36 protein-coding genes and 6 pseudogenes are annotated in these 40856 nt (G+C 61.8%); 19 read left to right on the top strand and 23 right to left on the bottom strand.

Annotation, left to right across the window (positions count from 1 at the left end; genetic code table 11):
- Positions 1–111: 111 nt before the first annotated feature.
- The 4 genes and pseudogenes from ACTJLC_RS30080 to ACTJLC_RS30065 form a co-directional block, all read right to left on the bottom strand.
- A pseudogene (locus ACTJLC_RS30080) lies at positions 112–433 on the bottom strand (GMC family oxidoreductase); the annotation flags it as partial.
- 206 nt (positions 434–639) lie between these two features.
- Positions 640–1488, bottom strand: a pseudogene (locus ACTJLC_RS30075) (SDR family oxidoreductase).
- A 43-nt stretch (positions 1489–1531) separates the two neighbouring features.
- On the bottom strand, positions 1532–2293 hold the full coding sequence (locus tag ACTJLC_RS30070; protein ID WP_310136049.1) for an SDR family NAD(P)-dependent oxidoreductase: 762 nt from the start codon (positions 2291–2293) through the stop codon (positions 1532–1534).
- Between the two features lie 43 nt (positions 2294–2336).
- Positions 2337–3077: an SDR family oxidoreductase gene (locus tag ACTJLC_RS30065; protein ID WP_310136058.1), complete on the bottom strand. Its 741-nt coding sequence runs from the start codon at positions 3075–3077 to the stop codon at positions 2337–2339.
- Between the two features lie 282 nt (positions 3078–3359).
- Here ACTJLC_RS30065 and ACTJLC_RS30060 point away from each other — a divergent pair, with 282 nt between their 5' ends.
- A complete protein-coding gene (locus tag ACTJLC_RS30060) occupies positions 3360–4253 on the top strand; it encodes an AraC family transcriptional regulator (RefSeq protein WP_310136056.1) in 894 nt (297 codons plus the stop codon).
- Between the two features lie 6 nt (positions 4254–4259).
- Here ACTJLC_RS30060 and ACTJLC_RS30055 read toward each other — a convergent pair whose 3' ends face one another.
- The 4 genes and pseudogenes from ACTJLC_RS30055 to ACTJLC_RS30040 all read right to left on the bottom strand — a co-directional run bounded on the left by ACTJLC_RS30055 (position 4260) and on the right by ACTJLC_RS30040 (position 5497).
- A complete protein-coding gene (locus ACTJLC_RS30055) occupies positions 4260–4526 on the bottom strand; it encodes a zinc-binding dehydrogenase (protein WP_310136054.1) in 267 nt (88 codons plus the stop codon).
- 2 nt (positions 4527–4528) lie between these two features.
- Positions 4529–4678 (bottom strand): annotated as a pseudogene (locus tag ACTJLC_RS30050) (zinc-binding dehydrogenase); the annotation flags it as partial.
- A 94-nt stretch (positions 4679–4772) separates the two neighbouring features.
- A complete protein-coding gene (locus tag ACTJLC_RS30045; RefSeq protein WP_310136046.1) occupies positions 4773–5183 on the bottom strand; it encodes an alcohol dehydrogenase catalytic domain-containing protein in 411 nt (136 codons plus the stop codon).
- Entirely contained in the window at positions 5183–5497 is a 315-nt protein-coding gene (locus ACTJLC_RS30040; protein WP_310136044.1) for a nuclear transport factor 2 family protein, read from the bottom strand. The genes ACTJLC_RS30045 and ACTJLC_RS30040 overlap by 1 nt, the downstream gene beginning before the upstream one ends.
- Before the next feature lie 45 nt (positions 5498–5542).
- Between ACTJLC_RS30040 and ACTJLC_RS30035 the strand changes: the two genes are divergently transcribed.
- Both ACTJLC_RS30035 and ACTJLC_RS30030 read left to right on the top strand, forming a co-directional pair.
- On the top strand, positions 5543–6235 hold the full coding sequence (locus ACTJLC_RS30035; RefSeq protein ID WP_310136042.1) for a GNAT family N-acetyltransferase: 693 nt from the start codon (positions 5543–5545) through the stop codon (positions 6233–6235).
- 256 nt (positions 6236–6491) lie between these two features.
- Positions 6492–6767 (top strand): hypothetical protein, encoded by a 276-nt coding sequence (locus ACTJLC_RS30030; protein WP_310136041.1) that lies wholly within the window; start codon positions 6492–6494, stop codon positions 6765–6767.
- A 521-nt stretch (positions 6768–7288) separates the two neighbouring features.
- On the opposite strand, the gene ACTJLC_RS30025 is transcribed toward ACTJLC_RS30030, so the two are convergent.
- Complete coding sequence (locus ACTJLC_RS30025) at positions 7289–7852, bottom strand: TetR/AcrR family transcriptional regulator (RefSeq protein WP_310136039.1); 564 nt, start codon at positions 7850–7852, stop codon at positions 7289–7291.
- A gap of 114 nt (positions 7853–7966) precedes the next feature.
- Between ACTJLC_RS30025 and ACTJLC_RS30020 the strand changes: the two genes are divergently transcribed.
- Positions 7967–8611, top strand: a complete 645-nt coding sequence (locus ACTJLC_RS30020) for a glutathione S-transferase (RefSeq protein ID WP_310136037.1) — start codon at positions 7967–7969, stop codon at positions 8609–8611.
- Positions 8612–8692: 81 nt separating this feature from the next.
- Entirely contained in the window at positions 8693–9658 is a 966-nt protein-coding gene (locus ACTJLC_RS30015) for an alpha/beta fold hydrolase (protein WP_310136036.1), read from the top strand.
- Between the two features lie 360 nt (positions 9659–10018).
- On the opposite strand, the gene ACTJLC_RS30010 is transcribed toward ACTJLC_RS30015, so the two are convergent.
- Positions 10019–10663 carry a hydrolase gene (locus ACTJLC_RS30010; protein ID WP_310136035.1) on the bottom strand — a complete coding sequence of 215 codons (645 nt, stop codon included), beginning with the start codon at positions 10661–10663 and terminating at the stop codon, positions 10019–10021.
- A 143-nt stretch (positions 10664–10806) separates the two neighbouring features.
- Between ACTJLC_RS30010 and ACTJLC_RS30005 the strand changes: the two genes are divergently transcribed.
- Positions 10807–11688 carry a LysR family transcriptional regulator gene (locus ACTJLC_RS30005; protein WP_310136034.1) on the top strand — a complete coding sequence of 294 codons (882 nt, stop codon included), beginning with the start codon at positions 10807–10809 and terminating at the stop codon, positions 11686–11688.
- 221 nt (positions 11689–11909) lie between these two features.
- On the opposite strand, the gene ACTJLC_RS30000 is transcribed toward ACTJLC_RS30005, so the two are convergent.
- Positions 11910–12479 carry a hypothetical protein gene (locus tag ACTJLC_RS30000; protein WP_374710340.1) on the bottom strand — a complete coding sequence of 190 codons (570 nt, stop codon included), beginning with the start codon at positions 12477–12479 and terminating at the stop codon, positions 11910–11912.
- Between the two features lie 484 nt (positions 12480–12963).
- Here ACTJLC_RS30000 and ACTJLC_RS29995 point away from each other — a divergent pair, with 484 nt between their 5' ends.
- Together ACTJLC_RS29995 and ACTJLC_RS29990 are read left to right on the top strand one after the other, a co-directional pair.
- On the top strand, positions 12964–14337 hold the full coding sequence (locus ACTJLC_RS29995) for an MmgE/PrpD family protein (protein WP_310136032.1): 1374 nt from the start codon (positions 12964–12966) through the stop codon (positions 14335–14337).
- Complete coding sequence (locus tag ACTJLC_RS29990; RefSeq protein ID WP_310136029.1) at positions 14334–15662, top strand: LLM class flavin-dependent oxidoreductase; 1329 nt, start codon at positions 14334–14336, stop codon at positions 15660–15662. The genes ACTJLC_RS29995 and ACTJLC_RS29990 overlap by 4 nt, the downstream gene beginning before the upstream one ends.
- A 137-nt stretch (positions 15663–15799) precedes the next feature.
- On the opposite strand, the gene ACTJLC_RS29985 is transcribed toward ACTJLC_RS29990, so the two are convergent.
- From ACTJLC_RS29985 to ACTJLC_RS29945, 9 genes are all read right to left on the bottom strand, one after another.
- Entirely contained in the window at positions 15800–16660 is an 861-nt protein-coding gene (locus ACTJLC_RS29985; protein WP_310136027.1) for an amino acid ABC transporter ATP-binding protein, read from the bottom strand.
- On the bottom strand, positions 16647–17453 hold the full coding sequence (locus ACTJLC_RS29980; RefSeq protein WP_310136024.1) for an amino acid ABC transporter permease: 807 nt from the start codon (positions 17451–17453) through the stop codon (positions 16647–16649). Before ACTJLC_RS29980 ends, ACTJLC_RS29985 begins: the two co-directional genes overlap by 14 nt.
- Positions 17443–18204, bottom strand: coding sequence for an amino acid ABC transporter permease (locus ACTJLC_RS29975; protein WP_310136021.1), 762 nt, complete (start codon positions 18202–18204; stop codon positions 17443–17445). The genes ACTJLC_RS29980 and ACTJLC_RS29975 overlap by 11 nt, the downstream gene beginning before the upstream one ends.
- A complete protein-coding gene (locus ACTJLC_RS29970) occupies positions 18201–19046 on the bottom strand; it encodes a transporter substrate-binding domain-containing protein (protein WP_374710339.1) in 846 nt (281 codons plus the stop codon). Before ACTJLC_RS29970 ends, ACTJLC_RS29975 begins: the two co-directional genes overlap by 4 nt.
- A gap of 428 nt (positions 19047–19474) precedes the next feature.
- Positions 19475–20650, bottom strand: coding sequence for an ABC transporter substrate-binding protein (locus ACTJLC_RS29965; RefSeq protein ID WP_310136051.1), 1176 nt, complete (start codon positions 20648–20650; stop codon positions 19475–19477).
- A 158-nt stretch (positions 20651–20808) separates the two neighbouring features.
- Positions 20809–21384, bottom strand: a complete 576-nt coding sequence (locus ACTJLC_RS29960) for a peroxidase-related enzyme (RefSeq protein WP_310136018.1) — start codon at positions 21382–21384, stop codon at positions 20809–20811.
- Positions 21381–21974 (bottom strand): CMD domain protein, encoded by a 594-nt coding sequence (locus ACTJLC_RS29955; protein WP_440846106.1) that lies wholly within the window; start codon positions 21972–21974, stop codon positions 21381–21383. Before ACTJLC_RS29955 ends, ACTJLC_RS29960 begins: the two co-directional genes overlap by 4 nt.
- Before the next feature lie 7 nt (positions 21975–21981).
- Positions 21982–23472: an NAD(P)/FAD-dependent oxidoreductase gene (locus ACTJLC_RS29950; protein WP_310136016.1), complete on the bottom strand. Its 1491-nt coding sequence runs from the start codon at positions 23470–23472 to the stop codon at positions 21982–21984.
- Positions 23469–24488, bottom strand: coding sequence for a LysR family transcriptional regulator (locus ACTJLC_RS29945; protein WP_310136014.1), 1020 nt, complete (start codon positions 24486–24488; stop codon positions 23469–23471). Before ACTJLC_RS29945 ends, ACTJLC_RS29950 begins: the two co-directional genes overlap by 4 nt.
- Positions 24489–24825: 337 nt before the next feature.
- Here ACTJLC_RS29945 and ACTJLC_RS29940 point away from each other — a divergent pair, with 337 nt between their 5' ends.
- From ACTJLC_RS29940 to ACTJLC_RS29925, 4 genes are read left to right on the top strand one after another with little or no spacing between them, the layout of a single operon-like run.
- Positions 24826–26004 (top strand): ABC transporter substrate-binding protein, encoded by a 1179-nt coding sequence (locus ACTJLC_RS29940; protein WP_310136013.1) that lies wholly within the window; start codon positions 24826–24828, stop codon positions 26002–26004.
- 40 nt (positions 26005–26044) lie between these two features.
- On the top strand, positions 26045–27868 hold the full coding sequence (locus ACTJLC_RS29935; protein ID WP_310136012.1) for an ABC transporter permease: 1824 nt from the start codon (positions 26045–26047) through the stop codon (positions 27866–27868).
- Positions 27869–27879: 11 nt separating this feature from the next.
- On the top strand, positions 27880–28749 hold the full coding sequence (locus tag ACTJLC_RS29930) for an ABC transporter ATP-binding protein (protein WP_310136010.1): 870 nt from the start codon (positions 27880–27882) through the stop codon (positions 28747–28749).
- Between the two features lie 56 nt (positions 28750–28805).
- Positions 28806–29546: an ABC transporter ATP-binding protein gene (locus ACTJLC_RS29925; protein WP_440846103.1), complete on the top strand. Its 741-nt coding sequence runs from the start codon at positions 28806–28808 to the stop codon at positions 29544–29546.
- Between the two features lie 160 nt (positions 29547–29706).
- On the opposite strand, the gene ACTJLC_RS29920 is transcribed toward ACTJLC_RS29925, so the two are convergent.
- Positions 29707–30537, bottom strand: coding sequence for a VOC family protein (locus tag ACTJLC_RS29920; protein WP_310136005.1), 831 nt, complete (start codon positions 30535–30537; stop codon positions 29707–29709).
- Positions 30538–30850: 313 nt separating this feature from the next.
- Between ACTJLC_RS29920 and ACTJLC_RS29915 the strand changes: the two genes are divergently transcribed.
- The 6 genes from ACTJLC_RS29915 to ACTJLC_RS29890 all read left to right on the top strand — a co-directional run bounded on the left by ACTJLC_RS29915 (position 30851) and on the right by ACTJLC_RS29890 (position 37561).
- A complete protein-coding gene (locus ACTJLC_RS29915) occupies positions 30851–31669 on the top strand; it encodes an ABC transporter substrate-binding protein (protein WP_310136003.1) in 819 nt (272 codons plus the stop codon).
- 98 nt (positions 31670–31767) lie between these two features.
- On the top strand, positions 31768–32499 hold the full coding sequence (locus ACTJLC_RS29910) for an amino acid ABC transporter permease (protein ID WP_440846100.1): 732 nt from the start codon (positions 31768–31770) through the stop codon (positions 32497–32499).
- Positions 32496–33251, top strand: a complete 756-nt coding sequence (locus ACTJLC_RS29905; RefSeq protein WP_310136000.1) for an amino acid ABC transporter permease — start codon at positions 32496–32498, stop codon at positions 33249–33251. Before ACTJLC_RS29910 ends, ACTJLC_RS29905 begins: the two co-directional genes overlap by 4 nt.
- 870 nt (positions 33252–34121) lie before the next feature.
- A complete protein-coding gene (locus tag ACTJLC_RS29900) occupies positions 34122–34304 on the top strand; it encodes a hypothetical protein (RefSeq protein WP_310135997.1) in 183 nt (60 codons plus the stop codon).
- 458 nt (positions 34305–34762) lie between these two features.
- Complete coding sequence (locus tag ACTJLC_RS29895) at positions 34763–36127, top strand: amidohydrolase family protein (protein WP_310135995.1); 1365 nt, start codon at positions 34763–34765, stop codon at positions 36125–36127.
- Positions 36128–36202: 75 nt separating this feature from the next.
- Positions 36203–37561 (top strand): 8-oxoguanine deaminase, encoded by a 1359-nt coding sequence (locus ACTJLC_RS29890; RefSeq protein WP_440846097.1) that lies wholly within the window; start codon positions 36203–36205, stop codon positions 37559–37561.
- Positions 37562–37638: 77 nt separating this feature from the next.
- On the opposite strand, the pseudogene ACTJLC_RS29885 reads toward ACTJLC_RS29890, so the two are convergent.
- Positions 37639–37884 (bottom strand): annotated as a pseudogene (locus tag ACTJLC_RS29885) (DDE-type integrase/transposase/recombinase); the annotation flags it as partial.
- A gap of 574 nt (positions 37885–38458) precedes the next feature.
- On the opposite strand from ACTJLC_RS29885, the pseudogene ACTJLC_RS29880 reads away from it, so the two are divergent.
- A pseudogene (locus ACTJLC_RS29880) lies at positions 38459–38602 on the top strand (short-chain dehydrogenase/reductase); the annotation flags it as partial.
- A gap of 1304 nt (positions 38603–39906) precedes the next feature.
- On the opposite strand, the pseudogene ACTJLC_RS29875 reads toward ACTJLC_RS29880, so the two are convergent.
- Positions 39907–40296, bottom strand: a pseudogene (locus ACTJLC_RS29875) (IS91 family transposase); the annotation flags it as partial.
- Positions 40297–40856 lie beyond the last annotated feature (560 nt).

The raw sequence follows: 40856 nt of genomic DNA, 5'->3' as shown, positions 1-40856 counted from the left end.
CGTGGTGGAAGTTGCCGGGTGTGGCCTGCCCACACCGTGCGGCTCTGGCAGCGATGCTAACCCGCGTTTATTCCCCACACGAGGCCAGCCCGTACGTCACGGAAGTCATACTGACTTACCCTGCGGCAGCGTTTCGGCCACGATCTTCAGTCCTGCCTGATGGTTGTAAAGCTGCATCTCATCGACGAGCGCCGTGCCCCCAGAGTCCACGGCCGTTCTGCGCCGCCGCCCCACTCATTGGGCAAGGGACCCTGGCTCATGTAGCAATAAGCGTCGAAGAAGTCCTTGCCTTTGTCGGTGTAATTCCAGTGTTCGGTGATGGCGAGTGAGGTGGGCTCTTATACCAGCGAATTTCTTCGTCGAAGGTGCCGTACACCGCCTGGTTCGACTGCACCATCAGATTCCGGCCCAGCAGGCCCGAACTGTTGGCCATGCGGAAACCGTCCCAGTTTGAGACATAGCTGTGCACCCGATTGAATGCCGCTTCCTGGTGATAGTTGTCAGAGCGAAGCCGCCGTTAATGGGTGCCCCAGAGACGGTATTGCGAATCGGCCTGCACCCGTCTTGTCTTGTGCGTTGCATTGCCGCGTCGTCGCAAAAATGTCCCGGCAAGGCCGGGACATTCGCACAACCTCTCGATCAAACCGCGAAATCGGTGGCTTCGGAAGAGCCCCTCCATGCGGCGATATCCTTTGCGACAGCGTTCGCCTAGGCTGCTGCAAGTTCGTTGGCGATCTTGCCGGCAAACAGATGCAGTGGCGGCGCTTCGATACTGGCGGCCTGGATGATCAGCAGCGCCAGCTTGTCAGGGTCTCCGGCCTGATGGCCGTGCAGCGTGCCCAGATGCAAGTCGAGCGAAGCCTTGGCCTCCGAGTAGTCGTCGATCTGCCGCTTGGCCACTGCCAGTGCGCCGCTCGACAGGAAATCGGTGCGCACTGGACCGGGATAGACCACCGTGGCGCGAATACCAAGTTCGGCAACTTCCGCCGCCAGCGACTCGGTTAGACCTGCCAGCGCGAACTTGCTCGCGACATAGCTGCTCCAGCCGGCATATCCGCCCTGGTAGCCAACGATCGACGCGATATTGATGATGTGCCCGTCGCGCTGGCTGCGAAGATGCGGCAGCGCATGGCGCAGTACGACCATCGGCGCAAAGAAGTTGACTTCGAAATTCTGGCGAAGCTCGTCGTCGGACAATGCCTCGACGGTTCCTTGCTGCGCGTATCCGGCGTTGTTCACGACCACGTCGATGGCGCCGAACGTCTGCACGGCCTTCTCGATTGCCAGCTGGACGCTTTGGTCATTGGTCAGGTCCACTTCGAGCGGAAGGAAGTTGTCGGATGCCTGGCCGAACGTCCTGGTCAGCGATTCTGCGGTGCGCGACGTTGCGACTACGCGGTGGCCTTGCTCAAGCAGATGCTTGACGAGTCTCTGGCCGACGCCTTTCGATGCGCCGGTGACGAACCAGGTACGGGATGCTGTCTTCATGATGAAAATCCTTGTGTGGCTGTAGGGTGGATGTGCAACGTCTTCACGGCAGCGCGACGCTCATGCCGCCGTCGGCCATCACCACGGCGCCGACGATGAAACTGGCCTTTTCCGATGCCAGGAAGGCAATCACTTCTGCAATTTCTTTCGGCTGGGCCGCGCGGCGGATCGGCGCCTTCTTGCCATGTTCGGCCAGGAACGCCTGACCGTCGGCGTGCATGTGGTTGGTGATGTTGGTGATGACGTCACCGGAGCCCACCGCATTGACGCGGATGCCATGCTCGATGGCTTCTAGCGACAACGCGCGTGTCAACTGCGCGAGCGCACCCTTCGAGGCCGCGTAGGCCGCGATCGTCGGGAATGCCTGATAGCACGCGTACGAACCCACATTGACGATGGCGCCAGACTTTGCCGGCACCATCGCGCGCATGGCTTCTCGCGAGAACAGGAACGCGCCCGTGGCGTTGACGGCCTGGATGCTGTTCCAGTCTTCGAGCGACATGTCCACGACGGGCTTGTTGATGATGATCGCGGCGTTGTTGACGAGGATGTCGAGCTTGCCAAACCGGTCGATCGCAGTTGCTACCGCCTGCATGGCGCTTTCTTCGTGCGCCACGTCGGCGACGACGGGAACGACGCCGGGGCGGGCCAGCGCTTCGACGTTGGCGCTGCGTCCAACGGCGATCACGTTTGCTCCCTCGGCATGCAGTAGTTCCGTAGTGGCCAGGCCAATGCCGCTGGCCGCGCCGGTAACGATGGCAACCTCGCCTGCGAAGGCGCCGGTTTCTCGATTGCGTGATGTCATGATGGAGTTTCGTTGATCGGGTTGCGTGATAAGTGCCGTGCGCTCAGAACGGGCTCGCGGTGGGCCGTACGACGATTTCGCTGACGTCGACATCGGCCGGCTGCTCCACGGCGTAGGCGATGGCGCGGGCGATGGCGTCGGGCGTGATGGCGATGCGGCGGAACTGCTGCATGGCCGAGCGCGCGGTGTCGTCGGAAATCGAGTCGGCCAGTTCGGACTCCACGACGCCCGGGCAGACAACCGTCACGCGGATCTTGTCCGTCTCCTGGCGCAGTCCGTCGGAAATGGCGCGCACGGCAAACTTGGTGGCGCAGTAGACGGCCGCAGTCGGCGACACGGACAGGCCACCGATCGAGGAGATATTGATGATCTGGCCCTGACCTTGCTGTTCCATGGTCGGCAGGACGGCGGCGATGCCGTGCAGCACGCCACGGATGTTCACGTCGATCATGCGGTTCCACTCGGTGACCTTCAGCGCGTTCAGCGGCGAAAGCGGCATCACGCCCGCATTGTTGACGAGTACGTCGATGCGACCGAAGGCATCGAGCGCGAAGCGAGCAAACGCCGCGGCGTCATCGGCCGAAGTGACGTCGAGTTCGCGATAGCGGACGATGCCGCCGCCTGCCTGCAACGATTCCGTCAGTTCGACGAGCCTTTCGGTGCGGCGCGCGCCAATTACAAGCCGATGGCCTTGCGCGGCCAGCAAACGGGCGGCGCCCTCGCCAATGCCGCTGCTGGCGCCGGTAATCAGGATGACCTTCGATTCGGTGGATGGGATTGCCATCTTGCATACTCCTATTGTCGGTTCGGATTTGGGCGCGCCTGTCCGCTGATTGCCCACAGAACATGCGGTGCCGGTTACGGCCTGGAATGAAGCGGTACGTGTTCGTCGGCCGGTGAATGAATGGTAGGGAAGACGGGCCCGGAGGCGAATACACGGACCGATGCCGTTATTGCCTATTCCTATTGATTCGGGTGGCGCGTGCGGTGGGTGATGACTACAATGCCTCTATCGCAACAACAGGAGAGAGCGGTGTCGAACATCCGCAATCGCGCTTCCATCCGGATGGTCCGCCTGCTGGAAAGACTGGCGCCCAACGAGGGTTACACGCAGTCGGCGCTCGACAGCGTGCGGCTGATGCGTTCGGATCGCCCGTTGGGGCGCACGCCCGTGCTGTACGAGCCGAGCATCGTGATTGTTTGCCAGGGGCGCAAGATCGGATTCCTGGGCAACGAGGTGTATGTGTACGACGCGCAGCACTATCTGGTGCTGTCCGTCCCGCTACCGTTCTCGACGGAAACGCAGGCCTCGCCAAAGGAGCCCATGCTTGCGGTATCGATCCGCCTGGACCTGATCGAACTGAGTGACCTGATCACGCAGATCGGTGCCGCCGGGCAGCATGCCGAAGCGCCGCCAGCCGGCATCGTATCCACACCGTTGGACGGCGATCTTGCGGGCGCGACGATACGGTTGCTGGAAGCATTGACGGTGCCGCTCGATGCGCAGGTACTGGGGCCAGGTATCGTGCGCGAGATCTGCTATCGCGTGCTCACAGGCGAGCAGGGCGCGGCGATGCGAGCCGCGCTGGCGCATCATGGCCGGTTCGGACGCGTGGCGCGGGCGCTCAAGCGGATTCACACCGAATATGCGACGGCGCTCAACGTCGCGCGTCTTGCCGAGGAAGCGGGCATGAGCGTGCCGGCGTTTCACGCCAACTTTCGCACCGTGACGCAGACATCGCCGATCCAGTACATCAAGTCCACCCGCCTTCATCAGGCACGCCTCATGATGATCCGCGACGGCGTGACCGCGGCGGCAGCAGCGGGACGCGTCGGCTACGAAAGCGCTTCCCAGTTCAGCCGGGAGTTCAAGCGCCTGTTTGGCCGGACGCCGGTCGAGGAAGTGCGCGACATGCGCGAATCATTCACGCTCTCGCCAGCGGTGCGCTTCGGGACGTAGGCTTCGCTAAGCGGCTACATCGACTGCCACCTTCCCGCGCACGTGGCCGCTCATGCTCCGTGCAACGGCATGGCTCGCCTCCGGAAGGGAAAAGACCGAATCAATGTGGATGCGCAGTTCGCCCGAGGCATACAGTGCGGCCAACGTTGCAAGCAGCGATCCATCTGCACCGTGGCGAAGTTTTTGCCGGTGGCACCCACATCGTGGCCGTGCGCCGGATCGGGCTTGCTGACGGTGGACACCAGTATTCCGCCCGGCTTCAGCACGGACCATGATCGCGCCTGCGTATCGCCGCCCACAAGGTCCAGCACCACATCAAATTTCGACGCGCGCGCCGCAAAATTTTCCGCGGCGTAGTCGATCACCTCCGTGGCACCGAGGCTTTGCACGTAGTCCCGATTGCCGGCCGACGCGGTGCCAGTCACGCGGGCGCCGGCCAGTTTGGCGAGCTGCACGGCTACGCTGCCCACACCGCCTGCCGCAGCGTGAATCAGGACTGATTGACCGGCCTGCAACGTGTCATGTTCGTGCAGCGCCTGCCAAGCCGTAAGCGACGCAGCGGGAATCGCAGCCGCGTCCACGAAACCAAGGGAGGCTGGCTTGCGCGCAAGACGAGCGGCGTCGACCACAGCGCGCGTGGCGAAGGCGCCGACGATGCCGATAACCCATCACCTCGTCGCCCGGCGCCAGCGTGGTGACGTTGCGTCCCACCGCAATGACGGTGCCCGCGGCATCCACGCCAGGCGTGAACGGCAACGGCAGCGGTATGAACGCCTTCATCGCGCCGCTGATGATCTTCCAGTCGATCGGATTCACCGACGCAGCGACGACATCGATCAGTACTTCGTTATCGCCGGGCACGGGATCCTCCAGCTCGGCCAGCGTCATGATGTCCGGGCTGCCATAGGCAGCAACACGTATGGCTTTCATTAGATGCTCCCGGAAGAGACACCCACAATGGGGGCGTCGAGTGCGAGTGCGGCCTGCACCGGATCGTCACGGGCGGTAAGGAAGACGACGTACTCTTGCCGGTAGGTCCGACCGGTGGCGGAAATCAGCCCTTCGGCATGCACTCGCGCGACGGCACGCTGGGGGTCGTCGGTGGCGATAACCACCGCGTCGAAGAAGCGGAAATCCTTGACCGCGCCCACGAACCAGTTCAAATGCCGCAGCACGGCGTCGCGTCCGTCGAGCTGCAACGGATGGCCCAGGCTGGCGGCGTAGGGGAGATCCCATACCTGCATGAGTCGACGGACCTTCACCGCGTCGCCGGGCAGGACCGGTCGCTCGTGATCCGCCAGCGCAATGTTTCATATGTCGCAAAGCTCAGCATGGAATGCAGACGGCACGACTGGACATCGTTCTGCGATTCGCTGACCGCGCTCCAGCAAAGCAAAAAGCCTGGTTCCATCGCGCGCCGTCTGGCGAAGAAAGGGCAGCTGGATGCATGGCTGGTAGACCCGTCAGACAAGGGCGGCGTTGCGTCTGCCATAGACCTGATGCTCGAATGGAAGCGTGACTGGAGCGATCGTGTCGGCAAGCATGGGCAGTGGATAACGTCCGTTCATTACCGGAACTTCCTCGTCGAGTGGTTAACGTCGCCATTCACAACTGAAGCCCATCTGCTCGTTGTCGCGCTTGACGGCGCGCCGCTCGCGGCGCTGGTGTTCAGCATCGACAACCGCTGCGCGAGCACGATCATTTCGGGCTTCGACCAGGCGCAACGCAAACTCTCGCCTGGTTTTCTTGTGTACGAACATGTTGTGCAATGGGCGTTCGACCGACGGCTGGATCTCGACTTCGGCGCAGGCGGTGAACAATACAAAGAATTTTGGGCTCGTGGCAACATGGCGGGCGTCTGGACGTTGCGGACCGTGAGTTCGCCGTGGGGGCGCCTGGGAATGCGTGCCCTACACCTGCAGCATGAGGTCATGTCCCATGCGAAGGGAACGCTGCGGGCCTCGCGTAAATCAACTTATTGAGCGCGTCACGGATCCCGGCGCGACGGCGGACATCCTTCATCGATCACACGACCTGTCGATTTTCCGGTCGCGACGCCTCGCTTATTGTGTGCTCCTGCACAACGAGATCAATTCACTCTTCCTGCTTCGCCAATCGCTTAAGTTTCCACTCAGGTGTGCGTGCGAGATTGGCTAAGGTGGCAGGTTCCGTTCGCCAACGACAGGAGCCGCGGCCGCCAGGACGGGGCAAGGCAGCTACAAAAGAGAGGTGAACCTCATGCCCAAAGAAAAAAAATCTCGCGGCGGCGCCATGATCTCTCCTACCGCTGCTCGAGCAATCTACTTCCTCGAACTGGCCCGGGGCTGTTCACACGTCAGCAGTATGCTTACACCCGATACCCGTACCCGGGCGATCACCGAGGTCATCGGTGAGTTTCGCAACCTGTATGGAGATGAGGAAGTAGCACTGTTTAAAGAGTCGCTTGCCGAGGACCTGGAACGACGAGGTAAAGGCGACGCTGCATTAGAAGTACGTGGCTTCATTTGTGCCTAGGAGACACACTTTGCCGATACAGCAGTACCTCCGCCTTTTCTGGCCGTCTTTTTAAGGCGGACCTACATCAGAAACCGCGCTACCTAGTGATGGTTCACCCCGTAGGTCAGGGGGTGGAATGACAGGCGCAAGGTCTGTCAGATATATGGATTTCTACGACGCTGTAGCAAATCTGTAGCAGCACTCCTTTTAGTTAAACCGGCCTGATTTCTCTGGTCTATCGGAAGGTTGTGCTGAAGGGATGGAACGTCAAAAGTTGCGGTGGCATTCGAGTGTGATGATAAACGGGTAGGACATGGGACTCACCAAGCTTGAAAATTTGTCTGAGCCTGACAAGCTCGCGAAGTGAATGAGGCGTGAGTCAGCGGATTTCGTAGGGCCCGCAGCGAATCAGGCGGAAACAAGGCCGGATGTAGAGCTGCAGCCCATCCTGTTTTTCGAAGACTCGAAAGTCTGGCGCAAGGGGAGGCGTTCATGTAGACAAATTTAATGTGGTCTACGGCTGAGTCCGCCTGGAGTGTTCATGCAAAAAGGCCGGCACTTCGATATGCCTGGACCGTATCGTCGAAGACCGACACGTCGCCGCGTCCACGAGCGACCAGTTGAGCGCCTTCAATAGCCGCGAAAATTGCAAGTGCCTGGCGCTTGATAGACTCGGCATCCCTTCCGTCTTCTCTGAAAGACAGAACCTTACAAAGCCAGTCAACGTTCACCTCTGTGAAGCGATCGACTTCTACCCGAACTTCGCCGGGAAGGTCATGGTGCTCTGCCGCCATGATGCCGCAAAGACACATCCGATTGTCTTGCACGAGTGCTGAGCGGAAGACACTCGCATAGCGCTCCAGCGTCAGCTGCTCATTATCAAACCTTTCGAGTAGGTCATGCAGCGATGCGACCGCTGCCTCCGTGTACTGGCGTGCTAAAGCCGCGCCTAGATCCCCCTTGGTAGGAAAGTGGTGATGCACGCCTGCGCTCTTGATGCCGACCTCTTTGGCGATATCCCGGAAACTCAGTGCGTTGTATCCACGCGCTTGAACCATAGGTCGAGCGGCGGCAAGGATGCGTTGTTTGGTGTCCGTTGTCATTGGGAGACTATAACACGCTACCTATCGATAAGTAAGTGTTGACACAGGTAGCCGCCGTGGATACAGTGCATTCACTTACCTATCGATAGGTAATGACCCCTTTTGAGGCTAACCATGAAAATTTTCGACATTCCCGGCTTTCCTAACCCGCTTCGCATTCGGATCGTGCTGGCGGAGAAAAGTCTCGCGTCTCAGGTTGAGTTCATCAAAGTTGATCTGCCCGCCGCGGAACACAAACAAGTCGCCTTCCTCGGCATCAACCCCACCGGGACTGTGCCTGTTTTGCAGTTGGATGACGGAACGTACATTTCGGAGTGCACCGCCATCACTGAATATCTTGACAATCTCGACGGCAACCCGGTGCTGACGGGCAAGTCGCCCAAAGAAAAGGCGTTGGTTCATATGATGCAGAAACGGGCTGAGTCAGAACTGGTCGATGCGGTAGGGATCTACTTTCACCATGCGACACCCGGTCTTGGACCGGCGCTTCAAGCGTACAAGAGCCCTGAGTGGGAGGGCCGCCGAGAATGGGGTGAACGCTCACGCGACAAGGCTGTTGCCGGGATGCGCTACTTTGACAAGGTACTCGCTGCGCAACCGTACGTTGCAGGCGAATCGTTCTCAATGGCGGATATCACAGTTTGGGCGGGACTTCTCTTCGCTGGTTTTGCAGACATTCCGGTCCCCGAGGATTGCACCACGCTACGCAATTGGCGGCAAAAGGTTGACGAGCGGTCTTCCGTCAAAAATCCGGCGTAAGGAGCGTTCCACCCAAAACCATGCCCGTTTTGCGAGCGCAGTACGGAACATCTTTAATCCGCTGAATTCAGGAGTACTGAAGTGCAAAAAACGATGCAAATCTCGACGGTCAAAGCGGGGATGCTAGCACTTGTTATAGCCGCGGCTATAGCAACTACGCCATCTCATGCCGCAGGGGACGGAGAAAACCTGCGTCCCGTCTACACACATCAGACAGCGCCGACGAGATTTACTGATGCAAACGGTACGAAGATCGCCTATCGCCGTTTCGGAAAATCCGGCGGTGTACCGCTGGTCTTTTTCCAGCATTTTATTGGCAACATGGACAATTGGGACCCGGCGGTCATTGACGGTTTTGCTAAAAACCGGGAGGTGATCCTGTTCGACAACGCTGGCGTCGCCAGTTCAGAGGGGGAAGTTCCGAAGACCGTCGAGGAGATGGCGGGGCATGCCATCGACTTGCTCAATGCACTCAACATCAAAAAGGCTGACCTTTTCGGCTTCTCTCTGGGAAGTCTTGTTGCACAGGAAGTTGCCGTTGAGCGCCCTGAGGTTGTTCGACATCTGGTATTGGTTGGAAGTGGACCTCGCGGCGGGGCTGGGATGGCCTCGTTGACTCCCGAGTTCCAGGAAATGATCGAGAAGGACAGTGGAAACAACGATCAACTCCTGCTCGACGTTTTCTTTACGCAATCAGACGCGAGTCGCGCTGCTGGACGTGAGTTCCTCGATCGCCTTCATGCTCGCTCGAGAGAGCGTGACCCGGACGTGAATGATAAGGTCGCACCGGCCCAGGTAGCGGCGTTCGCGGCATGGGGCGCGCCTCACGCTGATGCGGATGCATACCTGAAAAACATCAAGCAGCCTGTGCTCATCGTTGGCGGCAATCACGACATCGTTCACTATCCGGTGAATTCGTTTACTTTGGCGGAGAAGCTGCCGAACGCTCAGTTGATTCTGTACCCTGACTCGAGCCATGGGGCGCAATATCAGTATCCCAAGCGCTTTGTGACCGACGTGATGGCCTTTCTCAATCGCGAAGACTAAAACCTTCGTTGGACAGCTCGATGCGAGCCTCTGTTCATCGTCTCATAGCTGCTAGCAAGGGACAGGTCTAGCTGCGACGAGAGACGCGAGTTTGTCATCCGCAGCTTCCCCTGCGCAACGCATCCTCATACGAAGGAGGACAACGACCCGGAAACCCATACACTTATCCACAACCGGTTCTGCTTCAGGCCGGTCTCCAGCCCGGCTGAGAATTCAATCGGCGCGATTCAGTCAGCCAGAGATGGCTGCTATCGCGGCGTGTTGGCTGGGCCGCGAACGTGATGCGAAGAGAATGACCCGCCGCTGACCGACTGCATAGGTAGTCGAGCGCGCGCTGTGTCATTCCCTCGGAGATTGGATTCAGGCGGAAACTGGCGTGTTGAGAAGCTGCTGCTCCCAGAAATAGGCAATGCCGCTACCGGCAGCGTGCTGGCCCAATACTTCAGTCATCGCGCCCGCAGTTTCGGTACGAGCCCAATCGCGTTGCCACTCGGCTGCCAGCGCCAGCCAGGTCATCATGTTCGCGCCAGCCGCGATCATGCGCTGGATAGCGACCTGGTGCGCCTCCACAGATGTACCGCCCGATGCGTCTGTGATGACCGTAGTATCCCAGCCTTCGCCGAGCGCCTGGATCACAGGCATTGCCACACAAATTTCGGTCCACAGACCCGCGATGATCAGCTGCTTGCGGCCCGTCGCTTTAACGGCGTCCACGACTTTCTTGTCTTCCCAAGTGTTGATGAAGGTGCGGTCGATCACTTCCTGGCCCGGGAAAACGTCGGTGATCTGCGGAAAGAGCAGACCGCCGCGCGCGGCGACCACACTCGTGAGGATGGTCGGGACGCTGAAAAGCCTGGCCGTCTTCGCCAGAGCAGTCGAGGCGTTGACAACGGCCTGAGGATCGTGGCTGTTCAGGTTGGCGAGTTGGTAAGGCTGGTGGTCGATCAAGACGAGGATCGAGTCTTCCGGGCGCAGGAGTGAATCGAGGCCGTTGCGAAATGTCATAAAAATCCTCTGCGTTTATGGGAAATAGTGAAGGTTCCTGCAGACGCGCCGACAAGCGGCGGCAAACGGATGTTGGCATTCCCTGTTTCGCGACGGTAGACTAGATTTCTGCCACGCTGTGTCGCGTAAAGAGGAACGCCGAATTGGACATCGAAGAACTTCAGACGTTTGTTGAGGTCGCGGACTCTGGCGGCGTTTCGCCCGCTGCTCGCCGTCTGGGGGTCTCAAAATCCATCGTTAGCCGGAGACTTCTGCGGCTTGAATCAGAGCTTGGTGTCCAGCTCCTGGCCAGGACAACCCGTGGTGCTGCTCTGACTGACGCGGGCACCGCTTTTCGCGACTACGCCGCCCGCGTCGTTGCCGAGATCGACGCGGCCAAGGAGACGATTTCACCAGCCGGCGACCTGCGCGGCCGCTTGCGAATCGCAGCGCCGCTCACGTTCGGCCCGACTCATTTATCGCCTGTTCTGGCAGAAATGGCGCGGCGTCACCCGCTGCTGCACATCCACACCTGCTACAGTGACCGCGTAGTCGACCTGGTTGGCGAAGGATATGACTGCGCTATTCGGATCGGCTACCTTCAGGATTCAAATCTCATCGCGAAGTGCGTTGGACCGATCTACGGAAAGCTCGTCGCAAGCCCTGACTATGTCAAAGCGCACGGCGCGCCTGAAACACCGGACGAACTTCTCGGTCACCAGGCTCTAATGCAGGCGACGGAAATCTGGCGATTTATGGATGGCGACAAGGCCATAACCGTTCACCCGCGGGGGCGTTTCAAGGCTGACAATGCCATCGCTATCGCTGCCGCCGCAGTAGCGGGGCTCGGCCTCGCATGGCTCCCTGACGGCGTGACAGACCAATATATTGCGTCTGGAGCGCTTGTGCCGGTCATGTGTCGTTTTCCACCACCTACGGCGGGCATCTACGTTGTGCGACCGCCCGGGCAAAATCCCACGGCGAAAATCCGGGTCCTGACGGAAATGCTGATCGAATGTTTCGATCGGCACGCGTATGTGGCGTGACCCGATGCGAAACGTCGTTAAAACTCGGTGTTGCGGCTGAACCAGCTTAGGGGAACCGCTCCGCATGTGGGGCGTCGCTTTCCCACTGGCGTCATCAAAGGTTTTTGGTCCGGAGCCAGGTGCGGATGGCCTGGATGTGTTCCGCCTTGCGTTCCAGCGGCAGCCAATGTCCGGCGGGCATGCTCGTCACAGCAAGGTCTTCGCATGCCGGGCGCATCGGGTCACCGCCTTGAACTTGCTGCCGTCAATCGCAACGATCGCTTCGGCGAAAGGGGCCAGACGCTGGCACACCGCTGCGGGCAAAGCGAAGCTGTCGGAAGCTGAGCCGTGCTGGCGAGCAGCGCAGGCGGAGTTCGAAGCCGGCGTCGGTCGCAAAGAAGCGACTGCACTGCGAGCGGGTCTGCTTGGGCGGAGCGTCCCGTAGAACGGACGCCAGCGCGGGTCCTGGCGCGGGGGTATTTGCGGCCGTCGTCGGCGACCCAGCGGGTGCGCGGCTGTGGATCCTTGATGAATTGCCGGAACATCAGCGGGTCTTCGTGCGTGAGTGATGACAGCGGCTTGCCCAGTTGCACGATCGCGCATAGCAGTGGCCGTTCGGCTTCCTTGCGGTAATTCTCGAAGGTCGTCTTCTTGTCGGCGACGCGCGCAAGCCAGGCGCGAACCGCATTCAAGTCGTCGCGGGCGGCAATCTGCGAGGGTCCGTGTGCGCGGTTTGTACCGTCGCGGCCGTCGAGATCGGCGGGCAGCTCGAGCACGTCGAGGGGGCGTGGCGCAATCAGGGCGGTTTTCATGGGCGTGGGGACCGGTGCGGACGGGGTCGTAGATCGAAATACGTCTGTCAATCCAGAATCCTGCCGAAGCCAGGCTGTGTGGGGAGCGTTAAAAACCTTGGGTTTCAGCGCAGGGCGCCTGGATACTATGGAAGGGCCGTGCGAGGCGCATTCATTTGCGTACTCCTCTCGGAAAACGGGTGTTGGATCCTCGTTTTACTCCAGGAGGCTTACTTCCGCGGCCCTTCCATAGTATCTAGCAGGCTGTTGAGAAGGCAAGACTGCGGCCGCTCGGCACCCGACAGCAGGACGCGTCTGCTGCAGCATCGCAGAATCTGCGATATCGAAAGCGTGAATTCTTGTTTGGTCGGGACGCAGCGTTTGGTTAGCATGCGGCGTTTGGGTCGTTGCCTTGCTTCTTTGATCGACGCAGCTTTTGTGTTTCGTCGAACGATGTGAGCGTAACGCTTGACCGGTGCGTTTTCAAAGCTCTCACGCCTTCGACATGTCAAGCCTTCATGCATCCAACGCCGGCCAGCAGGCCGCCGGCGTGACGCGACGGCTGGCCGCCGCGATCGCTCGGGCGTCGCCGTCCCGCGACGCCGACGCCATTGCTGCCGCACGACGCGGCATTCTCGACTTTCTCGCCGCCGCCTTTGCCGGCGCGAGCGACAGCGGCTATCAAAAACTTCTGTCGGTCAGCGCCAACGACTCGCGCGGCGAAGCGTCAGTGATCGGCAGCAGTGCCCGTGCATCGGCGCAGCAGGCCGCGTTGGTCAACGGTTACGCGGGGCACGCACTCGATTACGACGACGTGCATAGCAGCGTCAGGGGCCATCCTACGACGGTATTGCTGCCTGCGCTATTCGCGCTAGCGCAAACACGCGGCAGCAGCGCGCTCGATTTGCTCGACGCATACGTTGTGGGCGTCGAAACGATGGCGCGCCTCGGCCTTGCGCTCGGCAGCCGGCACTACGAGCAGGGCTTTCATAACACGGCGACGTTGGGCCCGCTTGGCGCGGCAGCCGCTGCGTCTCATCTGCTGAAGCTCGATGCCGACGCCGTTGAGAACGCACTGGGTCTGGCCGCCACGCAGTCAGCCGGCTTGCGCCTGCAGTTCGGCAGCGAAGCGAAACCCTTGCACGCCGGGCTCGCCGCGCGCGCTGGTTTATTCGCCGCTGAACTCGCAACGGCGGGGCTGCAGGGCTCGCCGGAAGCACTGGACGGACCGGTGGGCTTTTTCGCCGTGTTCAGTGTCGGCGCCGCGCAACCCGAGCGCGTGCTCGACGGCTGGGGCGCGCCCTGGCAGATCGCAGTCCCGGGTCTGTACTTCAAGCCGTGGGCGTGCTGCACGGCGACGCACTATGCCGTGCATGCTGCGTTGACGTTGCACGACACGTACCGTCTCACGCCGGACGACATGGCCGAGGTGACGGTGACATTTCCGCCGGGTGGGGACACGCCGCTTTCCAGACATTTGCCTTCGACCGGTCTCGAAGCGCGTTTCAGCGTTGCCTATGCAGTGGCGGCCGCGCTGACGGATGGTTCGCCCAGCGTAGCTACATTCGCTGACGTGCCTGTGCGCGAGGACCTGATCGCGCTCGCGCGGCGCGTGGCGACCCGTCACGACGAAACCGCCGCGCGCGCGTCGACCGATCCGAACACGCGTTTCTCGACCGTCGAGATCGTGTTGCGCAACGGGACGGTACTGAGCCATAAGACCGATCGCCTCCACGGCGCGACGGATCTGGCCGCGAAGTTCGCGGACGCCACCGGTCATGACCAACGTCTCGCGTTCATTCCCACGCATGTCGAAACCATGCAGAGCGCCGCCGATCTCGCTTCCCTTTTTAACGTCTTTGCACAGATCCACGTATGAGCACGAAAAGCACCAGTACCCGCAGGCAAATGCGTCTCGGGCTCTTCATTCAGGGCGCGGGACACCACGTCGCCGGCTGGCGGCATCCTGATGCGCAGGCGGGCAGCGAGAATCTCGCGTTGATGCAGCGGATCGCGCAAACCGCCGAGCGTGCGAAGTTCGATATGGTTTTTCTCGCCGACGGCCTCACCAGCGGCCCCGATGCGCATCCGTCGATGGCGATGCGGCTCGAGCCGCTATGCCTGCTGTCGGCGCTCGCCATGGGTACGCGCCACATCGGTCTCGCCGCTACCGCGTCGACCACGTACAGCGAGCCGTATCACGTCGCGCGCGCGTTCGCGTCGCTGGATCACTTGAGCAATGGGCGGGCAGGCTGGAACGTCGTGACGACTTCGTACGACCGCACGGCCGCGAACTTCGCACGTGGCAATCATCCGGATCATGCGCTGCGCTATGAAATGGCGGGTGAATTCGTCGATGTCGTCAAGGGACTGTGGGACAGCTGGGATGACGATGCGCTGCTGATGGACAAAGCGCGCGGCGTCTACTTCGATCCCGCCAGGGTCCATACGCTGGATCACAAGGGGCAGTTCTTCGCCGTCAAAGGTCCATTGAATGCGTCGCGTCCGCCACAGGGGCATCCCGTAGTGATTCAGGCCGGCTCGTCCGGGCCGGGGCAGGACCTGGCCGCGCGCGCGGCGGAAGTGGTGTTCACCGCGCAGCAGACCATTGAAGAAGCGCAGGTCTTCTATCGCGACCTGAAAGGCCGCTTGCCGAAGTTCGGCCGTGAGGGCCAGCAGTTGCACGTGATGCCGGGCGTGTTTCCTGTCATCGGCAGGACGGAGCAGGAAGCGAAAGACAAATATGCGCAGTTGCAGGAATGGACCGATACGTCGGGTGCGCTGTCACTGTTGTCCGACCGGTTGGGGCACGACGTGTCGAAATATCCGCTCGATGGTCCGCTTCCGGAGTTGCCGGAATCCGACCAACTGAAGAGTCGCGCCAGACTGCTGACCGATCTCGCACGCCGCGAGAATCTGACTTTGCGCGAGCTGTATTACCTGGTGGCCGGCGCGCGTGGGCACCGCATCGTTTGGGGCACACCTGTGCAGGTGGCGGATGCGCTCGAAGAGTGGTTCACGGGTGAAGCGGCCGACGGCTTCAATATCATGCCCCCGTATTTCCCGGGCGGTCTCGATGATTTTGTCGAACTCGTCGTGCCGGAGTTGCAGCGGCGTGGATTATTCCGCACTGAATATAGCGGCACTACCTTGCGCGATCACCTCGCTTTGCCGCGGCCCGTGAGCCGCTATGCGAGGCAGTGAGGGACAGCAAGTAAAACGCGGAAAACAAAACGCGGAAAACAAAACGCGGCGTCTGCTGGGCAGACACCTCGTTTCTTTCAAGCGCGTATCCGGACTCGCGGCTCGCGCCTCGCGACGTACTCGCCGGTCCGGATTGTCTAGATCGCGAAGTGACGCAGATCCAATGCCAGCGGCGCGCGGGGCGGCGCCGCATGGGCAGTGTCCGGCGCGGACGGCGTATGCGCCAGAAACTCACGCGTACGCGGACTGACCGGCGCGCGGAACAGCGCGTTAGCCGGACCGTGTTCGACAATCACACCAGCCTCGGTGAAGTACACCGCATCGCTCACTTCCTCGGCAAAGCGCATCTCGTGCGTGACGAGCACGCAGGTCATGCCGTCCCTCACCAGATCGCGGATCACCGTCAGCACTTCGCCCACGGTCTCCGGGTCCAGCGCCGAGGTCACCTCGTCGAAGAGAATCAGATCCGGCTGCATTGCGAGCGCGCGTGCAATCGCCACACGCTGTTGCTGACCGCCCGATAGTTCGCCCGGATACGCATGGGCCTTGTTCTCGAGGCGCACCTTCTTCAGCAGATCGTAAGCGGTGCGGGTGGCGTCGGCTTTGTCGCGCCCCAGGATGCGCACGGGCGCGACAATCAGATTGTCCAAAACGCTCAGATGCGGAAACAGGTTGTATTGCTGGAACACGAAGCCGACTCGCTTGCGCAGTTCGATCTCGTCGCGTTCAGAGGCGAGCTGGTCGACACGGGTGCCGTCGACTTCGATCTCGCCGTGCTGGGGACGCAATAGCCCGGTAATGCAGCGCAAAATCGTCGACTTGCCCGACCCGGATGGTCCGATGATCGACACGGCCTGCCCGCGGAACACGTCGAGGTTGATGCCCTTGAGCACCGGCGTCGAGCCGAATGACAGATGCACGTCGCGCAACCGGACCAATGGGTGCACGCTCGCAGCGGCTGCGGATGCGGGAGCGAGCAGGACATCAGCTGAAGGCATAGCGTTTCTCGAGAAGGCGGGTGAAGCGCGCGATCGGGTAACAGTAAGCGAAGAACAAGCCGAGCACGGTGAAATAGACGAGGACCGTGAAATCCGCGCGCGCCACGGTATTGCTCGCCACCTGCGCGGCGTCCAGCAGATCGTGCACGCCCACCAGCGACGCGAGCGCGGTCGCCATCGTGATACTGGCGTACAGGTTCATCCACGGCGGCAGCATCCGCTTCACGCATTGCGGCAGGATGATCCAACGGAACACCTGGGTTCGGCTGAACGCGAGCGAACGTGCCGCATCCCACTGTGCATGAGGGATCGACTGTATCGCGCCGCGGAAGATTTCGGCGAAGTTGGCGCTGGCAGGCAGTGCGAGACCGAGCGTGACCTTGAACCAGTCGGGGAACGGCACAATGTGTCGACCGAGCGAGATTTCGAATGGGAATACGTAGGTCGAGAAATAGATCAGCACGAGGAGTGGGGCATTTCGAAACACCTGCACATAGCAGCGGACAATCAGGCGGACGCCCCGGATCGGCGACAGCAGCAAGGGGCCGAGCGCGAGACCGGCGAGTGTGCCGAGTGCGATGGCAAGCAGGCTGATTTGGATGTTGACCCATAGAGATTTGCCGAGCGCCGGCGCCCACGTAATGAGTGCGGCGAGTGCGGGAAGGCTTGGGCGATGCGCGATCTCCCTCTCGGCGAGCGCCAGCAGCGCGGCGACGCCGACCACGCCGGCAAACGCGAAGAAGGAACGGTACCGTCCGTCCCGCGCGGACACGGCGATCGATTCAGTGGACATAGCCGGGCATCCTCAGACGGACTTCGAGCCAGCGTCCGGCATGATTGATCGCAAAGGTCAGTGCCCCGAAGAACAGCAGGATCAGGATCATCAGCTCGAGCACATTGTCGCGCTGCGTCCAGATCATAATCGATGCATACGTGATGTCGCCGACGGCGATTGCAGATGCAACGGTGGTCATCTTCACCAGGTCGACCATGTTGTTGACGAGCGCGGGGAGTGCGTAGCGCAGCGCGAGCGGCAACTGCACGCTCCAAAGGCGCTGGCGGTGGCTGAAACCGAGAGACTTGGCCGCTTCGAGCGTGGTGCGCGGCACCGCTTCGATACCGGCGCGCAGGGCTTCGGCATGAAACGCGCCCTTGTGCAGCGAGATGACGGTCGCGCTCCAGACGAACGGCGTCAGCGGATTGCCGCCCAGATTGCGCAGTGCCTCGCTGAGCAACATATTGATCACCAGAAACGCGCAGAAGAGCTGCACGAGCGTCGGCGTATTGCGCGTGATCTCGACGAACACGCGAGCGGGGCGCGCAAGCACCCGGCGCTGTGAAGTGAGTAGCGCCGCCAATGCCACACCAGCGCCCAGGCTGCCGAGCGCCGTAACAAGCGAGAGTTCCAGCGTGACCAGCATGCCGTGCAGAAACGACTCGAGTTCATCGGGCGCGAGCACGAAACTGTAGTTCAGCCCGATTCTGCTGACGGCATCGACGACGCTAGTGGCGGCGTGCGAGAGCACTTGCGTCGACTCGCTCATGCACCTTGCGCCTTGTACTTCGCATGCAGATCGAGCACGGCTTGCGAGGGCTGCATGCCGTTCTTGTGCTCGACGTCGATCAGCCAGCCGGTGCGATGCCAGTCCTGCACGATTTTTTCGAGTGCGCTTTGCGTATCTGTTTCACCTTTGCGAACCCAGATCACGGACGGCGACGGAATCAGCTCGTTCGATACGGGGATCGTGTAGTCCTTCCAGTCCGGATTGCGCGCGACGAGAAGGCGCAGGGTCGGCGCGACGTGGACCGCGGCGACGCAGTTATTGCCGCGCAGCGCGAGCAGCGACTCCGGCTGGCCGCGAAATGCCTTCACTTGTGCACCATATTCTTCGGCGAGCGGCTTCGTATAGTTGCTGCCCTGCGAGACGCAGACGGGCTTGCCGCGGACGTCCTTCCAGGTCTTGATGCCGCTGTCCTTGCGGGTAATCAGCGCACCGCCGATTTCCTCGAACGGGGTGGGCGGATAGGAGAAAAGCTCCGCGCGCTCCTTGGTGACTTCCATGTTGGCGATCAGGGCATCGACCTTGCCTTGCTGCAGGAACTGCACACGGTTCGACGGCTGTACCGGCGTCAATTCGACGTCGACGCCGAGGCGTTTCGCGACGTCGTTGGCGAGATCGATATTGAAGCCGAGCGGTTTCTGTGTGGCCGGGTCCAGCGAGCCAAACGGCGGCCCGGACAGAATCACGCCGATGACGATCTTGTGCCGCTGATGAATCCGATCGAGTGTCGTGTCGGCGTGGGCGGCACTGGCGCCCATGGCTGCGAGAAGCGTCACGGCGCGCAATCCGCGCTGGAGAGTGGGGCGGGTCGGTCGGCTGAACATGAAAGATTAGGTGGAAGTCAGGTTGGATCCTGATATCGTTCCAGCCGATCGGCGTGACTTCGTTGCTATGAGGCCACCAGGATTAGCCAGAGGGGAATACAGGATGCGATTCGGGACTGGCTATTCTCGGCATGTGTGACGCCGGAAAGAACCAAGGATTTTTCATACCGTTATCTGATTCGCGCATTTGTGCAGACGCGAGCGTCGTTGAAGCGGAGAAGTGGGGGCTGCGACAGATTTTATGAAGCCCAATATCCGGCGCTTATCTTTCCATGATTCGTTATTTCGCTCGGTAGCGGCGCGCGCCTACGCTGATCAGGTGCCATGGAGAAAGCCATGACCGAAGCCGTCGGTCAGCCTTAGCAGGCTTGGGGGTGAGGCCAGCCCGGTTCCACGTTTCGTGATCGCCGGGCGCGGTATTCGAATCCTTACTTCGCCGCAACCGCAGCCTCACTACCGAGAAGCGCCCACTCCCCATTCTCGACAACGAGATTAACGCTTTTCACGCCGATGATGCGACGCGTCACAGGATCAAACGTCGCCTTCCCGAACACGACGCTCGGCACGTCATGCAACCTGGGCAGCGCGTCACGCACGCCTCGTCGATCGAGGCCACCCGTACGCAGCGCATAAGCCGCGATGATCGTAGCGTCATACGCAAACGCGTTGAAGGCGTCAGGTTGGTGGCGATACTTCGCCTGGAAGCTGCGAACGAAATGCTGAACCTCGGGGTTCGGGTCGCCCGGGAAGAAACTGGTATTGGTGGTCACGCCGTTGACGGCATGCCCGCCCAGTTCCATGAACTTCGGCGAGTACACGGAACTGGCGGCCACGATCGGCAGGGTGATGCCGCTCGTCCGCGCCTGACGCACGATCTGCGCGCCGTCCGAATAGTAGGAGATCAGCACCAGGGCATCGGGCTTCGCATCGCGCACGCGCAACAGCGTCGCGCGAAAATCCTTGTCGGTGGGCTGATAACCTTCAGCGGCCACGACCTGGGCCCCACGCGCGGCCGCCGACTTTACGAACACGTCCTTGCTCGCGCGACCCCAATCAGTATTCTGGAACAGTACGGCGATGTGCTTGAAACCCTGCTTGACCGCGAGGTCCGCGAGCAGCGGCTGGGCATCCGCCTGGCTGACCGAAGGGCTCCAGATGAAGTCGCCGCCCTTGGTGAAGTCAGGATGCGAGTTGGTGAAGCCCAACTGCACGAGACCTGCGCGCTGGTAGATCGGCGAGGCCGCCATCGAAGCCGGACTGGAGAAGTCGCCGAGTTCGATCAGAATGCGCTTGTCATCGACGAATTTTTGCGCGATGCCCACCGCCTGGCGAGGATCGCTCTGACTGTCTTCGAACACGTACTGCAACGGTCGGCCGTTGATGCCGCCCTGGCTGTTGATCTCGTCCAGCGCGAGGTCGAAGCCGGCTTTCCATTGGGCGCCATATTGCGCATTTGGGCCGGTCAACGGTCCGCTCACGCCGAAGAAAACCGGCTCGCCGCTCGCGGGCGCCGCGAACGAAACACCGTTAAAGGAGAGGGCGAGCACGGCGCCGGCGAGCGTGAAGAGGCGCCGGGACAACGAGAAAGGACGCGAGGCAGACATGGTAGTTCCCCGGAAATGAGTTGGATGGCGAGTCTCCACCGCATCACATCGCGCGACAACGAAGCGATTGGCATATCCATATTCGCTGGCGGCCGCAGTGCGGCGGCAAGCGGCCCGCTGCGATCCGCTGCGGGCGTCGATGCAATGCGAAGCGCGCTCTAGGCAGGAAACACCGGCTCGCCCAAGGTCAGCATTAGCCGGTTTGCCCACGCGAAGATCGCAATCGCGTGGCTCAAATCGAAAATCCGCGTGTCGTCGAGCCCGGCATGGCGAAGCGCGTCGAGCGAAGCCGCGCTGATCGCCTCGGGATCCAGTGTGAGATCGATCGCGTAACGGACGATGGCGCGCTCACGTTCCGTCGTGCCCGCGGTTTCCGGGTCCGAGAAGATCTGCTGGATCACGTCGTCGCGTTTGGCGAGTTGCTGGAAACGCTGCGCATGCACCGAGGCGCAGTACACGCAGCCATTGACGCGCGACACGACGGTGCTCGCCAGCTCGCGCTCGGCCCGCGACAGGCCGCCGGTTGCATACATGATGCTGTTGAACGCGCCGGAACGCTGCCGGAGAATTTCTGCTTCGTGCACGAGCAGCAGGTAATAGTCGGACGTCTTCGCTTGCGGGTGACTCGTTTCGAGCACCGCGGTCTGCGCGGGCGATGCCTGCGCGAGCGGGACCGTGTCGAGCCGGGCACGCCAGCCGAGGGTCTGCGAGGTGAAACCGTGATCCGTGCTCATGCCTGCGCCTCCAGTGCGCGCAGTGCGACAACGACCCGCACCTGATAGGTGACGAATGCGACCAGCTGCGCGAGCGCGACGATCGCACCCGTCGTCAGGCCGGCCGCCTGTAACGGCGCAAGGGCGGACCTGCCCGTATCGGCAGGGCGAAGCACCAGGGCCTCGGTATGAACGAGAATTGCCGCAAGCCGCGGGTAGGTATTTGCAAGCGTCCCCACGGTGCCGGCTGGCTCAGTGCGATGTTGCGCGATCGCATCGAGCAATAAGCTCGTTGCGTCCGCACCGTTTCCCGCCTCCGTGTCGAGTGCCAGCAAACGCTCGCGATACGCTTGCGCGGTCCGCTCGGAGCGCGAGAGTAGCGCGGCATACCACGCCGCATAGAGGCGCTCGCGCAGCGTCAGATCGGCGACCTCGTTCGAAAACAACGCGTCGTGGCTACCTTGCGTGTAACGGGTCGTGTCAGCGCGGAAGGCGCGCAGCGCGGCGACGGGCCCATCGGGCGCGAGTCCGGCCAACGCGGCAACGAAGTCATCGGTTGCGGCGGCCGATGTGGGTTCGGTCAATGCAGACATGAGATAGAGGTCGGTCAAAAAAGAGTCAGGCAGGGGTGTCGATGGTGCGAACGTCGGCGTCGGCCCATTCGTCTCCGGCGAGCTCGGCGGTGTCGAACGCTTGCAGCGCGGCGTAGTGCGCGTCCCGATCGGCGTCGAACAGCATCGCGGTGATCGCGCGTGCCAGGCGTTGCGCGCCGTCACTGATCGCGGGAATGTCGCCGGCGACCTTGCCGTGCGTCAGACTTGCGCCGTGATTGAAGCTGTGAATGCGCGAAAGCGCGGGACAGGTACCCGCGATCCGTTCCTGCAAGGCAAAGTTGCGGTCGAGGTCCGGCGAACTGCCGAGGTCGTCGTTCGGCAGTTCGGGCGCGGGTTCGAAGCGGTCTCGCCAGCGGCGCACATGCGGTGCGATCAGCGCAAACTCGTCGCGCGTGTCGATCTCCGAATGAAAACCGGTCGCGAAGATCAGGTAGTCGAGCGCGTAGCGGCCCCTGCGCGTATCGACGACCACCGTATCGCCCTCGTGGCCCACGCGCGTGAGCGGACTGGACAGATGCAGTTTCGCGTGAGGAAATCGCGCGACGCGCAGCACGCTATCGCGCGGTGGCGGCGCTTGCGTCAAAGCGGAGTAGTGCAGGAAGCGCCATTTCCATTCCTCAGGCAGGTTGGCGAAACCGTGCACGAGGCCGGGACTGCCAATACCCGTCAGCTTGTTGATGCGAGGCAAAGCATCGCGGCGCACGAACAGATCGACTTGCGCCGCGCCGGCTTCGAGCGCGGTCGCGGCATTGTCGAACGCCGATGCGCTTGCGCCCACCACGCCGACTCGCTTGCCGCGCAGCGCGTCGAAGTCGATCGCATCCGACGAGTGCGCGCGCAGGTGCAGCGGAAGATCGCGCGCCACCGCCGGAATGAATGCGCCGCCAAGTCCTTCGCGTCCGGTTGCCAGCACGACATGTCGGGCCAGCACGGTTTCGCGCTGCGCGTGGCGGCTATCGTTCGCCGGCTCGTGCACGAGATCGAGTTCGATCAGGCCGTCGCTCCGCGGACGCAGCAAGTCGACGCGCGTATCGTTGCGCACCGGCAAATCGAGCGCCCGGCGATACCAGCGCAAATACTCCATCCATTGCGTACGCGGAATCTTGTAGAGCGCGTCCCATTTCTCGCGACCGAATTGCGCTTCGTACCAGGCGCGGAACGTCAGCGCCGGCAGGCGGAGCGCGGGGCCGCTCAGTTGCTTCGGCGAACGCAGGGTCTGCATACGCGCGTAGGTGACCCACGGGCCTTCCTGGCCTTCGGGCGCCTGGTCGAAGAGCCGCTGGTTGTCGATGCCCAGCAGGCGCAACTCCGCGCTCGCCGCGAGTCCGGCCATGCCGGCGCCGATAACGGCGACGTCGAGCACGCGTCGCGCGTCGACGTTGCGCGCGGGCACCCAGGACGGCGCGGGAAGTTCGAGCCAGTCGAGGTCTTCGCGAAGCCGGGCTTCAAGCGCGGCCAATGGGGCGGACGCGGGCGGAGGATTCAATGCGGTCATGCCGGGACTCCGGTGTCGCGGTGAGAGGAGGGCGAATCGCCGGCGCTGTTTGCGCTATCCGCGCGATCGTGGGCGACCAGCGCGCCATGCTGCGACGCCGCGTGACGTACCGCGCCTGGCAGCAGAGCGTGCGACACGTCCGCGAGCGTCTCGATCATCGGGTCCACTGCGCCGGTGCGCGGCCGGCCCGACAGCGTGACGACGCCATACAGAAACGGGATCGACACGTCGAGCGGACGCACTTCGACATCGGCAAGGCGCAGGCCGAACGCGGTCACCGGATCGACAATGGCGACGCCGAGTCTTTGCTGCGCCGCCATCATCGCGTTGAGCGACGCGTTGGTTTCAAGTGCCACGTGAAGCGCAAGGCCGGCCTGACCGAATGCGCGATCGATCCGGTTACGCAGCCGATAGCGGTTGGCGAGCGTCGCGACCGGCTGTCCGGCCAGACGCGCAAGCGGCAACACAGCGTCTTGCGTCAGCGGGTCGTCCCGATGCAGTACGGCTACGCACGGCGCTTCGATGATGTAGTGCACGTCGAGGGCCGCATGATCGAGCGGAAGCGTGGCGATGCCGACATCGGCGGCACGCGAGAGCAGCGCCTGCACGACTTGCTCGGTCGAGGCGCTGCGCAGTTGAGTGTCGCCGTGAATCTGTTCCTGCCCGGGCGTTTGCGCGAGCTTCGCGATAGCCCGCGGCGCCAGCGCTGCTGCAAGCGCGGGCGTCGCCACGATGCGCAATGGCATGGGCTCATCGCGGCCGATGGCGCGCGCACTCGCACGGATCGCATCGAGGCCGATCAGCGAACGTTCCACTTCGTCATAGAGCAGAAACGCGCGACTCGTCGGCGAGACGCGCGGCCCGTTCCGGTCGAATAGCGGGTAGCCGATCTCCTGTTCGAGATCCTGGATCGTTCTCGTCACGCCGGGCTGCGAGCGACGCAGCAGGCGAGCCGCACCGGTCATGCTGCCCGTCGACATGACGGCTGAGAACGCTTCGAGTTGATGCAACTCCATGCGATGCCTCATCCATGTGATGGGTGCATTCTAGAGGCCGTTGCATGCTCGATTCTTATAATAAATTCGACTATGTATCTGACGGAACTTGTGATCCGCGGGCTCGTGCACGAGTGCATGACGACAACCCGCCGCGCACGGCACGCGCAAAAAAACCCGTAAAAGAAGGGTTTTTTAAAAGAACCGCGACATCGCTCGAGCACGGCGCAAGGCGTAATCATCCGCGCTCGTAAGCTTTGCGAATCAGCGGGAATAAGCTTTGACACTTATCTTCGTTGGCCGGCTTCCAGGCGACATGGTTACATCGTCTCACTCTATTTCATGGCGTGAGAAAAGCATGTCGATTCTGTGGAACAACAAGCGCGGTGCGGCCCGCACGCTGCTTCAACTGGCTGGCGCACTAACGATTGCCTTCGGCGCCGCAATGCCCGCCGCGAACGCGGCGGATCCGTACTGGATCGGCGTGACCGGACCGCTGAGCGGGCAGGACGCGCAATACGGCGAGCAGTGGAAGCGCGGCTTCGATCTCGCGCTCGAACAGATCAACGGCAATGGCGGCATCAACGGCCATCCGCTTAGCTACGACTTCGAAGACAGCCGCAGCGATCCGCGCCAGACCGTCGCCATCGCGCAGAAATTCGTCGACGACAAACGCATTCTTCTCGAGCTGGGCGATCTGTCGAGCGGCGCGTCGATGGCCGCGTCGCCGGTTTACCAGCGCGCCGGCCTCGTACAGTTCGGTTTCACCAACTCGCATCCTGACTTCACGAAGGGCGGCGATTACATGTGGAGCACCGCGATCAGCCAGGCGGAAGAACAGCCGATGCTCGCGCATTACGTCACCAAAGGACTCGGCTTCAAAAAGATCGCCGTGCTGTACCTGAATACCGACTGGGGCCGCACGAGTAAAGACATCTTCGCGAAGGCCGCCGCCTCGAACGGCGCACAGGTCGTCGCGGCCGAGGCCTATCAGCCGAACGAGAAGGACTTTCGCGCGACGCTCACGCGCGTGCGCAGCGCGGAGCCGGACTCGATCGTACTGATTTCATACTATTCGGACGGTGCGCAGATCGTTCGCCAGGCGCGGGCGGCCGGCGTGCACACGCCAATCGCGGCGGTCGGCTCGGTGTATTCGCCCAAGTTCCTCGATCTGGGCGGGCCCGCGGTGAATGGCGTCTATACCGAATCGAACTTCTTCCCCGGCGACCCGCGCCCGGAGGTGCAGAGTTTCGTGCAGCGCTACCGCGCCAAATACGGCGCCGAGCCGGACACGTTTGCGGCGCGTGCCTACGACGCGATGATTCTCGCGAGCGAAGTGATCCGCCGCTACGGCGCGGACCGCACGGCCTTGCATGACGGATTCGCGAAAATCAACGACGTGCCGAGCGTGATCTTCGGCAAGTTCAAGTTCGATCCGCAGACGCGCCGCGTGGCCGGTGCGAAGAACCTGGATCTGGTGATCAAGGATGGCAAATTCGCGTTGTGGGACGGCGTGAGCGCCGTGCGCCCGCAATGATCGAAGGCACTATAAACGCGGGTTACAGGACTCACACGCCATGACGGCCTGGTTCGACTACACGATCAACGGACTGATCGTCGGCAACATCTATGCGCTGCTGGCGGTCGGCCTCGCGCTGATCTTCGGCGTCTCGCATCTGATCAATTTCGCGCACGGCTCCGTGTATATGGTCGGCGGCTTCATCGGCTGGCTATGCCTGACGCGGCTCGGCTTGCCGCTGCCGGTCGCGCTCGTCGCGACCCTCGCGGGTTGCGCGCTGCTCGGCATCATCATCGAACGGATCGGTTTGAGGCCGCTGCAGGGCGCGGCGCGTATCGCGCCGCTGCTCGCCACGATCGGCATCAGCTTCGTGCTCGACCAACTCGCGCAAATCGTCTTTGGACCCGATCCACGTCCGGTGCCAAGTTCGTTGCCGGACTGGACGCTCTCGCTCGGCGGGGCGACCCTCGGCTCCCTCGATCTGCTGATCGCGGCAATCGGCATCAGCGCCGCGGCCGCGCTTTACGTGTTCCTGCGCTTCACGCGGCTCGGCTGGGCCGTGCGCGCCACCGCGCAGCATCGCGACGCCGCGCAGCAGATGGGCGTCAACGTGAATGCCGTGAATCAGGCCGTGTTCGCGATCGCCTGCGGGCTCGGCGGCCTGAGCGGCTTGCTGGTGGGCATGTACTACAACAGCATCGATCCGGCGATGGGTTTCCAGGCCACGCTGAAGGGCGTCGTCGCGCTGCTGATCGGCGGGCTGGGCAACGTGCCGGGCGCGATCGCGGGAAGCCTGCTGCTGGGGCTGGTCGAGAGTTATGGCGTGGCGCTGTTCGGCACGAGCTATCGCGACCTGTTCGCGTTCGTGCTGCTGCTGGCGTTTCTCGTCTGGCGGCCGAACGGGTTGTTCAGTTCGAATCGCCGGCTGCCGCCCGAGCCGCTTACCGGCACCTTCCTGTCCAACCGAAAGGCGGTCGGAATTCCGCGTCGCGTGATCGTCGCGGTGGTGGCGCTCGCCTTCGTCGTGCCGTTCGCAACGCCGTCGGCGTACGTGCTGCAGACGCTGACCAACGGGTGGATCTATGGGCTGCTGGCGCTCAGCCTGACACTCGTCGCGGGCACCGTCGGGCAAATTTCGCTCGGCCACGCGGCACTGCTGCTGATCGGCGCTTATGCGTCGGCGCTGCTGTCGGTGAATCTGGGCTGGTCGCCCGCGGTGACGATTCCGCTCGCCGGGCTCATCACCGCGGCCATCGGCACGCTGCTGGTGTATCCGTCGTTCCGGCTGCGCGGCCATTACGTGTCGATTGCGACGCTGGGTATCGGCGAGATCATCGGCCTCGTGGTGTTGAACTGGGACAGCCTGACGCGCGGGCCGGTCGGTGTCACCGGTATTCCGCCGTTGTCGCTGTTCGGCTGGCAATTGACCGGCGTGCGCGCGGTGTACTGGTTCACGCTCGCGGTACTCGTGCTGCTCGCGCTGCTGCAAGTGCGGCTGTTGCGCTCGCACCTTGGCCGCACATGGCGAGCGATCCGCGAGGACGACGTCGCGGCGCGCGCGTACGGCGTGCGGCCCAACCGCTATAAGGCCATCGCATTCGCCTGCGGCGGACTGGCGGCCGGCATCGGCGGCGGCATCGCGGCGCATCTGTACAGCTACATCAACTATCAGACCTTCGACTCGCAAGTGTCGATCCTTGCGCTGACGATGGTGATTCTCGGCGGTCTGGGCAGTGTGGTCGGCGCGGTGGCGGGCGCGCTCGCCCTCATCAGCCTGCCCGAACTGTTCCGCTTCGCCGCCGATTACCGCATGCTGATCTACGGCGTGATTCTGCTTCTGCTGGTGCGCTTCCGGCCGCAGGGCCTGTTCGGCGCGATATGACGGAGACGACCATGACTTCTTCTTCCAGCGGTGACGCGGACATTCTGTTCGACGTGCGGCGCGTCACGCGCCGCTTCGGCGGGCTTGTCGCCGTCGACGAGGTGAACCTCTCGGTGGCGCGCGGCGAATGCGTGAGCGTGATCGGACCAAACGGCGCGGGGAAATCCACGCTGTTCAATCTGCTGACCGGAATCGATACGCCCGACTCGGGCTCGGTGCGCTTCGGCGGCGAAGACGTGACCGGCATGGCGCCGGAACGGCTCGCCGCGCGCGGCGTCGCCCGTACGTTCCAGCATGGGCGCGTGTTCGGCAACCTGAGCGTGCTGGATAACGTGCTGGTCGGCGCGCACGCGCGCCTTGCGATGACCCGGCGCGGCTGGCCCGTGGTCGGCGCGTTCGCCGAAGTGCTGCGCGCGCTGATTGGCCCCGCGGCGGTGCGCCGCGAGGAAGCCGAGCTGCGCGACGAAGTGAAGGCGCTGCTCGCGCGTTTCGGCACACGCCTCGCGCCTCGCATCGACGAGCCGGCGCACAGCCTTTCGTATGCGAACCGCCGGCGTGTCGAAATCGCACGCGCGCTCGCGCTGCGTCCGCGCATTCTGCTGCTCGACGAGCCGACTGCCGGCATGAACGAGTCCGAGACCGCTGAAATGCTCGAGCTGATTCTCGAACTGAAACGCGACGGACTCACCATCCTGCTGATCGAGCACAAGCTCGACCTCGTGATGCGTCTGTCCGACCGCGTGCTGGTACTCGACAACGGCCGCAAGATCGCGTCGGGTCTGCCGGACGAGGTGCGCAACGATCACGCCGTGATCGAAGCCTACCTTGGACATCGACACGTCGGCGCACACGCCGGACGCAACGAAACAGCCGCCGCATGAGTACTTCGAGCCTGCACATCGTGTCGTCGAACGATTTACCCCCTACACAATTTGCCATGACTGAGCCGTTGCTGAAACTCGAGCGAATCGACACGTTCTATGGGCAGATCCAGGTCCACTTCGGCCTGAGCCTCAGCATCGGACGCGGGGAGATCGTGAGCCTGCTGGGCGGCAACGCAAGCGGCAAGTCGACGGCGATGAAAGTGATTCTCGGCCTGCACAAACCGCGAACCGGAACGATCAGCTTCGAAGGCAAACCGCTGAACGGACTGCCGACCTCGCGGATCGTGCGGCGTGGTATCGCTTCCGTGCCGGAAGCACGGCGGCTGTTCGGCGAGATGACGGTGCGCGAGAACCTGTTGATGGGCGCGTATACGCGCAACGACCGCGCCGGCATCGCAGAGGATTACGAGCGCATGCTCGAACTTTTCCCTCGCGTGAAAGAGCGGCTGACGCAACGGGCCGGCACGCTCTCGGGCGGTGAGCAACAGATGCTCGCGATGGCGCGCGCGCTGATGAGCCGTCCGGCGCTGGTCTGCATGGACGAACCGACGATGGGCCTGTCGCCGCTTTATGTCGACAAGGTGCTCGAACTGATCCAGACCATCAACCGGCAGGGCATCACATTCTTCATGGTCGAGCAGAACGCGAGCCTTGCGTTGCAGATCGCGCATCGCGGCTATGTGCTGCAGACCGGCCGTGTGGTGTTGTCGGGCACCGCAAGCGAACTGCTCGGCGATCAACGGATTCGCGATGCTTATCTCGGCGGATCGCTTGCGGCGGAAACGGCGTCGTGAGCGCGCTGGTATAACGTGCGCGATCTGCCCGGGCCGATCGCCTGGCGTCCGCGACCCTGTGCGTCGGGACGGGAGGCGTTCGGCGCGATGACCATTGAGAGAGGCCGGTGCAGCATGCCGTCGGCGGTCGGTTGACGGCCCACTCGCCGACAGTCGGGGCTCAGAACCCTGCCACGAGTTCGAGGATCGCGCCGTGGGTGAGTTCGCGTGCGAATTCGTGCGGCGAGCCGCCCGCCTGCGTTTCCAATGCGACGGCGAAGATGCCTTCACCTCGTGTGGCGAGGTGTCGACGGATGTCGGATGCCAGGCCTTTAGCGGGTTCGTCAGCCGCGCCTGTCGGACTTGGTGGACTTGACGGACTGACGAGCGTCAATGTCGTCGTGCCGAGCGGCAGGATGGCGAACCGGATGCCGTAGCCGGGCAGCGGAGCGCGATGCGCACTGAACTCGTCGAGCAACGCGCGATACCGCGCGAGGCTGGCATCCAGATCGTGCACGGCGAGCGTGATATTCGCCACGCCTTGCGCGCCATTGGCGTGATGACGCACGTCACCTTCGGCGACGCGTAAGTGACGCGGCGTCAGATCTCCGCACAAAAAAGGCACGTCCGCGCTGCGCGGCTTGCCGATCTGCCATTCGAGCCGCTCGCCGTCAGGGCGCACGCGTCCGCCGGCGATGGGGCCGTCGTAGAGCAAACCGCGCCCGTGCGCGGCATCGATCGTTGCCGCGACCGATGGCGGCAGGAGCGCGAAATCGACAAAGCCGTCGCCGATACGATTGCCGGCGTGCCACCAGCGATGTTCCGGTGCGTCGCGCAAAAAGGCGATCAGCTCGACATAGCTGCCGTCCGCGAAACCGATCAACGCGTTGTGCGTGGCGCCGTCGGCATGCGTGCCGCCGCGCCGCACCGTAAAGCCCAGCGAGCTGAAATGGACGATGGTCGCTTCGAGATCCTGCACGCGGATCACGATGTGGTCGAGTGAAAGGGACATGCCGGCTTGACTCTTCAGAAGGGTGGCCGACGAGTATGCGAAGCCGTCGGCAAAAACACTAGCGACGGATTGTCGATTGCATAGTGCGTTGCGTGGGATAGGCGACGGGTTCTGCGCGGACAGCCGGACTGAAAACGTGGGCGCGAACACGGGACCCGGCCGCGCGCGCCATGCATTATCAGCAAGGCTGCTTAGCACCTGAAAATTGCTTGGTTTGTGCCGTCCGCGAGCGTTGTTAGAGTCCACGTCTCACGCTAAGGGCACGCGCCGTTCGACCTCGCGCGAGCCATCAAAACAACAGGAAACCACCGCTATGAATCTCAGAGTGCTTGGCGCAGTGATCGCCGGAAGTCTGCTTGTCATGTCCGCCGCCGCGCACGCGGATCGCCTCGACGACATCAAGAAAGCGGGTGTATTGCGCGTGGCCGCCTTCGACAGCAATCCGCCGTTCGGTTTCGTCGACCCGAAGAGCAATCAGATCGTCGGGCTCGACGTCGATTATGCGCGAGCGCTCGCCACGCGCCTCGGCGTCAAGCTCGAAATCCAGCCGACCAATCCGGCGAACCGCATCGCCTTCCTGAAGTCGGGCAAGGTCGACCTGGTGTTCGCCAACTTCACGATTACCGACGACCGCAAGAAGGAAGTGGATTTCAGCATCCCGTATTTTGCGTCGGGCACGCAATTCATCGCGAAGAAAGGCACGCTCACCTCGCCGCAGCAGTTGAACGGTTTGCGGATCGGCGCCGACAAAGGCACGACCAATGAGCAGCAGGTGCGCGCGCAATTCCCGAGCGCGACGATCATCGCTTACGACGACACGCCGTTCGCGTTCGCCGCGCTTCGCACGGGCAATGTGCAGGCCATCACGCAGGACGGACCGAAGCTCGTCGCGTTGCTGGCGAAGGTGCCGGACAAGGCGAACTACGAGATCCCGCCGTTCACGATCTCCAATGACTACGAAGGCGTGGGCGTGCCGAAGGGCGAGACGCGCCTGCTGAATGTCGTCAACGACACGCTGAAGGATCTGGAAGCCAAGGGCACGGCGGGCACGATCTACGATGCCTGGTTCGGCCCGAAGAGCGCCGCGCCGCTGCCGCGTCTGTTCAAGATCGGCGATCCGCAGAAGAGCTGACGCCCCTCGCTTGACAGCCGCTCGACATGGCCCGGTCACGGAACGCGTGACCGGGCCTTCTTGCTGATACAGGACCGCGTTTTTTCCGAAGGCATTTCATGAACTTCTGGCTGGACCCGCGCTATCTCGGCTGGCTCGCCCACGGCTTTCTCATCACGCTGATCCTTTCGGCGTGCGTGAGCGTGTGCGCGACGCTGCTTGGATTCGGGCTGGCGATGGCCCACATCGCGCAACATCGTCCGGTCGCCGCGGCGGCGAAGGTCTACATACTCGTGTTTCGCAATTCTCCGCTGCTCGTCCAATTGCCGTTCAGGTACTTCGGCGCGGCGACGCTGCTGCCTCCAGCGTGGATGACATGGCTGAACACGCCGCATGTATCGAGCGCCGGGCCGTTTGCGCTGCACTGGCCGAGCTTCGAACTGCTTGCCGGGTGGCTCGGCCTGACCTGCTACAGCACCGCTTTTATCGCGGAGGAGTTTCGCGCCGGAATCCGCGGCGTGGGCATCGCGCAATATCAGGCGAGCGCGGCATTGGGCATGACGCGTTACGCGACCTTGCGGCACGTGGTGCTGCCGCAAGCGATGCGGATCGCCACGCCGCCGCTCGCGGGGCAATACATGAATATCGTAAAGAACTCGTCGCTGACGATGGCGATCGGCGTGGCCGAGTTGTCTTATATGTCGCGTCAGGTCGACACGGAAAGCTTCCGGACTTTTCAGGCGTTCGGCACGGCAACCGTGCTGTATGTCGGCACCATCGCGCTGATCGAAATGGCCCTGGTGATCTGGCAGCACACCGGCGTGCGGGCGTTGCAACGGGGGCGAGCATGACCGCGCTCGAGTGGCTGCCGACGCTGCGCTATCTGCTGCTCGGTGCGTTTCCCAACGGGCCGCTGGGCGGCGCGGCGCTCACGGTCGTGCTCTCGGTGGTGTCGGCGGTGCTGTCCGCCGTCGTGGGTTTGGCGGGCGGCGTGGCGCTCTCGCTGACACGCGGCGGCGCACATCTGCTGCTGCTCGGAATCGTCGCGTTTTTCCGCGCGATTCCGGTGCTGATGCTGATCTTCTGGACCTTCTTCCTGATGCCGATCCTGCTGCATATCGATGTGCCGGGTCTGGTCGCGGTGGTCTGCGCGCTATCGCTGATCGGCGGCGCGTATCTGTCGCATACCGTGCATGCGGGGATCGTGTCGGTCGGCGCGGGCCAGCAGCAGGCGGCGCTGTCGCTCGGGCTCACGCGCTGGCAGGCGTTGCGTCACGTGGTGTTGCCGCAGGCGGCGCGCATCATGATGCCGTCATTCGTGAATCAATGGGTGTCGCTAGTCAAGGACACCTCGCTCGCGTATATCGTCGGCGTGCCGGAATTCACGTTTCTCGCCAATCAGGTCAACAGCCGCCTGATGATCTATCCCGCGCAGATTTTCGTGTTCGTCGGCATCGTGTATCTGGTTTTGTGCTCGGCGCTGCAGTGGATTGCGTCTCGCGTGTTGTTGCGTGAACGGCCGGCTCACGCCACGGGCATCGATGCGGAAACGGAAACGACCGGTACGGTGCGCGGTAAAGAGCACGGCGTGGCGGTGCCATGACGCGATGAGCTTGCGCATCGGCCGCGGCCAGTCGATGTGACGCCCGCTCGCTTGATCACCAGATTTTCCGGCGAATAGTACGCGTAATCGAGCTTCAGTTCGGCTGGCAGTGCGGCGTGTGCCGCGCCCGGCGCGAGGCTTGTCAGTGCTGAAGCGGCAACGGCCGCGGCCAGCGGAAGACTGCGCACGGCAGCCGGCGCGCCCCTGGGCGCCTGGATGATCGACAGTCGTGCTGCGCCCCAAGAAAATGGCATGGCAGGTCCTTTGCTTTGTTCCGTTATGACCGTTGAATGTACCAGGTCGCGTTGGCAAACGAACCGATAAAAGCTCGCAACCAAAGCACGTCGCGCGCAATGGTCGCGGTGACGCCGTCATGACAGCGCGGCCTCCGTTTTGGTTGCTTGAAGGCGACTACGTATATATGAAAGGAAACACGGAGCTGGACAACAATCACGCCCATCAGATAACGGCGACTGTATCAAGCTACTTGTCGAAGAAAACACTAGTTTATGTTCAAGGGGCTAACCAACGCGCGAGCTCTGGAGCAAGAGCACAAATCAATTATGTCTTCACCGGGTCTAGCACCTCGGCACAAGCGATAGCCCGTGTAGGCATGAAGCTAGTGTTCTGAGCATTCGCGCTGCTGCCAGTAGCGGGGCACCGGTAGTTAAGGGATACACGCTTCGTACGTTGTGGTGCGAGCCATCGCTCCCGTGAGCGGCCAGCAGGGCGCGAGCAAGGCGAATCGCGGTGAAACGGTATTGCGCAAACAGGACGCGGAAGAAGTGTTAGCGGGCGCACGCGAGACGCCTTGCAGAATCGTGTGATTGATTCCTGATTCCCTCGATTGATCAACCAATTGGAGAAAAGATGTCTACCGTCTTGAGAGAACGTCGCCCGTTGAACTTCCGTCAACGCATCGACTATGAGCGTGATCTTGTCGATCGGCCAGTCTTTACCGACGATGAAATCTACAAGGTTGAGCTGAACCGCGTATTTGGGCGGGCATGGCTCTTCATGTGTCACGACTTGATGGAAACGGCATGCGTGTAGCCGTCCAGATAATCGAACCTGGATTTGGGGATTCGAATGTGATGAAGGCGTCGAAGGCACTTCAGTCCATCTTTCCGATTCAGTGGCGGGCCCCCCTTCCTCTTTGAGCTGGTTCGGGCCCGTGAACCTACTCGCTTGTTGGCTCACATACTTGCAACACGTCCGTCGTTTCCGCGCCTGCCGCCGTCCGAAGTGCCTATCGATCCATCGGCGCCGAATGTTCGAGGACAAGGCATTGACGTGACCGTTCAGTGATCGAATTTTTTATTCTTGCATCTGAAGGGGGAGTTGTGATGAAATGTAAACGCTGCGACATTTTATTTTTCTCGCATCCCTCTCTAAGCAGCCGGAGGTGGGGATGAACTCTTCCAGGAAGGGTATCGAGAAAGAGTAATGTCGCATCTTCACCGGCCTTCGGCCACGTTGCGACGTTGCTCTATGACATGAGGAACGAAGCAATGACCAGTTTCATTGTGACCCCTATCGCTTACGGGCTTACCGGTAAAACGGGAATCGAATCGCGCTTCAATGGTGCGCTCCGCGTCGAAAATGGCGTGATCACAGCCATCGGCGATTTGCAAGCGAGGGAGGGCGAACGGATCGTCGACGCGACGGGCTGTGTCGTGTGTCCCGGATTCGTCAACACGCATCACCATCTGTTCCAGAGCATCATGAAATCCGTCCCGTCGGCGATGAACGCCGGGTTGGACAAGTGGGTCATGGACGTTCCCTATACGTTCTGGCCGAAAATCGACGAACACGCGATGACGGTTTCTGCGACTATTGGCATAGCAGAGCTTGTGCTATCGGGGGCGACCACCATCGCCGACCAGCATTACATTTTCTCTGACCGATACGATTTCGATCCCGCCCAGGTGCTGTTCGATACAGCAGGAAAATTTGGCGCGAGGTTCGTCCTCGGCCGTGGCGGACTCACGCACGGCCGGCCGTGGCATAGCGCAGACATGCCTCCGCCTCCGACCGATACGCTGGATCAGATGATCGCGGGACTCGAATCGGCGAAGAATCGCTGGCACGATCCATCACCAATGTCGATGCGACGAGTAGCAGCAGCACCGGTGACGACCGTATTCAACATGCGGGAAGGTGAGGTTCGCGAACTGGCGCGTGCTACCCGTCAGCTAGGTTTGCGAATGCATACGCATCTGTCCGAGAACGACACCTACGTTCGATCGACCATGGAGCGCTTTGGCAAGCGTCCCGTTCACTGGATGGCAGATCAGGAATGGTTGGGCCCGGACGTCTGGTTCGCGCATCTCGTGAAGTGCGACAGGAGCGAGATCGAACTGCTGGCCGAGACGGGCACGGCCATGGCTCATTGTCCCCAATCGAATGCGCGTCTTGGTTCGGGTATTGCGCCGGCCCCGGCGATGCATGACGCGGGCGGAATCATCTCGCTCGCCGTCGACGGAACCGCCGCCAACGAGGCAGGAGACATGGCACAGGCGATCTACTCGGCGTTCACAGTTCATCGAGCGACTGGACGTGCCGACGCCACGCAGGCGGAAACCGTGATGAACTGGGCGACACAGGGCGGCGCACGGGCGCTTGGATTCGAGGGTATCGGGACATTGGAGGTCGGCAAGGCGGCCGATCTGGTCTTGCTGGATCTGGATCAGCCGCGTTACTTCGGGCAGCATGATCCCACCATTGCGCCGATCGTCTCCGGTGGACAGTTCTCGGTTCGACACTCGTTTGCGAACGGTCGCGAACTGGTAGTGAATGGACAGGTGCCTTGGCTCGATATGCGACAACTCAGGCAGGACGCAGAGCAGGTCGTCACGAAGCTGCTGACCAGCTAGAAATCGATTTCGAGGTGACGCCGTCGTTTCGATAACGACGGCGTCATCCACCATGCCGACTATCCAGACCAATCAATGAACCCTACTGCAATTTCAAATCAGCGCCTGTGGCTTCGCAGTCCATTGGCGATTCTTTCTGACAACGCCGACGGCGGGATCGTCATCGAAGGGACAACGATCGTCGAGAAAGTGCCGTCCGGTGCGACGCCTTCGACACCGGTCGATAGCGTCTTCGATGCATCGAATCACGTTGTCATTCCTGGCCTGATCAATACCCACCATCATTTTTTCCAAACGTTCACTCGAGCGCATCCGCTCGCGCTGAACAAGCCATTATTTCCCTGGCTCGAAGCGCTGTACAAAGTCTGGAAGAATTTCACACCCGAGGCATTTCAACTCGCGACGCGGTTAGCCTACGTGGAACTGCTTTTATCCGGCTGCACGACAGCGGCCGATCACCACTACATCTTTCCACGCGGCATGGAGGACTCCGTCGACGCTCAGGTCGACGAGGCGCTATCGCTTGGCGTTCGAGCCGTTGTAACACGAGGGTCCATGAGTGTCCGGCAGGGCGATCTCACGCCACAGGATCTTTCGCAGGAGGAAGACGTCATCCTGGCGGACTGTGAGCGAGTTCTCGGCCGGTACCACGATCGACGCGAAGGCGCCATGATTCAGATTGGCCTGTCGCCTTGCTCTCCATTCAATGCAACTAAAGACCTGATGAGGGCAACGGCAAGCCTCGCAGACAAATACGATTGCCGGCTGCATACTCACCTGGGCGAAACGCTCGACGAACTGGCGTTCTGCCTCGCGAATTTCAATCAGCGTCCCGTCGATTACCTCGAAGACGTCGGTTGGATGTCTTCTCGCACCTGGATTGCGCACGGAATCCATTTCAACGACGACGAGGTGAACCGGCTGGGACGTGCGGGTGTGGGCGTCTGTCATTGCCCGGGTTCCAACATGGTTCTCGCGTCGGGACGGTGTCGAACATGTGAACTGGAAGCGGCGGGAAGCCCCATCGGTCTCGGGGTTGACGGTTCGGCATCCAACGACAGTTCGAATCTGATGGAAGCTGTCCGGCACGCGCTCATGCTCAACCGGTTGACCTACGGCGCGGAGCAAGTCACTCACCTTGACGCGTTGAGATGGGCAACCGAAGGGTCTGCGGCCTGCCTGGGGCGATCTGACATCGGGCAGATCGCCGTCGGAAAGCAAGCAGATCTGGCTCTTTTCAAGCTCGATGAACTGCGCTTCGCCGGAAGTCACGATCCGCTGGCCGCGCTTGTCTTATGCGGAGCACACCGGGCCGACCGCGTGATGGTCGCGGGCCGGTGGGTCGCCGAGGACGGGCAGGTCAAGAACGTGGACACGGAGCGGTTGCAGGCCACTTGTGCCGATCTCGCGAAACGGCTGTTTGCTAACGCCTGATTTTCGAAGAGGAGTAATTTTCTCGGCTCTGGTGCAAATTTCAGCGGATATCGAAAAACGGCGTATTCGCCGCTACCTCACCGAGCGGAAAAAACTGCCTTCCAAACAGCGGGCGCAGTGGAATCTTTGAGGCGCAGGTTCGTGAGATCGAACTGAGCTTTGCGAATGCGATGCGTCAGCTCGATGCCCGAGATCGTAACGGCCGCGTTCCGGAAACTTTTGAAGCCGAGCATCGCGTTGACCCTGGACTTGATGTTGCGACGATCTTGCTCGATCGGGTTGTTCAAGTACTTCGAGGATCGCAACGTCGTGTCTTTGGGCAGTAACTCATTGCAGCGAAGAGTCATGCTCAAAGCAATGTACGAACACGGCCGCGACCGCCGTCGCTACTACTCTTACCTCGCAAAGGCCCTTACTTTTACTTCATCGGACGCCTGGGCGTCGCTTCGTCTGCGACGCGATCCCGCTAGAGGAGCTATTTGTCGACCACCCGGCGTGCCTTGTAGGGCGGGCTGCCAAGCAGGATCGATCCGGAATGTATCCGTTTCGTGTCGCGGGGCGGGGTGGTGTTGATGAGCAAGCTGGGAGTCCTTGAAACCGCGCCGTCCGGTGCCGCCTTCCCGGCTAGCAACGAAGCCCAGACGGTGCGGAGCACCAACCATCGATTTCACAGTGTCAGGCCCGGCAGGTACGTCCGACCGAGCACGCGTCCAGCAATCGAAGATCTCTGTGCTCGACATAACGGACCGCACCCACGCGGAAAACTCGCCAATCAGAGGCAGGCCGTCCTCAAGGAAAGCGGAAGGCGCATTGAAATCGGCGTCTCCGTATCGGAAGCCAAACGTTCGTAATGCAGTGCGCCACTGTGTGCCGCCGCCTCACGCTCGCGTTGATCGCGCCCGGGTCGATGCAGAAGACCCGCCGTTGGGTCTTCCGCTCGGCACCGACGCGCTGGCTGTGATCGCCGCGAAGAACGCTTACGTGGCGCAGGAAACAGAGACGTGGGAGGCGCCCGCGGCATCGACTGACTTCGCCGCCTGAGCGGGAACGGAGCGGGCCGGCTACGGTGTGCCGGGACCGGCACACCGCGAACGTCGGCGGGACGATCGTTGATCTGGCGCAAGCCGGTGCGACAGGGGACCACAGGGATGCGACCGGGTGGAGCGATACCATCAATACGTCGTTAAACACAGCACTTGCGTGATCGCGCCGTGTACGCACGGACGAAGCAGTGGTGTTGTGGAAGTCAATCGCACTAGTCGGGAGTATGAAATGTCTGCCACCTCCGTTCTCACCAGCATGGCCCCCATGTGGGGAATCCTTCTCATCGCATCCGGCACGGCCGCGTACCTCGTGTTCTGGCGCAAGGTCATCAAATAAGCGCGCGCGTCTTTTTCGATCGACTCACGATTGCAGCGAGCTGACACAAGGTGCGGGTTTGTCCTTTGCCGCAACCGACGCTCGCGAAATCGTGAGGCTCGCCGTGGCCAGCGCGAGAAACACGAGCGAACTGGCGATGACGGTGGCGAAACCAAGCGTCGGATAAACCCATCCCGCGACGGCCGACGTAGAGCGCCATAAGGGTGTCAACACCCGCACCACTCGGCGACGACGCGAACCAATGCCCCAGTGACAGCTTTGCTTCCACTGGGAGCGCAATGAAAGTGTCACTTCGCCTCAGTCCGAAGTAACTCTGTCACTTCGCATCGCGAGCTTTGGCCTCAGATTCATCGTCTTGATTCGGCAAAAGAAATCGCGGCACGGATGCGGTCGCTTGCGTGGTTCCGCCGGGTACGCGCGGTGCGAATTGCCTCGGAGCGGTTAAAAAAGTTGCTATTGCGATAAGGCAGAGATTTTTTGGCGAAGCGCAGACGGCGCAACAGGCCTGCATTGGCACGACGTGCGGGCCGTCTGTGCTCCGCTAAAAATTCTTTGAGCTAAACCGCTCCGCTGACGGTTGCGGCTATGGGCATTGAATGGAAGCGCCTGCATGCGATGTTCTCGACGACAGTGTTCGTGGCATCCGGGATGAACGGCCTGCGGACCGGTTCGAGGATGGAGTCTCCGCAGAACGCATGTGATTAACAGACGCTGCAGAGTGCGGCAGGCGACGGTGGGGGACGTCTGGCCGAGCGTGTCCAACGGCGCCGGCGGGACGTACTGGAACCGATGTTGTGGTCGAGCGAATCGGAATTCATAAGGGACTCGCCGGTGGAGGTCGCGGCGCCGCAGAGGGTAACAGGCGGTCAATGCAGAACATGCGTCCGCGCGTGCACACGGGACAGTCGCGCAGCGACCGGCCGGTCAGTTTCGCGTAGCGGTCGCGATAGTCAGGTTCGGCCGCGCTGCAGCGTTTCGGCCGTGGCCTGAAACAGGATGTCGTAGACCACCCGCTTGTTCTGGAACGCGATCGACGCGATCTGTTCGGGGATGGTGAAGACAACGTGGAAGTACGGCACGGGCAGCAGGTCGGCCTGGCGGTCGTGAAGCCATTGCGCGCGGGCGAGCGACTGGCACTTCGGACAGTGCCGGTTACGACAGGAGTTATAGGCAATGCGCTGATGTCCGCAGGTGTCGCACTGCTCGACGAGGCCACCCAGCGCTGCGGTACGATATTGCTCGATCGCACTCATGACGCGACGCTGCTCGTGGCTGAGCGAGCAGACATGCAGTTCCCTATAGGTTGGGCCGTGGCGCCGCAGAACGTCCGCCAGTTCCAGCACGGCGCGGACAATCTCAGCGACAATTCGAACGGAGCCGTCCGGATCCACCCCATCAAATGCCAGCACTCGCCATGGAGGGTTACCCGTTAAGTCAAACGCAAAAAGCTCGAGGCCGCCATTTCCGCCGAATACGAACTGTCCCGGATAAAGATCGATTTGTTTTGGATTGCCTGCGTCCTCCGCTCTATCCAGGCAGAACTGGTCATATACAGACATGGGCCCCTCTCCGCCGTTGTTAAATTTGAGTAATTCGACGTATGCGGCCCCGCTATGTCTCGCAGTTCGTCAGTGGCGGCTTGCGACGCACCCTCGACTTTCAACCATTTCTCTACGTCAATTTCCCGCACCCTTACCCCAAAACCAAATCTCTTGGTATGACCTGTCACGACGTCAAATAGCGGGCGTAGTGGTGATCGAGCGCCGAATTCTTGATGGCAGCGAGCTATTTCTATTGTAAGCGACTCGGCCCGACCGTTTCCCGATGCTGATTTTTCCAAAGCATGATGGGCGCGTTTAGATTGACGGAGCCAGTCAGCCATGTCGAACGCAGGGGCGCGAGCCCATCCCCATCG

The organism is Paraburkholderia sp. 22099 (assembly GCF_052045835.1).
Taxonomy (GTDB): Bacteria; Pseudomonadota; Gammaproteobacteria; order Burkholderiales; family Burkholderiaceae; genus Paraburkholderia; species Paraburkholderia terricola.
Note: the sequence above shows the minus strand (reverse complement) of the source record. Positions and strands in the feature narration are given on the sequence as shown.

What these genes read in the sequence shown, in the direction of transcription:
- ACTJLC_RS30070 (WP_310136049.1), bottom strand. Translation starts at nt 2,293, where the DNA reads ATGACATCACGCAATCGAGAAACCGGCGCCTTCGCAGGCGAGGTTGCC.
- ACTJLC_RS30065 (WP_310136058.1), bottom strand. Translation starts at nt 3,077, where the DNA reads ATGGCAATCCCATCCACCGAATCGAAGGTCATCCTGATTACCGGCGCC.
- ACTJLC_RS30060 (WP_310136056.1), top strand. Translation starts at nt 3,360, where the DNA reads ATGGTCCGCCTGCTGGAAAGACTGGCGCCCAACGAGGGTTACACGCAG.
- ACTJLC_RS30055 (WP_310136054.1), bottom strand. Translation starts at nt 4,526, where the DNA reads ATGGTCCGTGCTGAAGCCGGGCGGAATACTGGTGTCCACCGTCAGCAA.
- ACTJLC_RS30045 (WP_310136046.1), bottom strand. Translation starts at nt 5,183, where the DNA reads ATGAAAGCCATACGTGTTGCTGCCTATGGCAGCCCGGACATCATGACG.
- ACTJLC_RS30040 (WP_310136044.1), bottom strand. Translation starts at nt 5,497, where the DNA reads ATGCAGGTATGGGATCTCCCCTACGCCGCCAGCCTGGGCCATCCGTTG.
- ACTJLC_RS30030 (WP_310136041.1), top strand. Translation starts at nt 6,492, where the DNA reads ATGCCCAAAGAAAAAAAATCTCGCGGCGGCGCCATGATCTCTCCTACC.
- ACTJLC_RS30025 (WP_310136039.1), bottom strand. Translation starts at nt 7,852, where the DNA reads ATGACAACGGACACCAAACAACGCATCCTTGCCGCCGCTCGACCTATG.
- ACTJLC_RS30020 (WP_310136037.1), top strand. Translation starts at nt 7,967, where the DNA reads ATGAAAATTTTCGACATTCCCGGCTTTCCTAACCCGCTTCGCATTCGG.
- ACTJLC_RS30010 (WP_310136035.1), bottom strand. Translation starts at nt 10,663, where the DNA reads ATGACATTTCGCAACGGCCTCGATTCACTCCTGCGCCCGGAAGACTCG.
- ACTJLC_RS30000 (WP_374710340.1), bottom strand. Translation starts at nt 12,479, where the DNA reads ATGAAAACCGCCCTGATTGCGCCACGCCCCCTCGACGTGCTCGAGCTG.
- ACTJLC_RS29995 (WP_310136032.1), top strand. Translation starts at nt 12,964, where the DNA reads ATGTCAAGCCTTCATGCATCCAACGCCGGCCAGCAGGCCGCCGGCGTG.
- ACTJLC_RS29990 (WP_310136029.1), top strand. Translation starts at nt 14,334, where the DNA reads ATGAGCACGAAAAGCACCAGTACCCGCAGGCAAATGCGTCTCGGGCTC.
- ACTJLC_RS29985 (WP_310136027.1), bottom strand. Translation starts at nt 16,660, where the DNA reads ATGCCTTCAGCTGATGTCCTGCTCGCTCCCGCATCCGCAGCCGCTGCG.
- ACTJLC_RS29980 (WP_310136024.1), bottom strand. Translation starts at nt 17,453, where the DNA reads ATGTCCACTGAATCGATCGCCGTGTCCGCGCGGGACGGACGGTACCGT.
- ACTJLC_RS29975 (WP_310136021.1), bottom strand. Translation starts at nt 18,204, where the DNA reads ATGAGCGAGTCGACGCAAGTGCTCTCGCACGCCGCCACTAGCGTCGTC.
- ACTJLC_RS29970 (WP_374710339.1), bottom strand. Translation starts at nt 19,046, where the DNA reads ATGTTCAGCCGACCGACCCGCCCCACTCTCCAGCGCGGATTGCGCGCC.
- ACTJLC_RS29965 (WP_310136051.1), bottom strand. Translation starts at nt 20,650, where the DNA reads ATGTCTGCCTCGCGTCCTTTCTCGTTGTCCCGGCGCCTCTTCACGCTC.
- ACTJLC_RS29960 (WP_310136018.1), bottom strand. Translation starts at nt 21,384, where the DNA reads ATGAGCACGGATCACGGTTTCACCTCGCAGACCCTCGGCTGGCGTGCC.
- ACTJLC_RS29950 (WP_310136016.1), bottom strand. Translation starts at nt 23,472, where the DNA reads ATGACCGCATTGAATCCTCCGCCCGCGTCCGCCCCATTGGCCGCGCTT.
- ACTJLC_RS29945 (WP_310136014.1), bottom strand. Translation starts at nt 24,488, where the DNA reads ATGGAGTTGCATCAACTCGAAGCGTTCTCAGCCGTCATGTCGACGGGC.
- ACTJLC_RS29940 (WP_310136013.1), top strand. Translation starts at nt 24,826, where the DNA reads ATGTCGATTCTGTGGAACAACAAGCGCGGTGCGGCCCGCACGCTGCTT.
- ACTJLC_RS29935 (WP_310136012.1), top strand. Translation starts at nt 26,045, where the DNA reads ATGACGGCCTGGTTCGACTACACGATCAACGGACTGATCGTCGGCAAC.
- ACTJLC_RS29930 (WP_310136010.1), top strand. Translation starts at nt 27,880, where the DNA reads ATGACTTCTTCTTCCAGCGGTGACGCGGACATTCTGTTCGACGTGCGG.
- ACTJLC_RS29925 (WP_440846103.1), top strand. Translation starts at nt 28,806, where the DNA reads ATGACTGAGCCGTTGCTGAAACTCGAGCGAATCGACACGTTCTATGGG.
- ACTJLC_RS29920 (WP_310136005.1), bottom strand. Translation starts at nt 30,537, where the DNA reads ATGTCCCTTTCACTCGACCACATCGTGATCCGCGTGCAGGATCTCGAA.
- ACTJLC_RS29915 (WP_310136003.1), top strand. Translation starts at nt 30,851, where the DNA reads ATGAATCTCAGAGTGCTTGGCGCAGTGATCGCCGGAAGTCTGCTTGTC.
- ACTJLC_RS29910 (WP_440846100.1), top strand. Translation starts at nt 31,768, where the DNA reads ATGAACTTCTGGCTGGACCCGCGCTATCTCGGCTGGCTCGCCCACGGC.
- ACTJLC_RS29905 (WP_310136000.1), top strand. Translation starts at nt 32,496, where the DNA reads ATGACCGCGCTCGAGTGGCTGCCGACGCTGCGCTATCTGCTGCTCGGT.
- ACTJLC_RS29900 (WP_310135997.1), top strand. Translation starts at nt 34,122, where the DNA reads ATGTCTACCGTCTTGAGAGAACGTCGCCCGTTGAACTTCCGTCAACGC.
- ACTJLC_RS29895 (WP_310135995.1), top strand. Translation starts at nt 34,763, where the DNA reads ATGACCAGTTTCATTGTGACCCCTATCGCTTACGGGCTTACCGGTAAA.
- ACTJLC_RS29890 (WP_440846097.1), top strand. Translation starts at nt 36,203, where the DNA reads ATGAACCCTACTGCAATTTCAAATCAGCGCCTGTGGCTTCGCAGTCCA.